The following is a 57671-nucleotide window of genomic DNA, read 5'->3' on the forward strand; positions in this document are numbered from 1 at the left end:
AAGTCGCCCCGCCCGACCTCCTCGAAGACGGCGTAGTCGACTCCCTGTTGGTCGAGCGACTCCAGCACGCTCTCTCGTCTCCCCTGTGGTATCAACACCTGAACGAGTCGCATACGGGCTACAACGTCACGAGGGCACAAAAAATATGAGTGCTTTGATAGGATAGCTTACTCGATTGTCTCGCCCGACGTATCGGCAACGGCGAGGGTCTCCCCGATAGCGTCGATGAACGCCCGCTCGGCCGGACTGACTCGTCGGCCGCCCAGTCGGAGTATCCCGCCTTCGACGCCGGCGTCCGCGACGCGTTCGGCGCACCAGCGAACGAACCGCCCGTACTCGTCTCGCTCCGCCGCGGTCGCCCGAGCTCGGACGATTGTCGTTGCCTCCCGACAGTAGTCGTGGGCGCGAGCGATCGTCACCGCGCGGTTGGAATCGTGCGTCTCCGCGTCGCGTCGCACCCGGTCGGCGTTCACCCGGACGAACCCGGCGAGGTGTGTGACGAGTTCCGTCTCCGGGCCGAACTCGTCCGCGTGTCGGAGGGTCCGACGAATCGTCTTGAGTTCCCGCCGCAGGCCGCCGTTCGAGGCGACGACGACGCCGAACATCACCTCGACCGGCGTCTGCGCGAGCGTTCGCCACTCCTCGGGCGTGAACGACTCTCGACTGGTCATGACGAACCGTTGGCGGGCGACGAATATAGCGTCGCAGGTCGTCGCGGGCCGAATCGGCGGATTACGGAATATGAGACAATCAGCACGTCGGTAAATGCAGTTTATTATGGGTTCTCACTTACCTGTAGTCGGGTTGACGAGATGAGTTCACTAGTAGTACTCGCGTTCGACACGATGGACGGGGCGGAGAACATGCGGGAGAAACTGTATCACCTCCAACGCCGAGAACTGATTACGATAGAGGACGCCGCCATCGCCGTTCGAAAAGAGAACGGTCAGGTGAAAGTCAAACAGGCCCAGAGCCTCGTCGGCGTGGGCGCGCTCGGCGGGTCATTCTGGGGACTTCTCATCGGCGTCATCTTCTGGATGCCGTGGCTCGGGATGGCGGTCGGGGCGGTGACGGGTGCACTCAGCGGGAAGTTCACCGATATCGGCGTCGACGACTCGTTCATCAAAGAGGTCGCGAACACGGTCGAACCCGGAAACTCCGCGCTGTTCCTCCTGTCTCGCGGCGCGCAGATGGACCGAATCAAGGCGGAACTGTCGGACGACGAGTTCGAGATTATCGAGACGAACCTCTCGCCAGAGGACGAAGACCGGCTTCGTGAAGCGTTCGCTGCCGAGGAAATCGCGGGATAGGTTCCGAACGCCGACAGGCGACCGTCTGCACGGTGCGGAGAGCATCGCCCACGCGCGACGAGGTGTGCGCCGGTCGCCCCGGCACGGTCCAGGTCCAACTTGCTCGTTTTTGTCTCACCTGCTTCGCTCGCGTTATCTCTCGGAGACGTGCGAAGAATATCTGCGAACCGCCTCAGACGGACGTTTCGGCGCTCGCAAGTATCTTACTCCCCAGAACGAGATTCACTATACTTTACAAAGGTAGTTGTGTAACAAAAACGTCGGTGAGCCATCATTATCGGGGGTTGACGGGTGCTTGATGGCGACGTAGTCTGCCAGCGATTCGGTGGGGAGGGCCGTCCTCTGGCCTGAAATGGGCGTTCTTAGTCGAACAGTCGGTGCGTTCCGAACGCTGGTTGGCTTTTCAGTACAGAAACGCGTCTCGCCACGGCTAGTTGCATATCGCGATATACAATTTATGGCGGCCACCACTCCACCTCGTGCCTTACGCAGAGATCCGTGACAGGCCCAACAGCTACTGCAGCACGTGCTCTTCGACGGTCACGGACTCGTCGGTAGATTCGAACACGTCGGCCAGCGTCTCGCGCATCGCCTGCCGGCGGAACGACCGGCGACGCTCCTCGGAGAGGTAGTTCGACATGACGATGTCGGCGCTCTTCGACCCCTGGTCGGCGGCAACGCCCTCCAACTGCGCGAGCATCTCGTCGACCGCCGCCTGATAGGCGGTGTACCAGAAGCGCCGACAGAGTTTCGCGGTCGGGACCTCACCGTCGACGGTCACGCCCGCCTCGTCGGCGAGGCGCTTGAACCGCCGGTTGACCGTCTCGCGAGCGATGTGACCCGAGGCGGCCCGCGAGGAGGGGAACAGCGCGCCGTTCCAGTCGTCGTCCTCGGCGAGCGCGTCGATTCGGGCGGCAACTGCGTCGACGCCGTAGAGGAGCGCGACGGTCCCCGGCCCGTTCTTCCGTGCTTCGAACGCGATGTGGGGGTCGTCGCCGGAGAGGACGAGTTGCGACGCGCGGAGCGACGCGAGTTCGTTCGGTCGGAGCCCCCACCCGGCGAGTCCGAGGACGAGCAGGCGGTCTTCGAGGTCGTCGGCGACGGCGTACACGTCGCTCACCTGGTCGGCCGACATCGTTCGGTTGTCGGGTTGCCCCTGCTCCCAGCGGAACTGTTTCGCGGCGTTCTCGACGGGGTTGTACCGCGCGCGCCGGAAGTCCACAAGATACTCGTAGAACGACCGGACCGTCTGGAGGTATTTGAGCTTCGTCCCGTCGGTGGCGAGGTCGGCGTCGAACTCGTCGAGGACCGCGAGACAGCGGTCTATCTCGTCGGGTTCGGCGTCGCGGTCGTCGAGTCGTGAGAGCAGGTCGGCCGACCCGTGGCGGTCCCGGTAGACCCGGGCGAACCGCGCGAGGTGGGTCCGGCGGGTCGGCAACGTCGAGTCCGCGAGTCCGCGCCGCGATTCGAGCATGTCGAGGTAGGACTCGAACGCCTCGACGGTTCGGTCGTCGTCGATGCCCCAGTCGTAGCCCTCGTCGGCGTCCTCGTCGCCGAGGCCGACGACCCCGACGAAGAACTCCCGCGGCGTGAGGTCGTGTTTCTCGCGGAGCGCGTAGGCGATGCCCGACCAGCCGCGTTCGGTCAGCCATGTGTAGGTCGGCACGTCCCGCGTCGGGTCCATCCCGTCGCGGTCCATCGCGGGCGCTATCGTCTCCCAGTAGAACGCCTCGAGTTCGTCGAGCGACTTCCGCGACCAGTTCACTGCGGCTCACCCCGCCCGAACCGGCCGCCGCGTCGCGTTCCGTGCGCCATCGTTCTGCATGCAGGGCGTGCCGCGGACGGATTAACACTTTCTCTCGTCGCGGGCGACGACGCGTCGGCTGTGGTGTTGCACCCACCGGCCGACTCGACTACCCTAAATATGACGGGTATTAGATATATTGGGGAGCCGTGATAACAGGAATCCACAATGTCGGATGAAAACCACGGCGGTTCGGTGCTCGGGGCGGACCCGCCCAACGACGGGCCAGGGGTCGGTGACGCGGACCCGGCGGTCGACGTCGGGGCCGCGGCCGACGAGGTGACGGTCCTCGAAAGCGGGACCGAGTTGGAGCGGACGATCGGCCTCCGCGGCGGGTTGGCAATCGGTATCGGGACGATGGTCGGCGCGGGTATCTTCGTCTTTCCCGGCCTCGCCGCCGGGCAAGCGGGCCCCGCGGCCGCGCTCTCGTTCGCGCTCGGGGCGGTCATCGCGCTGTTGGTCGCGCTTCCGACCTCCGAGTTGGCCACGGCGATGCCCAAAGCGGCGGCGCGTACTACTTCATCTCCCGCGGCATGGGTTCGGCGTTCGGCGCGGTCGTCGGTATCGGTCTCTGGTTGGGGCTCGTCTTCGCCTCGGCGTTCTACCTCGTCGGGTTCGCGCAGTACGCCATCGCCGTGCTTGCGGAGTTGGGGATGATGTCGATGATTTCCGACTCCCAACTGCTCGTGGCAGTGCTCGGCGTCAGCTTCGGGCTCGTCTTGACGGCGCTCAGCATGTTCGGGACCGAGAACGCGACGAAGCTCCAGAACGGTATCGTGAGCCTGCTTCTCGGCATCCTCCTCGTGTTCCTCGTCTACGGCTCGCTCGACACGCTCGGGCTGTTCGGCCGTCAGACCGTCCCCGAGGAGTTCATTCCCTACGGGACGCTCAGCATCTTCACCACGGCGGCGCTCGTGTTCACCTCCTATCTCGGGTTCGCGCAGGTGGCGACGGTCGCGGGCGAGATAACGAAGCCCGGCCGGAACCTCCCGCTTGCGATGGTCGGCTCCGTAATCGTCGTCGGGGTGCTGTACGTCGTGACCATCCTCGTCTCGACGGGCGCGTTCGGGAGCGCCAGACTCGCCGACTTCGGCGAGACGGCCATCGTCGAGGTCGCCCGCTCGTACCTCGGATTCCCCGGTGCGGTCGCCATCCTCCTCGCCGGGCTCTTGGCGACGGTGTCGAGCGCGAACGCCTCGATTCTCAGTTCGTCGCGCGCCCTCTACGCGCTCAGCCGCGACGCGCTGGTCCCGCCGCAACTCGCGCGAATCAACCTCCGGTACGGGACGCCCCACGTCGCGCTCGCGCTGGTCGGCGGGCCGACGGTCGTCCTCGTTGCCGTCGGCCGGACGGAGGTGCTCGCCGAGGTCGCGTCGTTCCTGCATCTCGTCACCTACGGGCTCATCTGCGTGGCGCTCGTCGTCCTCCGCCGGTCGAACCCCGCGTGGTACGACCCGTCGTTCCGGGTGCCCGGCTACCCGGTCGTCCCGGTGCTCGGGGGGCTTGCGAGTTTCAGCCTCGTCGCGTTCATGCAACCGCTCTCGCAGGCAACCGGCGCCGTCGTCGCGGTCGCCGCACTGGTGTGGTACTTCGCCTACGCCCGCGACGTGCGCCTGAAGGGGGTGAGCTCCGATGCGTGACCCCGACGACGTTCGCGTGCTCGTCCCCGTCGCGGTGCTGGCGGGACAGGTGATTCCGGACCAACTGATACGCGTCCTCTCGGGGACGACGGTCGTTCTCCTCGCGTACCACGAGATACCCGAGCAGACGGCCCCCGAGCAGGCCAGAGAGCAGTTCGAGCCGAAGGCCCGCGAGGAACTCGACGAACTCGTCTCGGTGTTCGAAGCCGCCGGCGCGACCGTCGAGACGCGGCTCGTGTTCACTCACGACCTGGACCAGACGACAGAGCGCATCGCCACGGAGGCGGAGTGTGACGCGGTGTTGCTCTCGAACCCCGCTCCGACCATCGACCGCGTCATCGTTCCGATAAAGGAGGCTATCAACCTCGACACGATTACCAAAGTCGCCGCGGCCGTCGGAAAGCGCGGAGACGTCGAACTCACGCTGTTCCAAGCCGTCCAGGACGACGACGCGGTTCCGGACGGAGAAGCCCTCCTCGACGAGGTCGCGAACGACCTGGCCGTTCTCGGCGTCAACCGCGAGCACGTCTCGCGCGTCGTCGTCGTCGCACAGAACCCACTTCAGGCGCTCATCGAGGGCGCAGAGGACCACGACGTGGTCGTGATGGGCGAGGAGAAACCCACGCTCCGCGGTCGACTGTTCGGCGAGACCTCCGACCGAGTCGCCGAGCAGACAGTCGGTCCGGTGCTGGTGGTCCGACGACCGCTTGACCCCGAACCTGACGCTGACGAGGCCGACGGTTCCACTACCGACGGCTTGGAGTGAGGCCGACCCATCTCGAACCGCGCTGTCTTTCTAACTCATTCTTGCATACCGGAGACATTTCTAACGGCGCTACTCGACTGCTCGAAGCGCGACCGTAGAATATGAAAATTATGCAATTTTTACAATGTCTACAAATTGTATAACCACACACTCACTCGAGGTGATTGAATTGGATATCATCGACTCTCTGTCGCTCTCTGATTACTCCGTAATTTTGGCCGCACTCGACGACCTGTTTGATGCTCCGTATTATTGCTCAACAAATACATTTCTCTATTGGTCCGAAGACCGTGTTCGGCCCGTCTCAGTCGTCCGTACACGACAGCCGACCCCGCGGTTTCCGTGGGTACCTACATTACACTCGTAATTGTGTCATGGCTGTTGGGCTCTCATTCGATGGGTGGTGATAGCCGCCCGCCTCTTCAGTAGGGCGTCTCGATTGCGACAGAAAATTTTGAAGACTAGCTGGAATGTGCCGTACCTTTGAATCTTCTCTCACCGATACTTGGTTCGTGTTCTTATATGGTCAATCCTACCGGATATTCGTTTTTGTGTGTCGCTTCTTCGATGTTCCGTTCTCGCTACTTTTCGGGGCACGTTGACGGTCCGACGTTCGAAACCGTCAATCTCGGTCGACGGACGACATCGACGGTCCGAGCGCGGCGTTGCCGGCGGTGACATCGAGATTCGGGGACGGGAACGCCGTTCGGACCGCCGCTCGTCTCGTCGGTGGCCGTCGAGCCGGCCGCGACTCGGTCGAGACCGCTGGTTCTCCGTTTGTGAACCGTGCCGTGGCGCGGTCGACGTGAGGTGGTATCGTAGATGTGTTGGGGGTGGGCCCGACTAACTGAACGTCGGGAAGTCGTCGTCGGACTCCTCCATGTTGACGTTGACCTCGATGACGTTGGCGGTGTTGACGACGCTCTCGATGAGCTGTTCGTGGTACTCCGGCTGTTTCATCCGGCGGACGGGACCGGAGACGCTGATTGAGCCGAGGACGCGCCCGTGGCGGTTCGTCACCGGCGCGCCGATGGCCTGCAGACCCTTTATCTCCTCTTCGTCGTTGAGGGAGTAACCCCGGTCGCGAATCGTCTCCAACTCCTCGAAGAGTTCCTCGCGGGTCGTGATGGTCGCCTCGGTCTTGCCCGGCAGGCCGTACTGGTCGATAATCCACTCGACGCGTTCCTTCGGGAGGTGCGCGAGAATGGCCTTGCCCGTCGCCGAGAAGTGGAGGTAGTCGGCGCGCTGGAGTTTGTTCACTTGGTAGTCGCTCCCGACGGCCTTCTCGCCGCTCACCTTGTAGAGGTTGACGCCCAGTCCGTGCTGCTCGGTCGCCAGATGCGCGTACTCGCCGGTCTTCTCAGCGAGTTCCTCTATTTCGGGCTTGCCGATGCGATAGAGGATGTTCTGGTACCGGACGTACTCGCCCACGAGGAGGAACTGCAGGGACAGCCGGTAGGTGTCTTCTTCCTTCACGACGAACTTCTCGGCCCGGAGCGTGCTCAGGTAGTTGTAGACGACACTCTTCGAGAGGTCCAGATGGTTTGCCAACTCGGTCACTCGCGCGCCGTCTAACTCCTCGAGCGCCCGAACGACATCGAACGCACGAGACACCGTCTTCAGCGTCCGCGGCGAACCGGTCGTGTGTTCGTCTGCCATAGTCCAGTTCGAAGCCCCCGCGACATAGGTGTTTGTATTTGACGAACGGTCACTTCCGTACGAGCACGAAATCCGCAGGTATTGCCGCAAAGTGGCGTGATTCGAAGGGTCCTAACTACGCATACCATCTATACAGGTGCTGAAACAGTCGAATCCGACTACTTCGGACTCATGTTCTCATTGTACAAACATCGCGGTATTTCGACCGAGTCGTCTCGCGTCGAATCGCGAGTAACGACGGGCGTCAATGGCTCTAACGAGCGATACCTACTTCGCCCTGGCGGTCGTTTCGACTACGCGGTCGGCGCGGAGTGACGGGTGGCAGTCGATTTGAACTCACCAATAGAGCGGGTCCACGAAGGGCGGAACCGAGAACAGCAGTCGTCGGCCGAGCGGTTTCGTCACTCGGTCGCGAGGTCGGCGAGCGCGCCGGCGAGCACGCGGGTCGCGTCGGCGCAGTCCTCCCAGTCGGTCCACTCGCGGGGGTTGTGCGAGATGCCGTCGCGAGAGGGGGCAAAGAGCAGAGCGGCGTCGGTGACGGCCGCGACGTGCATGGTGTCGTGGCCGGCACCGGAGTGGAGGTCGAGGGTTTCGAGGTCGGCATCGGTCCCTGCGTCGTGGAGCGCGGCGCGGCAGCGCTCGCTCATCTCGACGGGCTTGCGGTCCCACGGATGCGAGAGCGAGGCCTCGACCGGACGTTCGGCCTCGATGCGGTCGAGACTCGCCTCCGCCTCGTCGATGACGTACTCGATGGAGTCGTACGCCACGTCGCGGATGTCGACGGTCAGGTCGACTTTCCCAGCGATGACGTTGGGCGCGTTCGGCGAGACTTCGAGTTTGCCGACGGTTCCGACCGCGGTCTCCGAGACCTCGTTGCGTTCGTTCGTCGCGCGCTCGACGTCGAGGACGAACTCGCTGGCGGCGGCGAGCGCGTCCGAGCGGTCGTCCATGAGCGTCGACCCGGCGTGGTCGGCCTCGCCCGTGATTTCGACGGCACAGCGCGAGAGGCCGACGATGCTCGTGACGACGCCGGCGGGGACCGCGGCGTCTTCGAGGCGCTCGGACTGTTCGATGTGAAGCTCTATCCACGCGTCCCAGTCGGCGGCGTCGACGCGCCCGTCGCCCCGGTAGCCGATGTCCGCGAGAGCGTCGCCGAGCGGAATCCCGTCGGCGTCCTCGATGTCGAGCGCCTCCGCGACGCCCAGTTCGCCGACGGCGACCGCCGACCCGATGAGGCCGCCGCCGAACCGCTGGCCCTCCTCCTCGGTGAAGTTGACGACCTCGACGGGCCGGACGGGTTCGATTCCGGCGTCCTGCATCGCGCGGACGCTCTCCAGCCCCGCGTAGACGCCGAGCGGGCCGTCGAAGATGCCGCCCTCGGGGACCGAATCGAGGTGGCTTCCCGTGGCGACCGGGGCCGCGTCGGGGTCCGCGCTCTCTGGCTCCCACCGACCGACGATGTTGCCGACCTCGTCGATGGTGATGGAGAGACCGGCGTCTCGGAGGCGCTCGCAGAAGAACTCTCTCGCCCGCCGGTCCGCCTCGCTGCCGGTCAGGACCGTCCGTCCCCGACCCTCGTCCGTCGGGACGGCCCCGAACTCCGCGTTCGACTCGATGTCGCTGCGGAGTCGCTGCTGATTGACTCGCATGGTTCCCGGATTCGTGACTAACCCTATTTTACTGTTTGGAATTCGGTCACATGCGTGACAGTATCGAACGGCCGCGAACTCCCCGAAACCAGCAGGTACGGGCGCTGGATGTGGGTTCTGGGACTCTGCCCACCTCTTTGTCGCTCGAAGACGTCCGTCGGCGATGGCTCGGTCGTCCGCGATGACGGCTCGGTCACCCGCGAGTGACCTGCGGGCCGTCGATGTGGACCGTCGCCTGCGACGGGGTTGGTTGACGTTCGGGGAGTAATATCGGATGTGATGGGATATAATTGGACATTCCACAGTTCCGCTGCGCTCGGTGCTCGAACTCATATTTGGTATTACATCTCTCTCGTCTCGATATGGTGATTGTACTCACACAACCACAATTTTTATCACACAGTAGCGGATTTGAGCGACTGTATGCAAGAGAATGGCAAGGGGAGCGACTCCTCCGACAGCACCGGCGACGGCACGCGTCGCAGTCGTTTCGACCGCCGCACTTTCCTCGGGGCGGCGGCGACGACCGGCGCGGTGGCACTCGCCGGATGTACGGGCGGCGGTTCGGACGACAGCACGACCGAAGACTCGGGTTCCACGGACGAGGGCGGCGACACCGAAAGCACCGACACGACCGCCGCGAGCGGCGGGAAGCAGGGCGGCACGCTTCAGTGGGGCGGCGCGGTGCCGGTGCAGGGCCTCGACCCGCACATCGACACTTCGGCGGCCTCGAAGCGCGTTCTGGAGAACATCTACGAGGAAGTCGTCGCGCTGCAGGACGACTACTCCATCGAACCGCACCTCGCGGAGTCGATGGAGCAGTCCGACGACAACACGCTCCTGACGTTCAACCTCCGGCAGGGCGTCACCTTCCACAACGGCAAGGAGATGACCTCCGAGGACGTGCTGGCGAGCTACGAGCGCGTCCAGAACGGCGACTACCTCGCCACCGGCTTCTTCGACTACGTCGAGGAGCTTCGCGCCCCCGACGACTACACCTTCGAAGTCCAGCTCACCGAGCCCTTCGCGCCGTTCCTCGCGAAGATGGCGACGGCGGAACTGTCGGTCATGCCCGCCGAGAACGCCGAGAAGGACATGGTCGAAGAACCCATCGGGACTGGCCCGTACGTGTTCGAGAGCCGCGAAATCGAGACCTCGTTCACGATGTCGCGCAACGAGGACTACTGGGGCGCGTCCGACGAGGACGGCCCGTTCATCGACACCATCGTCAAGAGCGAGGTGCCGGACCCGAGCGTCCGCCTTCAGTCGTTCCTCGCCGGCGAGTACGACTTCATCAACGGCATCGCGCCGAAGGACGTCTCCCGCGTCGAGCAGGCCCCCGACGTTCGGTTCGAAAAGCAGTTCCCGAAATCGCTCGTCTACCTCGGCCTGAACTGCGACGTGGCTCCGTTCGACAACAAGGACGCCCGCCTCGCGCTCGACTACACCATCGACAAGGAGAAGGTCGCCGAGGCGGCCCTCTACGGTACCGGCCAGACCACCGCGTCCCCGGCGACGCCCGGCAGTCCGTGGGTCAACCCGGACATCGAACCGCGCCCACGTGACCTCGACAAGGCCCAAGAGCACCTCGACGCCGCCGGCATGTCCGACGGCTTCACGGCGACGTTCAAGATTCCGCAGTCCTACCCGACGCAGGTGCAGGCCGCGGAGGTCATCGCCGCCGACGCCGCCGAGGTCGGCATCAACCTCGAAATCCAGCAGATCACGTGGAGTACGTGGCTCTCGGACGTCTACTCCAACCGCGACTTCCAGGCGACGACGAGTTCCTACCTCGCGCTCTGGTACCCCGACGTGTCGTTCTACAAGTTCCTGCACCCCAACGGCGCGTTCTTCTTCACCAACTGGGAGAACGAGGACTACAACGCGCTCGTCGAGGAGGCGCGTACCATCTACGACGAACAGGAGCGCGCCGACCTCTACCACCAGGCGACGGAGATTCTCCACGAGGAGCGCGCCGGTCACCTCTTCCTGTGGTGGCAGCCGAGCCTCTACGGAGCCGCCTCGCAGTACAAAGGCGACATCGGCGCGCCTGACGGGTCGACGCTACAGTTCGGCGACAACTGGCTCGACCGCTAACAGAGATTCCACACAATGTCGATGTACAACTACGTCTTTCGGCGCGTCGGGTTCATGGCGGTGACGCTGTTCTTCGTCACGCTCATCGCCTTCGCCGTCACCAACATCCTGCCCGGTGACGTGGCCCTGCTCATCTTGGGCCCCAACGCGACCGAACAATCGCTCGAAGCGCTCCAAACCCAACTGGGACTCAACCGCCCGCTGTACGTGCAGTACATCGACTGGGTCGTCGGGCTCCTCCAGGGGAACATGGGCGAATCACTCCGGTTCGGCGAGCCCGTGGCACAGCTCATCGCCGAGCGCCTGCCGCGGTCGATGATGCTCGCGGTCGCCGCGACGCTCGTCGCCGTCGTGCTGTCGGTTCCGCTCGGCGTCTACGCCGCCGTCAACCAGAACGAAGCGCCCGACGTGAGCGCTTCGATGTTCGCCTTCGTCGGCATCTCGATGCCCATCTTCCTGTGGGGGTTGGTGTTCATCCTGGTGTTCGCCGTCTGGCTGAACCTCTTTCCGACCGGGGGGTACGTCTCCCCGAGCGAGGACCTCGTCGGGTCGCTCACGCGACTCGTCCTCCCCGCGGGGGCGATGGGCTTCGCGCTCACCGCCTACATCATGCGGATGACCCGGTCGTCGATGCTGGAGGTGCTCAGCGAGGAGTACATCAATCTCGCGCGTGCGAAGGGGATGAGCCAACGGGTCATCGTCCTCAGACACGCACTCAAGAACGCAATCATCCCCGTCATCACGGTCATCGCGTTCCAGTTCAGCTACGCGTTCGGCGGGGTCGTCGTGCTCGAAGAGGTGTTCTTCTGGCCCGGCATCGGTCGGCTGACGCTGACCGCGATTCAGAGCCGCGACATCCCCCTGATTCAGGGGTGCATCCTCGTGGTCGCACTCATCTACATGTTCTCGAACTTCGCCGCAGACCTACTGTACGCGTACTTCGACCCGCGCATCCGCTACGGAGGTGACGACTGATGGCGACCGAACAGGAGACCGACCGCGGTCGCTTCACCATCACGCAGTCACAGCGCGACCGCATCGCCCGGTTCGTCCGGAAGTTCCGAAGCAACACGAAGGCGATGCTCGGCTTCTCCATCGTGGTGCTGCTCGTGCTTGTCGCCATCTTCGCGCCGATTATCGCGCCGTACCCCATCGACGCGACGAACATCGAAGACCGCTCGCAGGCCCCGTCGGTCGAACACCCGTTCGGCACCGACGACCTCGGCCGCGACATCTTCAGCCGCGTCATCATGGGAAGCCGAATCTCGCTGTACGTCGGCTTCGGTGCCATCTCCGGCGCACTCGCCGTCGGGGCGGTCGTCGGCGTCGTCGCCGGCTACGCCGGCGGCTTGACCGACGAGATACTGATGCGCCTTATGGACGCCGCAATGGCGTTCCCACCAGTGTTGCTCGCGCTCACGCTCTTGGTCGTCCTCGGCCCGGAGTTGAGTAACGTCATCATCGCCTTGGCGTTCGTCTACACGCCGTACATCGCCCGCGTCTCGCGGAGCGCGGCGCTGGCCGAACGCAACGAGGCGTACGTCGAGGCCGCCATCGCCCGCGGCGAGAGCGACTCGCGCATCGTCTTCAGCGAGGTGTTCCCGAACTGCATGGCTCCCATGCTGGTGCAGGGGTCGCTGAACGTCTCGTTCGCCATCCTCGCGGAGGCGAGCCTGTCGTTCCTCGGCCTCGGCGCGCAACCCCCGCGGCCGTCGTGGGGGCTGATGATCAACACCGGTCGCGGCTTCATGGAGACCGCGCCGTGGATGTTGCTGTTCCCCGCGTTGGCTATCGGTATCGCCGTCGTCGGGTTCAACATGCTCGGCGACGGACTGCGTGACGTGCTCGACCCCAAAGTGGAGGCGATAGAATGAGTGCTCCCACTACTGCGACGGACGGCGAGGCCGACGACGGCCCGCTGCTCGACGTGCGCGGACTCAGAACCGAGTTCCGCACCGACAGCGGCCCCATCGTCGCCTCCAACGAGGTGTCGTTTTCGCTCGACCGCGGCGAGACCATGGGTCTCGTCGGCGAGTCGGGCGCGGGCAAGTCCGTGACGGCGCGGTCGCTCATGCGCCTCATCGACTCGCCCGGCGAAATCACGGGCGGGCAGGTCGTCTTCGACGGCGAAGACCTCCTACAGAAGACGGAAGCCGAGATGCGCGACATCCGCGGCAACCGCATCGCCATGATTCCGCAGGACCCGATGTCGTCGCTCAACCCGGTGATGACCGTCGGCGAGCAAATCACGGAGACGATTCGCCGCCATCAGGACGTCTCCAAGTCAGAGGCACGCCAGCTCGCCGTCGAGTCGATGGACGACGTCGGCATCCCGGACGCCGAAGAGCGCATCGACGACTACCCCCACGAGTTCTCCGGGGGGATGCGCCAGCGCGTCCTCGTCGCCATCGGCTTCTCCTGCGAACCGGACCTCATCATCGCCGACGAGCCGACCACCGCACTCGACGTGACGACGCAGGCGAAGATTCTCGACCTACTCAACGAGATGCAGGAGCGCGAGGGGACGGCCGTGCTGATGATTACCCACAATCTCGGCGTCGTCGCCCAGACGTGTGACCACGTCGGCGTCATGTACGCCGGGAACCTCGTGGAGACGGCCGAACTCGGCGACCTGTTCGACCGCCCGCGACACCCCTACACCCGCGCGCTCATCGACTCCATCCCGGAGGTCGACACCGACTACGACGAACTGCCGACGCTCGACGGCGCGATGCCCGACCTCGGGAACCTCCCGAGCGGCTGTAACTTCGCGCCGCGGTGTCCCCACGCCACCGAGGCGTGTCGGACCGGCGGCGACCCGGCGCTCGAGGCCGTCGGCGACGACTCGTCGCGCGCGGCGTGTCTCCACGCCGCCGACCTCGACCTCTCGGAGAGCACGGTCCCCGAAGCCGGGACCGGCCGCCGCGACATCGACCGCAGCGGCCAGCCGCTGTTCGAGGTGCGGAACCTGAAGAAGTACTTCAACGCCGGTGAGGGCGTCTTCGGCAACGTCCACCTCTCGTGGGAGGGCGGTGGCCTACCGACCGTCGAACGGCGGCACGTCAAGGCCGTCGACGACGTGAGCTTCGACGTCTACCCCGGCGAGACCGTCGGGCTCGTCGGCGAGTCCGGCTGCGGGAAGTCCACGGTCGCTCGCACCGCGCTCCGGCTCCTCGAACCGACCGACGGCGAGGTGTACTTCGAGGGGCAGCCGCTCCACGAGCTCGGCTCCTCGGAGATTCGGAGTCTGCGCCGCGAGATGCAGATGATATTCCAGGACCCCCAGAGTTCGCTCAACCCGCGAAAGACCGTCGGCCAAATCGTCGGCCGCGCGATGGAGAAACACGGCATCGCCACCGGCGAGGAAAAGCGCGAACGCGTGGGCGACCTGCTCGAACGCGTCGGCCTCTCGCGGGCCGCCGCGAGCAAGTACCCCCACGAATTCTCCGGGGGCCAACAACAGCGCGTCGCCATCGCGCACGCGCTCGCGGTCGAACCGAAGCTCATCGTCTGCGACGAGCCCGTCTCGGCGCTCGACGTGAGCGTGCAGGCGCAGATTCTCAACCTCCTGAACGAGATTCAGGAAGACGAGAACATCTCGTTCCTGTTCATCTCGCACAACATCGGCGTCATCCGGCACATCTGCGACCGCGTGGCCGTGATGTACCTCGGGAAGATAGCGGAGTTCGGGAGCATCGAGCAGGTGTTCTCGCCGCCGTTCCACCCCTACACGGAGAGTCTCCTGTCCGCGGTCCCCCACGCGAATCCGGACCGCGAGACGGACCGCATCCTGCTGGAGGGGAGCGTCCCGAGTCCCATCAACCCGCCGTCGGGCTGTCCGTTCCAGACGCGCTGTCCGAAGAAAATCGGCGACGTCTGCGAGCAGGACCTCCCGGAACTCGAGGCGGTCGGCGACGGCGACCACTACATCTCCTGTCACCTCTCCGAAGAGGAGATGAGCCAGCGTGACTCCTTTATCACGCCGTCGAAGCGCGCGGAGACCAGTCCGGCCGACTCGGACTGACGCCGCCCGCGCGGTCTCTTCTCAGTATTTGACGCCGAAGTCGACTCAGTACTTGACGCCGAAGTCGAGAATCTCGTCTGGGTAGTCGCCGAACTGCGCGTCCGTCTCCCGTCGAATCTGGGCTTTCGCGCGCCGCGCCTCCGCGAGCAGGTCGCGCAGGTCGGACACCGGTTCGTCGGAGAGGTCGACCCGGAGGTTGTGGTAGAACTCCGGCGTCGGCGCGTGGACGAGCAGCGCGGCGCTCATCTCGCCGCGGTCGTCGCCGCCCGCGGCCTCGCCGGCTTCGAGCGCCGAGACGAGTCGCTCGGCCATGTCGCCGTCGGCGGACTCGTAGGCCTCGGCGGTCGCCTCGACGACCGCTTCCCCAGCGAGCATGTTGCCAGCGACGGTGTAGTCGTCGCTGACGCGGTGGCCGGCCCACGAGACGCACTCGTCGCCGGTGAAGGCGAACTCGCCGCCCGCGCCGACGCCGTGGACCTGCCGGTAGGCGGCGTGGTCGTCGCCGTCGAGGAGAGTTTCGAAGGCGTCGTCGATGCGCTCGCCGGCTTCCGCGCGGGCGACCGCGTCGCGGCCGTGTTCGGTCTTCGTGTACGACTGCGTGACCGCCGCGCCGCCGGCGCTCACGTAGGGGCAGGTCGCGCCGACGGCGACGGTGCCGGTCGTCACCGCCGCGCCGAAGACGTTCGCCTCGGGGTCGCGCGCCGCTATCGAGAAGGTTCCTGGGACGTGTCGCATGGGTTCGTTACTGCGCTTTGGTCACGCTCGGGCGATAAATAGTCTCCTCTCGCGGGAGCGACGCGAGAGCGGTGCGACATCCGAACGCGGCACGGTATCCCGATTACGTCGGCCTCTGCGTCTATCTCTCGCCCTCAGATGTTGGCGATAGAATTGTAAAAAGAAAACATTATTGTAAGCCATAATTTCTTATTTATCTGACCTTCTTGTTCGGATGTTTTTGAATTAGACGTGAATGATTGCATTGTCACTCTCGCTTCGATTTGAGACGAAAAGCTAAGACGGGCGAGTTCGACGGAAGAGTAGTATTCGTGGTGACGAGCAATACCGCCGTCTCTCACGGGCGGCAGTCGCCTCCAATGCTTATGTTGTCGCGGTGGCAAGACCGACGTATGAGACTGGGTATCGGTCGAACCGGCGTGGTGATTCTCCTCGGACTGTTCGTCATCCTCGGTGCGGAGGACGTGTACGTCTGGGCCGTCGCCGGAACCGTTCCCGGCGTCGAGTTCTTCCTGGCGCTCGTGTTCGCTCTCGCCGTCGCGTTCGTGGCGATTCGGGAGGCGCGGGCGCACCCGCCGAGTCGGTAGTCGTCGGGCGGTCGGACGTGGTTTTCGCCCGCTAGTCTTGCCGCTCCCGGCAGTCGAGCGGTGCTTCGCAACACGCGGAGCGGTAGGCCGACGACTCCCGGACGAGTTTGCACTCGCGGTAGCGGTAGGCCACGTCCGCGCCGCAGGCCTCGCAGGTGAGGGTGTACTTCGGTTCCGCGAACCGGCGGACGCGAACCGGCGCGTCGACCGCCTCGGCACGGCGCTTGAACGCCGGTCCGTGGTCGGTCGCGCCGAACGCCTGAAACTGCTCGACGTGGACCAGTTCGTGCCGGAGCGTCGCGGTCCACTCTCCGCGGTCGAACGACTCGAACGCCCGCCACGACAGCGACATGGTACACGTGGGTGCGATGTCGAGTTCGACCGACTGCGAGGACGTGCCGGTCCACCGCCTCGGCTCCCCGACCTCCGCGTCGTCGATGTTCGGTGTCTTCACCGCCGCCGCCCGCCGCTTCGCGCGAGTAGACACTTCCCACCGGACCCGGTGTAAGTCCACGTCGAACTCGTATTGACTCGCCGCGTGGCGACAGTACGTCCGCGACCAGCTCACCAACTCGTCGCCGGTTTCGATAGCGTCGTACCCGCCGGGGCTCCCGTCTTCGTGTCCCACGGTTTCGGGCCGTGATTCGGAGCGAGCCGATATGTGTGTTGTGCCCACCCGCGACGGTCGCCGACGAGCGGTGTTGGTGCGGGTGTGGATGCGGTATGGATGTTAGTGCGGGTGTGAATGTTAGTGCGGCTATGGATGTTGGTTCGGGTGTGGGTGCAGGTGTGGACGTGGTCAGGCTGTGAGCGTCGTTTTCTCGTCGGACACGAGCTCCCGAACTGTGTCGAACAGCCGCTTCGCGCTGTCTCGGGACGTTCCTTCGACGGTCGCGCGAAGCACGCGCTCGGTTCGGCTCGCCCTGACGACAAACCACGCGTCGTCGCGCTCGACGAAGATTCCGTCGTCGGTCCGAACGTCGTCGAAGCGCTCTTGGCACTCGGTCGCCAGTCGCGTCATCTCGCGGGCGCAGTTGTCGACCGCGAACGAGTCGAAAAACAGCGGGTACGCCGCCACGTCGCCCGCCTGCTCGGAGAGCGCGTCTCCCTCGTCGACGAGTCGCGCGAGGCGAATCGCCGAGAGCGTCGCGTCCGGGCAGGGCGACTCGGCCGGCCACTGGTAGACGCCGGTCGGCTCGCCGCCGAAGACGACGTCCGCGTCCGCCGCCGGTCCGGACCCCGGAATCCCGTCCATCTCGACCCGGACGATGCTTCCCCCCGCGTCGGAGACGACCTCTCCGATGCGACGGCTCGCCTCCAGCGGCACCGCGACGTGGGCGTCCCCGTCCGCATCGCGGACTGCCTCGCGTGCGAACAGTCCCAACAGCGCGTCTCCGCCGACGACCTCGCCGGTCTCGTCGACGGCCACGAGTCGGTCCGCGTCGGCGTCGTGAGCCAGACCGATATCGGCGTCCGAGGCCGCGACCGCTCGGCGGAGCGTCCCGCACGCGCCGTCGCCCGCGGCGACCCGACGGCGCGGAAACGAGTCGTCCGCGGTTCCGTCGAGGCGTTCGACGTCGCAGCCGAGCCGTTCGAGCGCCTCGGCCATGATGTCGTCGTCCCGCTCGCCGACGTCAACTACGACGCGCGTGTCGGAAACCGAAGTTCGTCCCTCGCAGAGGTGGTCGAGGTGATGTGCCGTGGCGTCGTCCCAGCGACGTTCCTCGCCGATTTCGTCCCACGGGGCGACTTCGGCCGACGAGCCGTTGACCCGGCGGACGACCCTGCTCTGTTGCTCCCACGAGAGGCGCGAGCCGTCGTCGTCGAACAGTTTCAGCCCGGTGTCTTCGGCGGGGTCGCTGACGGTCGTCACCGCCACGCCGGCGTCGCCGCCGAGTCGCCTCACGCCGTGAGAGACGGTCGGGCTCGCAACCGGACCGAGTCGGTGGACGGTGCCGCCGCACTCGCAGACGCCGGTTGCGACCGCATCCGCGAGGAGGCGAGCGCTGTCGCTCGGGTCGTGACCCACGACGATTTCGTCGCCCGTTCCGGCGAGGGCGCGACCGGCTTTGAGGGCGAGTTTCGCGGTCACCTGCGTCCCGTACGAACCGCGGATGCGTGATGGTGCGAACATACCCCACTGTCCGCCCGAGGGATGTTTACTATCGGTCGGATAATGTCGGCCAGCGTCGCTTAGCGTCCGACAAATCGGCGGCTTCGGTCGTCGGTGACGTCGGTATTGGTCTCGGTGCCAGTGTCGACGTTGGCATCGATGCTAGCGTCGGTGTCGGTGTCGTCCGACACGACCTCGTACACCACGACCCCGTCGTTTCCGTAGACTCGTCGGTACCGGGGACTGTCCGCGAGCGAGGCGCGAAGCCGTTCGGTTCCGTCTTCTTCGAGCCCCCGGACGGTGTACGTCCCGCGGGGGACGTACAGGTAGTCGGGCGAGGCGTCGACGGACGCCATCGACGCGGTCACGCAGGTCGCGTTCTCGCAGGTGCTCGCCGTTTTGAACGCCGAAATCTGGTCGTAGTACCTATCGGGGTTCTTCCATTCGACGCCCCACGGCCCCACGAGCATCGTCCGCTTCGCGTAGTGCGGGAACAACTCGGCTGCGTCCGAGAGCACGACGAACGACGCGTTCGCGTCGGTGTCGTTTCTCGCCCACTCCATGGCCTCGCGGTCGTCGTCGTCCACGAAAGACGGGAGGCTCGGACTGCCGTGGTGCGCCGCGCCGAGACCGCTCGCCGCGTAGAACCCGCCGAGGCTCGTCCCGACGACGAGGACCACGACCAGCGACGACGCCAGCAGTTGCCGGTTATCGAGCGACCCCCGAACCCTGTCGGTCAGCCGCGGCACGACGACGCCGAACAGCACCGTCGAAATCATCATCGCGCCGGCGACGAACTGGAAGCGCTCCTTTCCGATGACGTACGCGCAGACGAAGAGCCAAAGCGGCAGCGTGAACTTCTTCCGAGAGCCGAGCACGGCTGTGGCGGCGAAGCTCGCGAGGAAGAACACCGTGACGACGGTCGGGTCCAGCGGGTAGACGAACTGGTCGAGGAGCCGACCGACGCCGCCGGCGATACCGCTGTGACTGCCCGCCGCACCTGTGAAGGCCCCGACGCCGTGAGTGGTGACGACGTTGGCCCACCACGGCGCGGCGAGGACGAGTCCCCCGAGCGCCACCGCGGCACCGCTGACGAGGCCGGGGAGCGTCCGGTCGAGCATCGCGTAGAGGACGAGCCAACTGACGCCGAAGAAGACGGTGTACGTCGGGTGCGAGAGGACGGTCAGCCCGAAGCAGATGATACCGGAGCCGACCCACAGCGGTCGCCGCGTGCCGCGGCGGAACAGCCTCGCCCCGACGTAAACCCCGCAGAGAGACAGGAAGAACGCGGACGCGCGGACGATGCCGCCGGCAGAGAGGTGCCACTGGAGAACCGGCGGCGTGACCGCGAGAATCGCCGTCGCGACCCCCGCCTGCCGCGGCGTCGGGAGGAGTTCGAGCGCGATGCCGTAGTACGGAACGAGGTAGAGGACCGTGACGACGGCCGGGAGGACGAGGCTGAGTGTCGTCCCCGAGACGCCGAGGTCGGTCAGGAACGCGACCACGTAGAACTGGAGCGGCGGGTACGCGAACGGGATCCCACCGTCGTAGTACGGTATCGTCGTCGGGAGCGCGTAGCCGCCGGCCCGAATCTGCTCCGCGATTTCGAGGTACAGTCCGGACCCGTAGGCCGGGTAGTCGTGAGTCGCCACGTACGTCACCGAGACGACGAGTCCGGCGACGAGGGCGAGTGCGAACCACGCGTGGCTCTCGCGGCCGAGGCCGGGAACGCCGTTGGTGAACGCGTTCGCGCGGCCCGGTGCCGCGGGGTCGAGACCGTTCGCCGTGTCGTCGGTCGTTGAGTTCATGGAGTAGCTCTCACTTCCGCTTTCGAAGCGAGACGGGGTTCGTGAGCGAGACGCGATACGGGAGCCACCGCAGTTCGGCGACGGCCCACCCGAGTCCGACAGCGAGGGCGAGACAGGACACCAGAAGCTCTGTGACGCCCATCCACTGCGGCAGGATGTAGTAGACGGCGTTCACGACTGGTCCGGGGAGTACCGACGACTGAGATGCGCCGCCGTCGCCAACCGTCGAGCCGCCGGCCGTTCGGTTCTGGAGGTCGAGTTCGTGTGCCGGTGGACCGCCGGCGCTCTCGTCACCGGTCCCGAGCCGTTCGGCCTCGTAGGGGAACGCGACGGGGACGCTCCAGACGACCTCGCCGGTCTCGTCCAGTTCGAACACGCGGTTCCCGTTCGAGTCGGTCACGAGCGTGTGCCCGTTCGGGAGTCTGTCCGCGTCGCGCGCCCACTGGAGTCGCTTGTCCTGCCAGACCCACGAGCGAACCCACCCGCCGTCGTCGTCGCGGTATTCGACGAGGCGGTTGTTCTCAGAGTCGGCGACGAGGACGGCGTCGTCGCCGTCCGGGTTCTCGATGTAATCGGGATTGTGCTGTTCGTAGAGGACGTCGTGAGAGCCGTTTCCGAGCGTCCGGTTCTCGACGAGACCGGTCTCGCGGTCGAGGTACACCACTCTGTCGTGGTTGCGGAGGCTGACCTGAATGAGCCCGCTTTCGAGCACCTCCACGTCGTTGAGGTGGGTCCAATCGGACGGATACGGCCCGCCGGTCGTCGTGGGGTCGAACGCTGCCTGCGCGTCCCACGACCACTCGACGATGCCCGTCGTCGTGTTCACGACGAACACGCGGTCCGCGGCGATGTCGGCGACGACGTACGTCGAATCGCTCAGCCGGTCGCCGTCGTGCCACCGCGTCGAGTGCTTCCCGGCGGTCACGCGGCTGTAAATCCCCTCGACGTTCCCGGTGGTGAGGTTCACGCGCTCGATACCGTTTCGCGTACACGCGCTCTCGCCGCCGCACTCCTCGGCGATCAGGTGGTCCGCGTAGAGGTATTCGACCGTCGCGTTCGTCCCCTCGACGGGGTCGACGTCCCAGTAGCGGGTGTGGGAATCGTCGTAGTATCGCCGCTCACCGTCGGCTCCGAAGGCGACGAGTTCGGCGTTCGCTCGCGGGCCGTCGCTCTCTCGCCCGAGCCACGTGTTCGAATCGGTCGCGATGACCGTCGTTCCGTTCGCGGGCGCGACCCGTGCGCTCTCGCCGGTCGCGTCCGTCACCGCCGAGGTCGGTCGGCTCAGGTATGCGGCCCCGACGATACCCGCGCAGACGAGGAGGGCGACTGCCGCGGCGACTCGTAGATGCGTCCGCTCGACCATTGCGTAGTCGTCGGTGGGTGGACGGTCTTACTATCGGGATGCTAAACCGCGAATACGCCCGTGCCCACCGACGTGGAATCCGTCCACTCGGACCTTACGCACGGAATAATTAGGGTCCTGAGGCCGGGTAGACGACGCAATGGCGTCTCGTCTCGGGGCTGCCGAGAGCCTCGTCGTCCTCGGTCTCGTCTTCCTCTTGGCGGCGACAGCGGTGCCGACCACGAGCGTCGTCGACTTCGGCGCGAACGGGGGTGTTTCGACGGCCGCGACGACCGAACCGGCACCGAACGGTCCGAAATCGGCCGCCGACGTTCGGTTGGTCTCGGTCGGCGACCGGGGCGACAGGCTCTGGCCGTTCACCAGCCGTGACCGGGCGTTCGAGACGCTGACGCTCCCAGTGAACGTCGTCGTCGAGGGGAACCCCGCGCGGGTCCGCTCGCTGCTCATGTACTCGCGCGACGCGACGTGGGACGAGACGAACGAGTCGTGGCAACAGGCGTCCACCGAACAGGCCCCGACGGACGAAGCGGCCTCCCCGTGGGGGTCGGCCACGGGCGCGGACCGGTTTACTTTCGTCGACACCGCGGAGTCGGGCGGGCTGTGGATTGCGGAGTCGATGCAGCTCCACGACGGGACGTACTTCGGGAGTCGAATCCACCTCCGCCTGTACGGCGGCGGGACGCCGGACGACTCGTGGACGGCGATTCAGGCCCACCGTGACTACTGGGACTGGTTCCGGCTTCGGCACACGGTGACGAGCCTGTCCGGCCCGCAACACGTCGTCGAGCGGGACCTGATGCGGCAATCGACCGTCGTGGACGTCCGCCGCGAGCGGTTCGCCAACGGCGGCATCATCGACGCCGACGGCTGGGTGTCGGTTGTCGAACTCGGTCCGCCACAACTCTCGACGCTTCCGAGAGACGACGCGCGTCGCTCCGTGCCCGTCGAGTCGGTGACCGATAGAGGCGAGAGAAGGCCCGCAGAGCGTGCCGATTCCGACCGCGGCGATACCCCCTCGGTACTCGATGCGCCGACAACGGATTCGGCGGGTGTCGGAACAGCCCTGTCGATACTCGCCGTCGTCTTCGTCGGCGTCGGCGGCCTCGCCGCAGTCGTCACTCGCCGAGACGAATTCGGCGCGCTCGTCGAGCGCCTCCGCTGGTCGCGTCTGGCGGACGACCGATTCCAGCGGGTCGTCGCGCTCGCGGTCGCCCTCGTCGCGCTCCCGGTTTTGGTCCGCTCGGCGGCACTCGGTCTGGAGAGCGTCATCCCGAACCACCCGAAGGTCGTCGCCGGACTGCTCTCTCCCGTGTTCGCGTTCGCGCCGGTCGCCCTCGCCGCTCGCCTGCCGCGGGGGTACTCCCCGGAACTGTGGTTCGGCACCGCGTTCGTCGGCTACGGGGTGGGGCTCGTCGCCGACTTCGCGATGATAGGAGTCGCCGTCGTCCCGGTCGACGTCGTCCTCCACCGGTTCGCCGTGCTCGTCGCGCTCGGCGTGATTGCCGTCGCCGGCCACCGTCGATTCGAGGCGTCGGAGCCCCGCCGAGCGCCGCTTTGGGCGGCCGTCTGCCTGTGGATTCTCCTGTTCGCGTGGCCGCTTTTCTTGGGCATCTAGGCGCTTAGCCCCCGGATAATAACGACACCACGCCCGAAGACAGTTACCTGCCCTCCCGTACATGTCATCAACACGGCTCTCTAGACGGTCGGTTTTGGCGCTCGCAGGCGCGAGCCTGACCAGCGGGTGCGTCCGGCAGCTCGAATCGACGGTCTCGCGCGACGAGCGGACGCCGCTTTCGCTCTCCATCAAGACCGTCCCCGCGGACGCCGACGCGACGGCGACGAAGCTCGCCCGCTACCTCGCCACTCGCCTCCAGGCGGTCGGCGTCGCGGCGACCGTGGTTCCGATGAGCCGGGAGGAACTCCTCCGCGACGTGCTCTCGAACCACGACTTCGATATCTACGTCTCCCGGCTGCTGCTGCGGCGCGACCCGGACTTCCTCCGTCCCCTGCTCCACTCTCGCTACGGCCCGGGACGCGGCTGGCAAAACCCGTTCGGATACGGCGACCTGTCGTTGGACTCGCTTCTGGAGCGACAGCGGACCGAGACCGGTTCCGTCCGCGCCGCGACGCTCGCTGAGATTCAACGGCGCATCGTGGAGGCCCAACCGTTCACGCCCGTCGCGGCCCCGCGCCCGGCTCAGGCGACGCGGCCGGTGCGGGTCGACTGGCCGGACGGCGTCGGCATCCACAGCCTCACGGGATATCTCGGTGCCAGAGCTGTCACCACCACGTCGACCGCCTCGCGAACCGAGTCGACAGTCACGTCGTCGGCGACGCCCGCACCGACCGAGCAGTCGACGCCTGCAACGACCTCGGCGTCTACAACGACCCCGACGCCCGAAACGACGACCGACGAATCGGCACCCGAAAACGAACTCCGCATGACGATCGGCGACTCGCGTCCGACGGAGAACCTCAACCCGCTTTCGACGCCGTTTCGGTCGGACGGGACGCTCCTCGACCTCGTCTACGACTCGTTGGGTCGTCCGGTCTACGACCGGATGCGGCCGTGGATGGCCGCGTCGTGGGAGTGGGCCGACGGGGACGAGACGGCGCTTTCGGTCCGGCTCCGCGACGACCTCGCGTGGCACGACGGCGAGTCGATAACGGCGGCGGACGTGGCGTTTACCTTCCGGTTCATCTCCGACACGTCGCTCGGTTCGCTCGACCAGCCGGTTCCGTCGCCGCGGTACCGCGGCCGCGCCTCGCTCGTCGAGTCGGTCGACGCCACGTCCGACCGCGAGGTGACGATTCAGTTCGGCGACGTGAGCGAACCGGTCGCGGCGCGCGCGCTGACGATTCCGGTGCTCCCCGCACACGTCTGGGAGCCGTTCGCCCGCCCGACGAGCGTCTCGTGGCTCGACGGTGGCAACGTCACCGAGGCGCTCGTCCGGAACAACCTCGAACCGGTCGGAAGCGGACCGCTCCGCGTGACGGGAACGGCTGCCAGAGAGTCGATTTCGATGGAACCGTTCGAGGACCATTTCCTCGCCGACGACGCCCTCGACGGCCGACTGTCCCGGTTTGACGGCGGCTTCTCGTTCGACTCGCTGCGGTTCAACGTCGTTCCCTCCGACGGTGCCGCCGTCGAACTGCTCGCGACCGACGCCGTCGACGCGACGGCGAACTCGCTGTCGGCCGATTCGAGGGCGGCCGCGGCGGACGAACCCGGAATCTCCGTTCGCACCAGCCGGCCCGAGTGGTGTTATCACATCGGCTACAACCACCGACGTCCGCCCTTCATGAACCCCAGATTCCGGCGGGCAGTCGCCCGACTCGTCGACCGCGAGTTCCTCGTGGACTCGGTGTTCGGCGGCGAGACCGAACCGGCGTCGTCACCGCTGGTCGCGACGACGTACGTCCCATCGGGTGATGCGTGGGACGAGGCCACGTCCGAACTCGAGTTCGTCGGCGACTCGGGGACCGGCACGCTCGACGCGGAGCGAGCGCGGTCGGTGTTCGAAGACGCGGGCTACGCCTACTCGGGCGACGGTGACCTCCTCATTCAAGAATGATTCCCGCTCAGTCCTCGATAGGCTTCTCACCGCTCGTCGCGGTTCTCGCCCGCGTGCTCGGCGGTGCGGCTGTCGCGTTGGCGCTCGCAACGCTCACTATCGTCGGGCCGTCGCGTCTCGCGGCGGCGTACGGGTCGGGGAGCGACCGCTTGCGCGAGGCCGCGCCGTACCTCGGCCTGCTGGCGGTCGTTCTCCTCGTGAATAAGGTCGCCCGCGGCGTCGGCCCGGAAGTGTCGTGGGCGCTGGGCTGGAACGCTACCGGCGCCATCTACGCTATCGAGGGGAACTTCGTCCAGCACGTTCAGTCGCTCGCGACGCCGATGCTCACCGCCGTGCTCTCGCGGGTGTATCTCTCGGGATACGTCTTCCTGCTCACGTTTCCGTTCGTCGCGTACTTCGCGGCGGCCGACGAGCGGCCGCTGAAACTCACCGCGGTCACGTACGCGGCGAACTACGCCATCGGCCTGACCTGCTACGTCCTGTTTATCTCCTACGGTCCCCGTAACCTCCTGCCGGGACAGGTCGAGTCGCTTCTGTACAGCACCTACCCGCAGACGCAGATACTCACCGGCGAGGTGAACGTGAACACGAACGTGTTCCCGTCGCTCCACACGTCGCTTTCTGTCTCGGCGGCGGCGATTGCGATTCGGACGCGGGAGACGTACCCCGCGTGGGCCGTCGTCGCGTCGGTGCTCGCCGCCGCGGTCGCGTTTTCGACGATGTATCTCGGGATTCACTGGGGGACCGACGTAGTCGCCGGCGTCGTCCTCGGGGTCGGCAGCGTCGCGTTCGGAGATTGGCTCGTCGACCGCCGGTCCGCGGACACGTAACCCTTACCGCCCGGATAATAAGGTCCGACCGATTCCTGTGGTCGGTCGTGAGCGCCATCATTACACTTCGAATCCCGGCGTCCGCGTTCGTTCTCGATGATGTCCTCTCACGCAGTTCCATCACCGAGGCGCGTCTGGTTCGCTCCGTGCAACTCGATGGGCCCACGCTCTCGCCGCTGCTGTGGGTCCGGAGTGACGACCCAGCGCAGATTGCGTCGTCGCTTCGAGACGACCCGAGCGTCGGGTCGGTCGCACCGTTCGCCCCGTCGTCCCACGGCGGCGTCTACCGTCTGAGCCTCAGACCGCTCGCAGACGAGTTCATGCAACTGTTCGTCGACGGCGGCCTCAGCGTTCTCGACGCCCACGGCCGAGACGGTGAGTGGGTGGTCCGCGTCTTCGCCCACGACCGCGATTCGATCGGGTCGCTTGGCGACGGATGGCGACGCACCGGAACGGAGTTCGACGTCGAACGAGTTCGGTCGCCCGAGAACCTCGGGGACCCGACGCGGTTCGGGCTGACCGACCGCCAGTACCACACCCTCGTCACCGCGTTCCGACAGGGGTACTACAGTGTCCCCCGCGATTCGGATATAAGGGAGCTCTCGAACACGTTCGGTGTCACCCATCAGGCGACCTCGCAGCGGCTCCGACGCGGTCACGAACGGCTGATTCGGCGGGCACTCGTCGAGCGGCCGTCACCGAGTCTCCCTTATTAGGCGCTTGCACTTGCAACCGATAAGACGAGAGGTCTAGTCGATATACCAACTGTTGGAATGAGTACTCGGTGCGAACGACAGAGCCGTACGCTGTGACCCCTCACTGAGCAGTCGGTCCCTCGACCGACTGCGCGCTCTGTTCTGTCGGTTCCGGGGCCCTACGCGTCCCATCGGTCGCGTACCCTGCCCCGACGGTTCTACCGTCGTCGAACGCTCGGCTCGGCGGGTACTCGTTCCCGCCCCGATACCGAATTGACGAGCCGTCGGCTATCCAGCGACCGAACAGCCGAGTACCGTTACCGAAATCTATGACACAGAACGCATCCCTAACCACGTTGGTAACACGTACAAAAAGATGAGGAACAGATAGTGAGCTATGGCGGACCGAAGTAACGACGACACCCACTTGGCCGGGACCGCGGCAGGCACCGCCGGAGCCGTGGGTAGTGCGCTCGGGTATCGACGAGCCATTGCCTCGCGTTTCGCGGCCTGCTGGCACGCGTTCGTCCGTCTCGTTGCGTCCCTCTCGAACCGGTCCGGCCGCAGAGACGGTGGGCCACCGACCACCGATTCGGCGGGCACGTCCACGTGTTCCGAGGGACACGTATCGTCCGACCCCGACGCGAACCGCGGGCTTCTCGGCATCGACCCCGAACTGCTCAACTCCGAGCGCCGAATCCTTCAACTGCTCATCGTCGAGGGCGGGCGACTGCCGCAGTCGCAGCTGGTCGAGCGGACGCGGTGGTCCGATTCGACTATCAGTCGAACGCTGTGTCGGATGGAGACGCAGGGGCGAATCGAGCGCTTCCAACTCGGGTCGGGGAAGTGCGTCGTTCTCCCCCAGGACGAGGAGTAGTCGACTCGACCGCTCGGTCGCCTCACCGTGACTCCACTTTCACAGCGCGAGCGTGACCGTCCCGAACAGCATGAACAGGAACACGAGCTGGCGCGCTCGGACGTACGACGGTCCGACGCGGTTCACGTGCCCCAGCCCTGACGTGACGACCGCGAGGCCGACGAACAGTGCGCTCACCACGGCGAATTGTCCCGTGAGCATCGGCTACTGGACCTCCGCAGGGGCAGCGATTGGTGTCTCCGTTCCGCTTGTTACGTGTCCACGAGGCATGGTCGTGAGTTGTGGGCATCGGCATATCTTTATTCAGGGTGTAACTGAAACGGAAAAGACGGCGCATTCATAATATTTTGTTGTCATTTCTTTGGCTTTTCTGCGGTCGACTCGGCGTCGGCCGGCGTTACACCCCCGGTAAATCGAGCGAAATAGTGCTACGAGACCAACTGTTCGACTCCTCAAGGGTTCGTTGGCGTCACTCCTCGGTGAGAGAGCGGTAGCCGAAAAAGAGGACGACGAGCGCGGCGGGGACGAGGGCGAAAGACGTGTCTAGTGGACTCACGCTCGATGCGGTGACGGCGACGCCGGCGACGCCGACCAAGATGACGGCGAAGTTCACTAATCGCTTTCGCGAGACCGTCACTCGGTCGCCGGTCGACTCGGTCGCGACCGAGTCTTGGTCCGTGCCTCCCGCGTTATCGACGGTCGAACCCGGGTCTATCCCGGTCGACGTGCGAGTCGCGTGGGCCCCCTCGTGGGTCGGCGAAAAGACGCGCCCGGTCTCGCGGTGGAAGACGAGACGACCGTCGTCGTCGAGTCGCGGCAGGTCGAAGTCAAAGAGTACGCTGTGTATCTCCTCGTCCGTCGGGACCATCCCGTCAGTCTCGTCTTGGAACCACTCCGAGAGCGCGACGGTCAGTTCGCCGACGGTGTACGGCGTCTCGGGACGCTCGTTCACGAGCGAAACGACGGTGTCCCGTCGGCGAGCTTCGGTGACACCGCCGAGCCCGGGCCTGTCGTCGAGTGTGGGTCCAGATTCCTCTCCAGGGTCGTCGGGGCCGCTCGGTGCCCACGATGGTGCCATTGACATGTTCGACTATGTAATCTATAAAAATAAAACCACGGTGTTCCGTCCCGCTGAATCGGTGGAATCGACGCTTCAGTGGCGCTGTGTGCTTATCTAAACCATAATAATGGGTTCCTGGTGTCTGGCACTCGACAGCGGTCGCAGGACCGCAGGACATGCTATGACACGCACACACCCAAGCGACTATCGACGCGACTGTTCGGCGCTTCACGGCGCGGTGGCTCCGACGCACGGAGGACGACGCCGATGACTGGAGACATCAGTATCGCCTCCCCGGTTCTCGGAGACGAAGAACTCGACCGCATCGAGTCCGTCGTCGAGTCGGGGATGATCGCGGACGGCCCCGAGGTACGAACGTTCGAGTCCGAGTTCGCGGACTACTGCGACGCCGACCACGGCGTCGCCACGTCGAACGGGACCACCGCGCTGCACACGGCGCTCGAAGCGGTCGGCGTCGGCCCCGGTGACCGCGTTCTGACGACGCCCTTCTCGTTCGTCGCGACGGCGAACGCGATTCGATTCGCCGGTGCCGAGCCGGTGTTCGCTGACATCGACCCCGAGACGTTCAACCTCGACCCCGAGCGGGTCGAAGCGACCCTCGAATCGCTCGCGTCGGACGTGCAGGCGATGGTCGTCGTCCACCTCTACGGCCTCCCCGCGCCGATGGACGAACTCCGTGACATCGCCGACGACTACGACGTGGCTCTCGTCGAAGACGCGGCGCAAGCCCACGGTGCTGAGTACTTCGGCACGCCAGTCGGGTCGCTCGGCGACGCCGCGAGCTTCTCGTTTTATCCGACGAAGAACATGACCACCGGCGAAGGCGGGATGGTCGTCACCGACGACGAAGCCACCGCGCAGAACGCCGAGAGCTTCGTCAATCACGGCCGGGAGACCGACGGATACCGGCACGTCTCGCTCGGTCACAACTTCCGGATGACGAGCGTCGCGGCCGCGATGGGTCGCGCCCAACTCGAACGCCTCCCCGGCTTCATCGAGGACCGGCGCTCGAACGCGGCGCGACTCGACGAGCTGTTGGCCGACACGGACGCGGCGACGCCGACGGTCCCCGACGGCTTCGACCACTCGTACCACCAGTACACGATTCGGGTCGGCAACCGCGACTCGGTCGTCGAACAGCTGGACGAACGCGGCATCGGGTGCGGAATTTACTACCCGCGGTGCATCCACGACCAGCCCGCCTACGACTTCCTCGACGTGCGTGCGCCCGTCGCCGAGCGGGTCGCAGAACAGGCCCTCTCCATCCCGGTCCATCCGAGTCTCACCGAAGCAGAAGTCGAGCGAGTTGGGACCGTCCTCCGAGACGAGGTCTCTATCGAGCCTCCGTCCGGCACTCGCGCGTCTACCGTGGGGGCGTCCGATGACTGACGACACCGTCGCGGCCGGCGTCATCGGCGTCGGAAGCATGGGACAGAACCACGCCCGGGTGTACGACGAACTGGGCGACACGGAACTCGTCGGCGTCTTCGACGTCGACGACGACCGAGCCGAGTCCGTCGCGGACGACTACGGGACGACCGCGCGGTCGATGGACGACCTCCTCGACGCGGCGGACATCGTCTCTGTCGTCGTGCCGACGCAGTTCCACTACGAGAACGCGAAGCGCGCCCTCGAATCGGGCGTCAACGTCCTCGTCGAGAAACCGTTCGTGGAAGACCCCGAGAACGGACAGGAACTCATCGACATCGCCGACGAGCGGGACCTCGTGTTGCAGGTCGGTCACATCGAGCGGTTCAACCCGGCGGTTCGCGCCCTCCGCGACCTCGTCGACGACCTCGATATCCACGCGGTCTCGACCGAGCGACTCGGGCCGCCCGTCGACCGCGCCATCGACGACACGGTCGTGATGGACCTGATGATTCACGACCTCGACATCGTCCTCGACATCGTCGACGGCGCGGTCGACTCGTACGACGCCGTTGGAACGCCGGACTGCAGCCACGCGAACGCGAACCTCGCGTTCGACTCCGGGGTGACGGCGTCGCTCACGACGAGTCGCGTCACCCAAGAGAAGGTTCGGGGTCTCACTATCTCGGCGGCCGACTGCCGCGTGAAGGTCGACTACATCGACCAGAACATCGAGATTCACCGCTCGTCGGTCCCCTCGTACATCGACGACGAGTCGCTCGTCCGCCACCGTCACGAGAACTTCGTGGAGACGCTCGCAGTCGAACAGGTCGAACCCCTCCAGAGCGAGCTGCGGTCGTTCGCGAACGCCGCTTCGACCGGAACGGAGCCCGTCGTGGACGGCGAGCAGGGGCTTCGAGTGTTGAAGCTGACGAAGAAACTCGACGAGACCGCGCGGGAAACACTCGACGACGGGGCCCCATTGACCCCCACGGTCGACTGAAACACGAGCTTTACCGGGTTTATCACGTGCCTTTGGTGGAACAACAATCCGGCTTTCGCTGAATTGCTATTGGGCGCTTCTCGGCTGTTGTCAAACGACCAACAAAGCCGCTGTCTTGCGATTATGCACCGCTGAAACAGTCCGAAACAGTCACTAAACTGCTGCAATACGTCTTGATTCCGGTCGGGTTTTCACAACAGTCCGGAAAATCCGGGACGGTGTTGACGCTTTATTGGGGGCCACAGTAACGGTTGGAGCGAGCATGACCACTCAAGTGAACGGTACCGAAAACGCGCTCATCGACCAGCATACGAACGCGGCCGAACAGAACACGGAACTTGGGAAAGACGAGATATACCACCTGCTCCAGAACGAACGCCGCCGGAAGGTCCTCGAATACCTGCGCGACCGCGAGGGCCCGGTCCAGATGCGGGATATCGCGGAGCAGGTCGCCGCGTGGGAGCACGATACGACCGTTCAGGCGTTGATGTCCGACCAGCGCCAGCGCGTCTACATCGCCCTCTACCAAGCGCACCTCCCGAAACTCGACGAAGAGGGCGTCATCGACTACAATCAGAGCAGGGGTATCGTCGAGAAGACACCCCTCGCAAACGAACTCGCCGCTCACCTCGAACTCCCTGATGATGACGACGATGAGGTGGACGCCGAGTCCGAGCGACCGTGGGGTGCGTACTACCTGTCCGTCTCGGGGCTGAGTACGCTCTTCGTCGGTGCATCTGGACTCGGTCTCCCCGGCTTCACCTCGATTCCCCATCTCATCGTCGCGCTCACAGTCATGAGTATCTACACGGCACTCACCTTCTGGCAAGTCCTCGACAACTTCGAGACGACTGACGAAGAATAACGCTCTTCGAGTTCTATCGCGTCATCCGAGTCGCTCGTCTGCTTCCAATATAAAAGCCCGCTATATTACGGTATTTTATACGCAATCGAGTGAGAATCGTTCAGATATCTAGCCATTATTCAGTTGTCACAATAGGCCGTGAGATTCATATTGCTGAACTAGAATCATCGATACAGCGCAAAATTGGCCCCAATGATTTCAGACGCGCGCCCCCCTCGTTCGCGAGCACCCGGTAGAGTCTCTCAATGGCCTACCACGAGCCGAGCGAACGTCGCGTTACCGCCGAGCCGACACGCTCAGACCGGGGTGACTCTTCGATAACCATGTCGTACGCCCGAGCGGCGTTCGTTCTGGTTCTGCTCGTTCTCTCCGGCGCAGTCGTCCCCGCGCCGGTGCTGGCGATAGACGACGAGACAACCAACGAAACGTCCATCCAAGGGACGTTCACGAACACGGTCCCGGTCGACCAGTCGAGGGAGTCGACGTTCCTCTGGGCGTCCGAACGCAACACGCTCTCGGTCGAGTTCGACGCCCCGAACGAGTCGAACATCTACGAGGTGTGCGTGAGAAACGGGGCCGGCGAGCGTCTCGACTGCACCGACAAGGGCGTCTCGTCCGGCACGCAGACCGTCGAGTTCACGTACGAATCCCTTTCCAAATTCGAGGGGTCGAGCAACATCTCCGTCGTCCTCTGGAACAGCTTCCCGGGACAGTCGGAGCAGATTGCCAGCGACACGGTCAATGTCACGATACTCCAGAAGGACGGCGACATCGACGGCGACAAACTCAGCAACGCGAATGAACTGTCCAACAACACCTCGATGTTCCTCATGGACACCGACAAGGACAGCCTCGAAGACGGGGCCGAGGTGAAGAATTACGGGACGTCCCCCACGACGCCCGACACGGACGGCGATGGGCTGAACGACGCGGCAGAACTGTCGAACTCGCTGGAGCCGACAGACCCCGACACGGACGGCGACGGCATCCCCGACGGCGTCGAGATGCGACTCGGAACGCCGCCGAACGACAGCACCGCCGACACGGACGGCGACGGACTGGACGACGCGTACGAGTACGAACACGGGACCGACCCCGTCGACCCCGACACGGACGGCGACGGGCTGAACGACGGGCTCGAGCGGAAGCTCGGAACGGACGCCACCGACGGCAGCACGACCCCGATGCTCGTGTTCACCGGCGGGACGCTGCTCGGGGTCGTCGCCGTCGGCGGTCGCTGGTTCCTCGCCTCGTCGGAGTACCAGATCGAATCGCCGCTGTCGGCGTCTCAGCTGTCCGACCCGGACGGAGCCGAAGCGGACGCGGAAGACGACACATCGGGGTCGCCACCGGAGCCGCCGGAGTTCGACCAAGACGAACTCCAGCAGTCGTCACAACCCGTCTTGACCGACGAGGACAAAGTCATCCAACTGCTCCGCGACAACGGCGGCTGGGTCTACCAAAGCAAAATCGTCGAGCAGACGGGCTGGTCGAAATCGAAGGTCAGCCGACTGCTGTCGAGCATGGACGAGTTCGGGAAGGTCGAGAAGATATCGGTCGGCCGGCAGAACATCGTCGCCGAGGAGGGGTCGATGCCCGAGGGTGCGGGGTCGCCGTTCGACGAGTGACCCGCGCGGTCGCGGCCGCGTCCCTTTCCCTGGGTTACGCGTCCACTCTGTTCTGAACGCCTCTGACGACGCTGTAGACGAGACCGGGGAGCTGCGCCGGCCCGGGTGTCGAGCCTGCGCGCAGGTACGCCAGTCCCGTGTCGAACCGTCCCTCGCGGAGGTACTGCGCGGCGAGCGCGTACTGGTGAGTGCCCGTGACGTCGTAGCCGCGGGTCTCTAACTCCACTACGTCCTCGGCGAACGTCTTGAGGAAGTGCGCGTTGGCCCGCCGGACGGCGTCCGCGCTCGGTCCGCCGGAGGGGTACCGCCGCAACAGGGGTTCGTCGACGTAGGCGAGCTTTCCTTCCTTCAGGACGCGGATGAGGAACTCGGTGTCCTGGTAGCGGTCGAACGACTCGTCGAACCCGTCGATTCGCTCGACTACCTCGGACTCGACGACGAGCGTCGAGCCCGCGCTGGTGTGGAGGTTCTCCATGAGAATCTCCTTGATGAGTTCCTCGCCGCCTTCCGCGCCCTCCCGGGAGTCGTGTGTTCCGAGAACGGATTTGACGCGCTCCACGAGCGGGTTGGCGTCCGCGTCGTCGAGGATAGTCGTCCCGCAGTAGGCGGCGACCCAGTCGTCGTCACGTCGTTCGAGCGTCTCGACCTGTCGTTCGAGCTTCGTCGGTGCCCACTCATCGTCGGAGTCGAGGAGCGCGACGTAGTCGCCGGTGGCGACCTCGATTCCGGTGTTCCGGGCGGCGCTTCCCCCCTGATTCGTCTCGTGGACGAGGTAGTTCACTCTCGGGTCGTCGTAGGCGGTGACGACCGACGCTGTGTCGTCCGTGGAGGCGTCGTCGACGACGATGACTTCGACGTCCGACAGCGTCTGGTCGAGCGCGCTGTCGATGGCGCGCGGGAGGTCAGCCGCGCGGTTGTACGTGGGGATGATGACGCTCACTGTGGGCATCTGGTATCGACTGTTACTCTCCTTCGGGGGCGCATTATTATCGAGCAGGTAACGCGCGAGTCGGTGGTTCGCTTACCCGTCGCATAATAATGCCCGGCTGGACTGACTCCGGGGTATGGACATCAGCCAACTCCACGACCACAGCACGCGCGTTCTCGACGAAATCGGTCGGTCGGTCGTCGTGGACCGAGCCGTCCTTCGGCGCATCCTCACGGGCGTGCTCTCGCAGGGACACGTTCTCCTCGAAGACGTGCCCGGCACGGGAAAGACGCTGACCGCGCAGAGCTTCGCCACCGCGCTCGGCCTCTCGTTTAGTCGAATCCAGTTCACACCGGACCTCCTCCCCGCCGACGTGACCGGGACGTACGTGTTCGACGAGCGAGACCGGTCGTTCGAGTTCAGCGAGGGCCCGCTGTTCGCAAACGTCGTCCTCGCCGACGAAATCAACCGCGCCTCGCCGAAGACGCAGGCCGCGCTCCTCGAAGCGATGGCCGAGGGGCAGGTGACCGTCGACGGCGAGACGCACCCGCTCCCGGACCCGTTTTTCGTCATCGCAACCCAGAACCCGGTCGAACAGGGCGAAGGGACCTTTCCCCTGCCCGAAGCGCAGAAGGACCGGTTTCTCGTCAAAGACAGCCTCGGATATCCCGACGAGGCGGGCGAACTGGAACTGCTCGACCGCCGCGACGCGCGCGACGAGCCCACGCCGACGGTCTCCCGGGTCCTCTCGACGGACCTCGTCCGCGAGATGCAGCGCGTCCCGGAGACGGTCCGCGTCGACGACGAGATAAAACAGTACATCGTCGATATCGTCCGCGCGACGCGGGAGAACCCCCGAATCGCGGTCGGCGTCTCGCCCCGCGGCTGTCAGCGACTGTTCGAGGTCGTCCGCGCGACGGCCGCCGTCCACGGCCGGAGCTTCGTCATTCCGGACGACGTGAAAGCCGTCGTCCACGCGACGGTCGCCCACCGAATCGTCCCGACCGCCGAGGCGACGGTCGACAACGTCGAGCGGAGCCAACTCGTCGACGACGTGCTCGCCGACGTCTCCGTCCCGACGGTCAGTCGTGCAGAGCGAGCGTGAGGAAGACCAAGGCGACGAGCATGAACGCGACCGCGTGAAGCGGCAGGCCGGGCGTCCCGAGGTCGCGGACGACGAGTCCGGCACCGACTGCGACGCCCCCGACGAGCGCGGTTCCGCCGAAATGGGCCGCCTCGACGGTCCACGTCTTCGCCTCACGGCCGAGTTGTTCGCCCACCGCTATCGAGTTCTCCGCGGCGTCCCACGAGACGATGAGCGCCGCACACGCGAGGAGTAACGCCACGGCCCCGGCCGTCTGGAACAGTCCGCCGCCGACGATAGCCAAGAGGACCGACGCACAACCGAGTTTGCTCAGTCCGCGCGACCCGGACCCACGGAGGGGGAGCACGCCGAGGCCGAGACAGACCACGCCGAAGAGCCCGAGTCCGACCTCGATGAGCTGTGACTGGCCGGTGGCGCTCGAGACGGCGAGGCCCGCACCGCCCACCCCGACGAGGCCGCCGACGAGCAGTCCGGCAGTCCCGAGCAGTCGCTGTTCAGTTCGGAACCGATGTGCGCCCTCGATAGCGACGACGAGGCCGGCCACGGCGACGAACGTCCCGGTCGCCGCGTCGGTGTTCACGAGCGAGACGGCCAGCGCGGCGGCGAGCAACGACAGCGCCGCGCTGAGTCGGGTCGGTCGTCTGGTGATTTCTCCGTTCACGTTCGAACCCTCCGCTGTGCGTCGATTGCGAGCGCGAGCGGGTCGTCGAGCGACCACTCGATGACGGGGATATCGACCTGCCGGAGCGCCCGCAGTCGGTTCCGGCGCTCTGCGACCGCCAAGCGCTCGCCGGGCGTCTCGTTCCCCGTCGCGTCCGGCGAGACGACCGTGACCGCGTGCCCGTGCCCGTCGAACCGGCGCGCCACCTCGACGGCGGCGTCGTCACAGACGGGCGAAACGAAGAGAATCTGCGTCTGTTCGCCGAGCCGTCCGAGGTACGATTCGACCTGTTCGTCGACCGAGTTGTCCGTGTCCGTCGGCGTCGCGGCGAACGCCGAGTGCCCCGAAAGCAGTTTCCGTAACCGAAGTCGGTGTTCCCGTCCCGCGCCCGGCGCTCGGAAGCAGTCTTCGGCCGAGAGCGCCGCGAGGCCGACGTGATTCCGGCCTTTCAGTAGGGAGGTCGTCAACTGCGCCGCGGCGGACACCCCGGCGTCGACGGCGTGCGTCTCTCCGGGCGACCCCCTGTACGCGACCGCCCGCGCGTCGACGAGGACGAGGATTGACGCCGCTTGCTCTTCCCTGAAGTCGACGGTCGTCAACTCACCCGACGAGGCGTACCGCTTCCAGTCAATTTGGCTGACCGGGTCGCCGCGGCGGTACGACCGCGTCTGTTGGAACTCGATGCCCGAGCCCGTCCCGCTCGCGGCGACGCTGCCGACGGTGTCGAGCGTCTGTGACCGACGCGGCGGCTTCGTAATCTCGGTCGTGCAGTCGAGTTCCGTCTCGTCCGCGGCGCGAACGTCGAGTTCGACCTCCCTGTCACCGCTGGGGTCGCGGACGATGGCGGTCGCGTCGTCGAACGCGTGCCGCCCGCGTTCGGCTTCGACGGCGTACGAGAACGTCCGCGTCTCGCCGGGGCGAAGCACCATTCCGCGCCTCGCCGGGCCGTCCGTGACGGAGAGCGCCGGCGGGACCCCGTCGACGACTCGGCAGTCGTACAGCGTCTCGTCGCCCTCGTTCGTCACCGCGACTTCGATTTCGACCTCGTCGCCGCTCGCCGGTGAGGCGGTGTCGACCCGGCGGTCGAGGGACAGATTCGGCGTCGGCATCGGGACGGCTCGGTGGTACGCCGCGAAGACGACGCCGACCGTCGAGAGCAAGAGGAGTTCCTGCCGCTTCGCCAGTAACCCGGCGGCCGCGACGACGAGCGAGACGGCGACGACGCCCCGCCAGCGGTTCGTCTGTCGTGGCGTCGTCACCGTCCCGTCCCCCCACTGACCGCGTAGATGGCCTCGGCGGTGCGCCGGGCGCGGAACTCCGCGGGTGTCCGTCGCCGCGGAAGCGCGCTGACTGCGGTGGCGAGCGTCGACCGGCTCGGGCTTCCGAGGAACGACGCCGCCTCCGCGTCGTCGGTCCACTCGCCGCGTCGAACGAGCCGACGCGCGCGGCTCCGACCGCAGTTCCGCTCGCGCATCACCGCCTCGACGGCCGCCTTCCGAAGCCGCGTTTTCACTCGCTGTCGGGTGCTGTCGCCGAGGACTGGCGTCCGATAGTCCCATCCCCGAACCGTCTCGTCGAACTCGCGGCCCGCTGGCGGGACCCGGACGGGGACCTCCGGATCCGGTGTTTCGACCTGTTGCAGTTCGCTCTCTCGACCGGAGACGACGACCGGGAGCGCCGCGAGCAGCGCGACTCCCGAGAGCGCGGCCACGAGGACGTAGTCACCGCCCGCCTCGGAGACGAGCGCCGTCGCTCGGGAACCAACACCCTGCACGACCGTTCCGGCGGCGAGACAGCCGAGTCCGAGCAGTCCGAACAGTAGCTTTCGGCGGTTCACGACTGGTCTCGCCCCCCGGATGACCCGAGTCGTTCGAGACACTCCCGCGCGCGCCGGCGTCGATCTTCAGTCACCGGCGCGCCGCCGTATTTGACCTCCTCGAACAACTCGGTGAGCGACCACACCGAGTTCGCGTCGGCTCCGTTCTCGCGGGCGATGGCCGCCCGCTCTCGCGGCGTGAGCAACTGTCGGTCGTCGAGTCGGAGGCGCTCGACCATCTCGTACCACGCTTCGGTGACCTCGTTCTGCGGTTCGGGCGGCGCATCGAACCCGCCTTCGGTGCGTTCTTCCACCGGAGACTCGTCCCCGCGGAAGTGGGGGATCATCGGCGACAGTCGCGCCGCGATGCGGTCTCGATACCGAGCGACGAGCACGAGGGCGACCACCGCGATGACTCCGACGAGCAGTTCGACGAGGCGCGAGAGGAGCGCGAGCAGGGTTTCGATGAGGCTCTCCAGCGGGTCCTGTTCGCCCGGCGTCTCTTTCGAGCCTCCCGCTTGATTCTGCTCGGAGTCCGAACTGTCGGACGTGTCGTCGCTGTCCCCGTCGTCAGGACCGCTCGCGCTCGACCGGTCCGACTGCTTCGTCTGTTGACCGCTGTGTTCCTGCTGACTCGGGTCGTCTGTCAGCGTCTGGTACTCGCGTTTGATGTCGTTGGCGTCGCCCTTGTCGAGCGGAAGCGAGGAGTAGTCAAGATCTATCGCCTCGCTCGGCGAGGAATCGACGGCCGATTCGAGCGAACCGGCCGCCGAACCGACGACGAACAGACACACGAGAGCCAGTCCGAGCGTGACGAGCACGTCACTGTTCATTCGACCGACCTCCGCGGGTGTCGAGGCGTATCACGATGGGTGTAGACCCGCCCCCGCTCATACTAATTATCCGCCCGATAAGCCGCCGCTACGTAGTCGATAATAACGGTGGGTGGCCGTGATGTCTCGTTCGAGTTCGAGATGGAAATCCCATCCAATACACTGAAACGTGCGAGTATCGCCCTCCTCGTCGCGCTCTTGATGACGACAGCCGGTTGTTCGTCATTCGCTGGCGGCGACGCAGGAGACACTGCCGCGGCGAACGAAACCGCCGAAACGACGGAGATGACGACTTCTGACGTTGAGACGACCGCCAACGACACGGCGGCTTCGGACGACGCGACGAACGAGTCGTCGGACTCTGACTCTGACTCCGACACCGACCACGACCACGACTCACACAGCCACGACTCGACGACGAACACCAGTAACGAGTCGTCCGTCGACGCGGCGTACACCGGTCAGATGGCCGTTATGGTCGCCGGCGAGCGCGTGAGCCTCACGGAGGACCTCGACGAGGACGCGCCGATTCACATGAGCGATGTCGACTCCTGGCACACAAACGAGAGCACGACGCTCGCGGCGGCGCTCGACGCGGCCGACGTCAACGCCACCGAGTCGTCGCTGACCTACGACGGCGAGACGTACGAGGAGTCCGAAAACGGCACGAAACTCATCTACCGCGTGGACAGCCACGAGGTCGACCCCGAATCGTACACGCTCGAATCGGACGACAAAGTGTGGGTGCTCGTCGTGACCGACGACTCGAACGTCACCACCCCCGGCGAGTACATCCCGCCGGAACAGCTCCACGTCCACGGAACTATCGACTTCACCGTCGACGGTGAACAGCTCGACTTCAGCCGCGACAAGTACCAGCAGGCGGGTCACAACGACCACTTCCACTTCGAAGGCGGTCACGCGAATCCGTGGCACGCGCACTCAGCGCACGTCACGCTCGCCTACGGCATGTCGACACTCGATGGCATCAACATGACCGACGAGAGCGTCACCTACGACGGAACGACCTACGCGTACGACGGTGACAACGCGACTGCGAACGTCACCGTGAACGGCGAGGCCGTCGACCCGACCGACTACTACCTCAAAAACGGCGACTCGGTCTCTATCGAGATATCGTCTTCTGACTAATCTTCCGCGTTCGCTTATTTATGTACACGAATCACCGAACAGCAGGCGGTCTGCGACCGATACGCCGTTCGTCCCCGCGCGTCGCGCCGGCGCGGAGCCCCGACGAGAGCGGCGCGGACGGGTGGTGTGAATGAAGCGGAACATGGTCACCGCGTTCCTCTCCATCTTCGGGGGACGAATCTTCATCGTGCTGTCCTCGGTGGTGCTCACGCCGCTTCTCATCACGACGCTCGGGTTCGAGCTGTACGGTCGCTACGGTACGCTCACCGCGGTCTTCGGCATCTCGACTATCTTGATGAGTTCCGGCATCAACAGCGGTGCCCGGAAGTTCCTCGCCGAAGACCGCTCGATTTCGGACTGGCAGACCCACGTGTTCGGCTACTACTTCCGCCTCGGGACGGTCCTCGCGGTGCTGACCGCGCTCGCGTTCGCCGCCGCCGCGCGGTTCGGCGTCGTCACCCGGTTCCTCGGCCCCGAGTACGTCGTCGGCTTCTACGGCCTCGCCGGACTCACCATCGCGACGCAGTTCCGCGAGTACGCCCGCCGGTCCCTGATGGGGCTCAAACAGGAACACCTCTCGGAGCCGCTTCGAGTGTTCAACAAGGTCGGGACCAGACTCGCCCTCATCGGCATCGCTTACCTCGGATACGAAATCGGGGGGCTGATGATCGGCCTCATCGTCGTCAACAGCCTCGTCGCGCTCCTCGCGCTGTGGTGGGTCCGCAAGAACATCTCGCTTCGCGGCGTCTTCAGCACGACGCCGCGCGGCTTTCCGACGAAAGAACTGTTCAGTTTCAACCACCTCTCGGTGGTCTACATGCTGTTTCTCACGTCGATGTACCACGTCGACGTGCTGATGCTGGCGTCCCACGTCACGGAGACGCGCGTCGGCTACTACAAGTCCGCGCTGGTCATCAGCCAGTTCCTCTGGGTCATCCCCCGGTCGATTCAGTCGATGCTCGTGCAGTCCGTCTCGGACCTGTGGGCGGACGAACGAATCGACCAGATAAACGAAATCGCCTCCCGAGTCACCCGCTACGGGATGCTCGTCATCGTCCTCCTGTCGCTCGGGCTGGCGGCGCTCGCGAAGGACTTCGTCCCGCTGTACCTCGGTTCCGGGTCGATGCCCGTCGTCACGCCGCTTCTCATCCTGCTCCCGGGGACCATCGGCTTCGCGGTCGTTCGCCCTATCCTCGCCATCAGCCACGCGAAGGCTGACATGAAACCCCTCATCGCGGCGACCGGAGCCGCGGCGGTTCTGAACATCATCTTGAACGTGATTCTCATCCCGCGTCACGGCATTCTCGGGGCCGCCGTGGCGACGACTATCGGCTACTCCTCGCTCCCGGTGTTCAACCTCGCTAGCGCGCGCTACCTCGGGTTCAAGCCCTTTTCCGACGCTCGACTCGTGCGAGTGCTCGCGACGGGGTTCATCTCCGGAGTCCCCATCTTCCTGCTCTCGATGACCATCGAGAGCAGTCTCCTCGCGTTGGTCGTCGTCCCGACTATCGGCCTCCTCGTCTTCGTGACGGTGGCGTTCGTGGTCGGGGCCGTGGACGCCGACGAGGCGCTGGACCTGCTGAGTTCGCTTCCCGACCCAGTCGGTTCCCGCGCCACAGCGATTCGCGCCCGCCGCGGCGGCGGTAGCGGCACCGCCGGGACCCCCGCGTGGGGCAACGAACCCTGGGCCGACCGGCACAAAAACACGCTGCAACGCGTCCTGCTCGTCGCCGGTGTCCTGCTTTCGCTCTCCGGCGTCGCGCTCGCCGTCGGCGTCCCCAGCGTCGGCATCGCTCCCTCGGTCGACGGCGACTCGCCGGTGCCGCAGGTGAACAACACCACCCCGGTCACCGACACGCCGATGCCGACGACCGATACGCCGGTGACGACGACGCCGGCAACCGAGACGACCACGGGGACGACCGACACGGCGACGGCGACAGCGACGAACACGACCAGTCCGCCGTCGAACACGACGACGACCGAGTCGGACGACGGTGGCGGGTGGTTCTGGGGTGGTGACGACGACGATGACGACGATGACGACAGCGGTGATGGCGACGACCAGACGACCACCTCCTCGCCGACAGCGACGGAGACGCCGACGAACGACACGACGACGGCGACAGAGACACCGTCGAACAACACGACGACCACCTCGACGGCAACCACCACTTCGACGACCACCTCATCGCCGACGACTACCTCGACCTCGACAGCGACGGAGACGCCGTCGGACAACACGACGACGGCGACGACCACCTCGTCACCGACGACGACGGACACGGCGACCACGACAACGTCTGAGACGACGACCACGACCGATACGGCCACGACAACGACCACCGACACGACGACCACAGATACAACGACGACAGCGACGAATACAACCACGACCGAGACAACGAGCACGGATACGACGACCACAGACACGACGACGACAACGACGGACACAACCACGACCGAGACGACGACCACGGATACGACGACCGACACGACGACTTCCACCGACACCGACACCGCAACGACGGACACGTCCACGACCGATACCGCGACGACAACGACCGAGACCACGACGACGTCGAACACGACCGACAGCGGGTCGACGCTCCTGATGGCACAACCCCTTTCGGCGGTCGAGTGGTTCGATTTGCAGTCGTCTCCGCTCGGCGGGTCACCGTGGTTCCACTCGGTTCTGTTCGTGGGAATCGTGGCGCTTGCCGGTCGAAACGCGGTCTAACGACGCTGTCCCGTCTCTCTCGCGTCGCTTGCTTCTGTTGGCGGCCTCAGTCACCGGCCACTTTTCGAGAACTCTGTCGAACTCGGCGCGTCCCCCGTCCGGCGCGATTTGGGAACCAGAATGATAATATACTAACAGATTGGTTCCCTTAGCGTGAACCGACGGGAACTCCTCGCGGCGCTGGGTCTCGGTTCCGTATCCGCGCTAAGTGGCTGTCTCAATCTCGCCGGCGTCGATGGCGGGGTCCTCACCGTGATGTCCGTGTCGTCGTCCGAACCCTCAAATGTCGTTCCGTCCTCCGACGAGCGTCTCTCCGACGAACCGTTGCTCCAGCGAGCGCTCGACCGTGTGACGCAAGACGAGGCTCGCGGAGTGATGGACTTCCGATTGGATAGAAGCGAGTACCGGTCAGTCGCGGACGCGCTGGAGACGCTCCCGTACTACGACCGCACGGAGCACGAGCTATCGATTCCGTCCGGTTTCTACGTTCGTCACGACGGGTTCGTCTACCGCCTCGCGTACAGACCGATGTGTTCGGAAACGCCGCTCGTCTCGTCCGAAAATCCCCGAAACCGGTGCTGGACGTCGGTCCCCGAAGGGACGACCACGCTGCAGCGAACTTGACCCGCGGTTCGACAGCGCGCGTCGCCGAATCGAAACAGCCGACTGCGTTCGTCACCGCGTGTCGCTGGCGGTCGAGATGGAAGGAAGAGAGGACAGGCCGTTGTCCGCTGTTCTCCGGCAGTTACCGCGCGGCCGCGACGGTCTGTGTTCCGTTTTCGCCGAGGACCTCGACGTAGAGGTCGGCGATGTCCTCGCAGACGTTCTCCCACGTGCACTCGTTCGCGTACGCCTGAATCGCGTCCGCGTCCCACCGCTTGTGGAGGGCATCGACGACGGCGTCGGCGAGTTCGTCGTGCGACTCCGGCCCCTCGACGAGGAAGCCGTAGTCGTCGCTCGTGACGACCTCTTCGCTTCCGCCGTTCTTCGTCGCGACGACGGGCGTCCCGCAGGCCATCGCCTCCAGTTGGACGACGCCGAAGCTCTCGCTGTAGCTCGGGAGGACGAACACGTCGGCCGCGTTCATCCAGTCGTTGAGCGTCTCCGACTCGACGTAGCCGAGCAGGTCGGTCCGGTCGTCGATACCGAGTTCCGCGGCGAGCGATTCGAGTTCGTCGCGCATGCCGCCCTGCCCGCCGATGACGAGTCGCGCCTCGGGTTCGGAGTCGCGGACTCGCGTCATCGCTCGCATCAGGTGTTGGAAGCCCTTCCGCGGTTTCAGCGTCCCGAGCGCAAACACGACGGGCGTGTCGTCGTTGATGCCGAGTCGCTCACGGGCCGCGGTGGTGGAGACGCGCTCGAACACGTCGGTGTCGTAGCCGTTGGGGATGTGGACCACGTCGTCGTTGTAGGTCTCCAGTTTCGAGCGGTCGCGCCGGTTGACGCGAACGAGTCGGTCGGCGTCGGTCCACGCTCGCTTCAGCCGGGCGTTGTCGGAGTCGAGCTGTGTTTGGAACCAGTTGCGATTGGCGTGGACGGTGAGGACGTACGGGATGCCGAGTTCCTCTTTCAGACGCGCGCCGACGTACCCGGAGGTCCACGTCATGTGGCAGTGAATCAGGTCGAACGAGACGGGATGGTCCGCCAGTTTCTTGCGGACTTTCCGGGCGTGTTGCTGTCCGAGGAGGTGCTCGCGCTGCGCGTCGACCGGGAGGTACATAAGCGGGGTCTCGATGACGTGTACGTTGTCGGGCACGTCCGTCGTGGCGATTTTGGCGTCTTTTCCGAACCCCTCGCCGCCGCCCACGGGGAGGCGAGACGCCACGTCGGCGAACCAGTTGTACCTGACGCAGACGGTGACGGAATCGAAGTACTCCGCGAGCACGTCGACCTGTGACTTGACGAAGTGCTTGTAGCCGTGTGAGACGACGAGGAGGTCCTTATCGGCCAATCGGTCGTGGTCCATGCGTTACCCGCAGTTGCGTACCGACCCCCATGATTATCGGGTCGGTAAGGTCCGTTCGTTTCAGACGGGTGGCAGTTCGGTGTTGTCGACGACGAACCCCTCCGCGCCGCCGTCGATGTAGCCGCCGTAGAGCACCGAGTCCATGACGACCACGTCGGTCCCCTGCGAGTACAGCTTCATGGCTTGTCGCCCGCTGAGGGACCGCGCGGTGATGCCGTCGAAGCGCGTCCGGTTGCCCTTGTTGATGAAGGGGTGGTGCGTCGCCTCGTAGGTCCCGCCGACGAACAGGGCGTCGTCCGCGAGAATCTCGGCACAGCGCCGGTAGCTCTCGCCGGGTTGGTGGACGGTCAGGTTCTCGAACCGGGCGTTCGCGCGCTCGACGCGAATCGCCTCTCGCTGGCCGTCGCCGGGTGCCGAACCGGTGATGGTGACGTTCTTGACGAGCACCATCGGGTCCTCCGGAAGGTTTTGTCCCTGAAGGTAGATGGCGAAGTTCGACCCGTGGATGTCGATGGTCGTGTCGAGGACTTCGAGGCGACCCGCTCCGGGAGTCACCTGAATGCCGCGCGCACAGCCCTCGTCGTCGTTGAGGACGATGCTGCAGTTCTTGATGACCGAGGTCTGCGCGTCGTCGAGGATGCGAATGGCGTTCTCCGCGGAGCCGGTGACCTCGATGGTGGTGTCTTCGATGCGGAGGTCAGCCCCGTCGTCGAGGCGGATACCCCGCTGGCTGATGCCGGGGACGAGTTCGTCGATGACGACCGTCGTGCCGCGGACGCTGCTGCCGTACCCCTTGAGCCGAATCGAGGAGACGGTGCTGTTCTTGTACGTCCCGCCCTCGACGTGGACGACGCCCTTCGAACCCGAGACGTACAGCCCGTTGTCCGGGAACCGACCGAGTTCGCAGTCGACGAAGCGGAGCGTCCCCGCGCTGTTCGGGTCGATGAGTATCCCGGTGGGGCCGAGGTTGATGTCGCCGATGGTGTCTTTCGTGAACGCCGCGCCGTCGGGTGCGCTGAACCGTTCGACGGTGCCGGTCCCGCCGGCGGTGGTCACGCTGAACAGCGCCGGACCGAGGGTCCCGGTGTCGTGTTCGCCCGCGATGGTGATGTCGCGGACTTCGAGGCCGTCCGTGACGTAGGCCTCGATGGCCCGAATCCCGGTCTGCGGGGCGGTGAAGTCGAATGTGAACCCCTCGAACAGGAGGTCCTTGCCGGGGGCGTAGATGACGCCGAGCCGGAAGAACCGGGCCGCGCCGGTGAACTCGCCCTCGGTGACGACGTTGCTGTCGATGGCATCGATTCGGCCGTGCGTGAGCGTCGCGTTCGGCCCGTAGAACCCGAGGTTCTCGAATCCGGTCTTTCGGAGTTGCCTGTGCATCAGGTATCGACCCTCCGGGAAGACGAGGAGCGTGTCGTCCGCGACGTGCCGCGAGAGCACGTCGTCGATGGGTTCGACGCCCTTCGGGTCGGCCCCCGCGTCGACGACGTTGACGACGTTCGAGAACCGGTCGAGGTACGCCTGCGGAACGTCGACGCTCATCGTGTTCGCCTCGACGCTGTCGATGGGGTGCGACAGGTAGCTTCCGACCGCGAGGGTGCCGACGGCTCCGAGGAGATACGAGCGCCGCGTGAGCTTCGGGCCCCGGGGGTCATTTGCGTCGGTATCGTCAGAGTGCGTGAATCTCATACAACCGAGAACGTCGTATACTCACGAACGTTCCCGGCTTCACATGTTCAGCCTTTAAGTATGTCTGCGAATTTCGGCGGCGTACGGCCCCCGATTCGACTCGGGTTACTCGCTCGGAACCTCCGTCTCGTAGGTGTCGTCGTCGACCCGGATTTCGAGCGCTTCGTTGTCGTTGTGGTCGAGGACCGTGCCGAAAAGCAGGAACGTGATACCGAAGAGGAGACCGATTGCCCAGCTGCCGAGGCTGGGTGAGTCGCCGTCGCTGTCACCGCCACCCGTCAGCCCCGAGCCGATGAGACCGATGGCCGCGACGCCCGCGATGACGGTTCCGAGGTAGTAGAACGCCGCGAGCGGGTGGAAGTCGCGGAGCATGTACTTGTTTTTCAGCCGCCAGAAGTAGTTCCGGAGCAGCATACCCGAGACGCGGGGGACGTACTCGCTGTAGTTGATGTGGCTCTTCCAGTCGTCGTCGTACAGGTACTCCGCGGAGCAGGCGATGTCTGCGACGCGGAGGTTCTCGGCGTTGAGTTTGACGAGCAGGTCGTTGCAGTAGCCGTAGTACTCGTACATGTTCTCGATGTCGGCCTGCTTCAACGCCTCGTGGGAAATCGCGGTGTAGCCGTTTTGCGGGTCCATCGTCTTCCAGTAGCCGCTGGCGAACTTCGTCAGGTACGAGAGGATGGAGTTGCCGACGAGTCGATAGCCCGGCATGGCGTCGAGGTCCGACTGCTCCATGAATCGGTTGCCCTTCGCGTAGTCGGCGTCGCCCTCCGCGATGGGGTCGAGGTACTTCGCCAGCTCGTTGGGGTTCATCTGCCCGTCGCCGCCGAGGACGGCCGTGATATCGACTTCGTCTTCGAGCGCGTGGAGGTAGCCCGTCTTGAGCGCGCCGCCGACGCCGCGGTTCTCCTCGTGTTGAATCGGGACGACCACGTCGTCGTACGCCGTCGCTTCGGGGGTGTGGTCCGCGTTGAACGCGTCGGCGTGCGTCACGATTTCGTCCCACGTCCCGTCTGTCGACCCGTCGTCGACGACGTAGGCCAGGTCGACGAACGAGGGGAGGGTGTCGATGACGTCCCCGACGTAGCCCGCTTCGTTGTAGGCCGGCACGACGACGGCGATTGAGTTGTCTTTGTACATTGTAGTCGGAGTCCTACCGAACTGTGGACGTCTCGGTGTCGTTATTATGGGCATCGTAGTTGCTCACAGCCCGCCGACAGGTACGGGAGTGAACCCGCGGAGACGCGGCCACAGACGCTTATCACCCGCATAATAACCCGTACCGATTCTCGAACAACAGGCGATGCACGAGGACCGAAGGGGGGACGACGCTCGACCGATATACTTGGAGATAACGCTCGAGGACCCGAGGCTGATTCTCTCGTCGTTCGTCGCGGGACACCGGGGGCCGGTCGAACTCGAATTTCAACCGACCGAGGGATTCGGCTGGGACTGCGCGTTCGTCGTCGTCGAACAGGGTTCCGTCGATTCAGTCGGGGCGTCCCTCGTCGTCGACCCAACCGTGATAGAGGCGGATTTCCTCGGTTCCGTCGGCTCCGACCACCGGTTTCGCGTCCTCTTCGGGAGCGGCGTCCGCCTGATTCCCCCGTCCTCGACGGAGATGGGCGTTCGGGTCATCTCCGTTCGACACGAAGACGGCAGGTGGTCCATCCAGATGCACCTCCCCGCTCACTCGACGCTGCACCGCGTCCAAGAACACTACCACGACAACGATATCTCGTTCCGGGTAAAGCGCCTCCACGTCGCCCGCGAAACCGACGTTGGCTCCGAGACGGCGCTGCTCCCGGGACAGCGCGAAGCGCTTCTCGTCGCCCACGAACACGGTTATTTCGAGGTCCCGCGGCGGTCCTCGCAGGGTGAACTCGCGACCATCCTCGGCATCTCCAAGTCGGGCGTCTCACAGCGGATTCGTCGGGCCATCTCGCGACTCATCGAGGCGACGCTGTCGCCGTGACTCCGACCGAGTGAGCGGTGAGACGGTGGCCGCGCCCGCCGTGACGCGCCGCGGTGACGACTCGGGGCCGACCCGTCGTGGCTCAGAACCAGTTTCCGTCGTACGCGACGTCGACGTCGCCGTACTCCCAGACGCCGTTGTGAATCACCGACTCGGTGACTTCGACGCCGCTCGACCCGTCGATGACTTTCATTCCTTCGTAGCCGTCGTGCGATTCGGCGGTGATGCCGCGGAACGTCGTCCCGTCGGCGTCGTTGACCAGCGGGATGTGGCCCGTGTCGTAGTCGCCCCAGACGAACGTGCTGCCGTCGCCGAGTACCTTAACTGCGCGTCGATAGTCGCCGCCGGTCTGCTCGACGTCGAAGCGGTCGAGCGTGCAGTTCCCTCGTTCGAGGCGGACCGCGTGCCGGCCGCTCGACCCGTCGCCGGTCCCGCCGACGCTCGACTTGAGAATGTAGACCGGGTCCGCGTCGGCGCTGCTCGGTCCGCCCACGACGAGCGCGTGGCCGCTGGTGTTGAACTCGATGTCCGTGTTGAGAATGTCGACTTTCCCGGCGCCCGACGATACGGTGACGGCTTTCGTCGGCACGTCTCCGTTGACGATGACGCTCGAGTTCTGAATCCGCGCCCATTCGACGTCGTTCTGGACGCTGATGGCGCGCCCGTTCGGCTCGTCGATTCGGACGACGGTGTCGTCTATCCAGTTGTACGCACCGCCGTCGAGTCGGATGCCCCGCTGGTTCGTGTCGTCGGTGCGGCGTTCGTCCACGATGACGGTCGCGCCGTGAATCGAGCTGTAATCGCCCGAGAGCCGGATGTTGGCGATGTTACTGTTCTTGAACACGCCGCCGTCGACGACGACGCGGCCGCCCTCGGTCGAACAGTAGAGGCCGTTGTCGGGCCACGCGCCGACCCTGCAGTCGCGGACCCAAAGCTTGCCGTCGTGGTACGGCGACACGATGATTCCCGTGGGACCCACGTCGATGTCGCCCGGCGTGTTGTCCGAGAACTCGCCGCCGTCGGGAATCCTGATGTTCTGGAGCGTTCCGATGCCCGACGAACTGGTGACGTCGAACGCGAACGGGCCGTACTTCCCGCTGTCGTGCTGACCGACGACGGAGAGGTCCCGCGCGAGGAGGTCGTCTCTGACCTGCGCTTGGACGACGCGAAGCCCCGTGTCGTCGGCGGTGAAGTCGAACTCGAAGCCTTCGACGACGAGGTCTTCCCCCGGTTGGTCGAACGTCCCTAACTTGAACAGCCACCTGCCGTCGTAGTCGGCGGCCGGGACGATAGTCGCGTTATCTCCCCGCAGTTCGAACCCGCGGAAATCGACGTGACGGAACGAGTCGTCCATGAGATACTCACCCTCCGGGAAATACAGAACCGTCCCGTCGTCGCACTGGATATCGTCTAAAACCGGATTGATAGATTCCTCGCCGGTCGGGTCGGCCCCCTCGTCGACGACGTTGTACCAGTCGTCGTCGGCTGATGCCGTCCCAGCGAACGAAACGGCAGCGGCCGCCCCGCCGATGCCCTTCAGTACCTGTCTCCGAGAGACTGTCCTCCTGCGCTCTTCTGCGCCTTGATTCCGCATCGAGAGAACGTCTCTGCCTCTGTCTAATGAGTATTTTTAGCGTTTATCGTATTATTCAAACAGAATATCCGCCCATGTCGACGATTAGGGATGCAACTGTTAAGCAGGGTTGCTTTTGTCAAATTATATTTCCGTTATCCGTTACAAGATGGGCCGCGAATCAGCGGCGCAGGCCGGCGGCACGGCGAGCCCACCGAAGCCCCGGCGTTCCGTCGAGCACCCACAGCAGAACGACCATCCCGAAGACGGCCGCGTAACCGACGACGAGCCCCGTGTTCTCGGGGCGCAGCATCTGATAGAGGAACGTCTGGAAGTACTCCGTGAACCGCTGGACGAAGCCGAGGTCGTTCGAGTACGGCTCCTGCGGCGCGAGCGGCCAGAGCAGCCGGCCGACGTTCGGCCCGTTCGCCCGGAGCGCGAGCAGGTCGCCGACGAGGTGCGATCCGTACCCGGCGACCGCGGCGACCGCGAGTTTCGCCCTGTTCCGCGTCCACAGCGCCGCCGCGAGGACCCCGACGAGCGGTGCGCCGACGAGGAGCGAGTGCGCCGGGCCGTACCCCGTCGTGACGACGCCGAACGTCCACGAGAGCGTCTTGTCCACGAGGTCGGGAACCTGCGTCATCACCGCGAGGGTGACGCCGGCCGCGTCACCGATAGGCGTCTCCCATGCGGCGCGGTTCGCGAGGGAGTACAGCACGTAGCCGAAGACGAGATGCTCCCACGGCCACATCAGGCCGAGGTCCCCCCGATCGAACCCGGCCGACCGAGTTTTGCGGTGGTGTCGCCGCCGCCGCCGTCGACCGACACGACGAGTTGAACGGTCCGATACGAGTTCTCGCGGTCCGCGTCCTCGGGAGCGTCACCTTTGTAGACGTGATAGACGAGCCGGAGCGACTCACCGGACATCGTCGGTCGAACGTCCTGTTGGACGTAGACGGTCTCGTTGTCCTCGACCGACGCTTGCGTTCGGTCGAGTTCGCGCTCTTCGACCACCTGTGTCCCGTTCGGCGTTCTGTCGAGTCGCTGAAGCTCTGTGACGACCGTGTACGTCGTCGACTCGCGTTCGTGGTTCTCCAGCGCCAGCGTCACCGGGACCGGCTCACCCCGACTGAGTTCTTGGGGATAGCCGCTGGCCTCGTAGCCCGACCCGTTTTGGGTCACGAGGTACGCTTCGGTGAACTCCGACTCGGGGTTCTGCGTCTCGACCATCGCGAACCCGACGCTGCTGAGAAACGCGACGACGCTGACGACCACGAGGAGGTTGACGGCGAGCGAGACGGGCGAACTCCGCGACTCGGAGGACAGCGGGGACGTGACCGCACCGGCGGTCGACGCGACGCTCCCGAGGACGGTACTGAGCGGCGGGGCACCGGCTCGCGCGTCCGGGGGGAGCAGCATGCGCCGAACGACGGCGACGGCGGTGAACAGCATCGTCGCGCCGAACACGCCGAGCGCGACGACGTTCGCGTCGAACCCCTGCCCGACGAGATTGGTGACGAGCGCGACCGCGGCGACGATCGCGAGACTCCACGCCGCCGAGAGGACCAGACGAACGGAGTAGAGCAGTCCGGCGGTGTGACGCGTCGGTCGCGTCAGCGCCGACTCGTCGCTCATGGTGTCGGACTCGACGTCCGACCGCCGTTCCGGGAACACCGCGGCGAGGAGCGCGTACCCCGGGTAGAGGACGATGAGCGGCACGACGAACAGACTCCGGATGACGGACCCGGAGAAGTCGAGCATGACCACCGCGAGCGCGGCGATTCCCCCCGCGACGACGAGGAGTAAGTCGAGTGTCCAGCGACGGGTAGACGACTTCATTACCCGCGCCTTGACAGCCCGTGTTGAAAAATGGCCGCGACCGTTTACGCTCGAAATCGGTCGAAAGAGGGGCTTAGCGGTCTGATAAGGGCGGATGGTTGACTGCGACGACGGCGGCGATCAGGGGGTGACGCTCCGAAAAATCGAGGAATTCCGACGCTGATTGGTGAGCGTTCGCACGGCCGGGACGACTCGTTTCCCGCCGTTTTCGGGCGTCTGCGGGCTTACCGTCCCGATAATAATGGCCGCTTCGCGTGACTTCCGTTTCGAATCGCGGGCCACGACTGTCCGCGACGTGACCAACACATGCGCACCAAAACCAAACTCCTCGCGGCGCTCGCCGCACTGTTCGTGCTCGTAACTACCCTCCGGTCGGACGGCGACGGGGTGCTCTCCGACGAGGACGAGACGACCGTCGATTCGGCTCAGACATGAACCTGTACGTCACGGGCTCTAGCTGCGAGATCGACGACGACGTCACCCTCGGCTATCCCGCGGGCGACGACTCACAGCAGACGATAGTCGGCGACGACGCCCGAATCCGTTCGGGGACTATCGTCTACAGTGACGTGACCATCGGCGACGGCTTCGTCACCGGCCACGACGCGCTCGTCCGCGAAGACACCCGAATCGGCGACAACGTCGTCGTCGGAACCAACACCGTCATCGACGGCACCACGACCATCGGGTCGAACGTGAGCCTCCAGACTCGGGTCTACGTTCCAACCCACACGCACATCGGCGACGACGTGTTCGTCGGGCCGGGCGCGGTGCTCACGAACGACCCGTATCCGGTCCGGCAGGACGTCGAGATGACCGGTCCGACGCTCGAAGACGGCGTCTCTGTCGGCGGGAACGCGACCATCCTCCCCGACGTGACCGTCGGCGAGAACGCGTTCGTCGCCGCCGGCGCGACCGTCACCGAGGACGTTCCGCCGGAGACGCTCGCGGTCGGAACGCCCGCCGAACACCGCCCACTCCCGGCGAAGCTTCAGGGAGCGAACTCCATATGAGCACACAATCTTCAGTCACGACTATCTACGGCTCTGAGCGCCCCGAAGACGAACAGATAGCTGCGCTCACGTCCGGCGACGTGCCGGTCGGCGTCTACGGCCTCGGCAAGATGGGACTTCCCCTCGCCTCCGTCTACGCCGAGACCACCGGTAACGTCACCGGCGCGGACATCGACACCGACGTCGTCCGCGAGATTAACGCCGGCCGCAACCACATCGTCGGCGAACCCGGACTCGACGAACTCGTCGAAGAACTCGTCGAGGACGGCGCGCTCGTCGCGAACACGGAACCGCGCGAGGTCGCCGACGAGGCGAGCATTCACGTGGTCATCGTCCCGACGCTCGTCGACGAGGCGGGCCGGCCGGACCTCTCGGTCATCGAGGCGGTCGCACGAGACATCGGGAAGGGCCTCGACGAGGGCGACCTCGTCGTCTTCGAATCGACGCTCCCGCCGCGCTCCTGTCGCGACGCACTCCTGCCGCTTCTCGAATCCGAAAGCGGCCTCTCGCTCGGCGAGTTCGGCCTCGCGTTCTGCCCCGAGCGGACCTCGTCCGGGCGCGCGCTGAAGGACATCCGCGGGGCGTACCCGAAGGTCGTCGGCGGCGCCGACGACGAGAGTACCCGTGCCGCGTCGCTCGTCTACGACCTGATTTCGTCGAACGAGGTCATCACCGTCTCGGACACGACGACCGCGGAGGCGGTCAAGGTGTTCGAGGGCGTCTACCGCGACGTGAACATCGCGCTCGCCAACGAGCTTGCGACCCACGCCGACGAGTTCGAAATCGACGTGACCGAGGCCATCGACGTGGCCAACACCCAACCGTTCTGCGAGATTCACACGCCCGGCGCGGGCGTCGGCGGCCACTGTATCCCGTACTACCCGCAGTTCCTCATCAACGAGTTCGAGACGGGGTCGCCGCTCATGGAGACGGCTCGCGCCGTCAACGACGAGATGCCGCACGTCACCGCGCAGACGGCGCTCGACCGACTGGCGGCGCGAGGCATCGACCCCGAGGACGCGACCGTTCTCGTCCTCGGTCTCACCTATCGCGCCGGCGTCGAAGAGATTCGCAAGACACCGGCGCTCCCCGTGGTCGAACATCTCGACGAAGCGGGCGCGGACGTGGTCGCGACCGACCCCATCCTCGACGACACCGCCGTCTTCGAGGAGGCGGGCGCGACGGTCATGCGCGGCGTGACGAGTGACGACCTGTCACCGGACGCCGTCGTCCTCGTGACGGCCCACGAGTCGTTCGACCACCTCGACGTTCCCGCCTTCGCCGACGACGACCGCCCGGTCGTCTTCGTCGACGGGCGGCAGGCAGCCACGGAGTACCGCGACCACGACCGCGTCGACTACGAGGGAATCGGACTCCATGACTGACACCGTCTGCGTCGTCGGCCTCGGCTACGTCGGCCTGCCGCTGGCCATCGAGTTCGACCGCGCCGGGAAGTCGGTCATCGGCTACGACGTCGACCCCGACAAGGTCTCGACGCTCTCGGCGGGGACCGACCCCACCGGGGACGTGACGGACGAGGGCGTCGCCGCCTCCGACGTGCTGTTCACGACGGACGCGACGCACATCTCGGACGCGGACTTCGTCATCGTGACGGTCCCCACGCCGGTCGATAGCATGGAGAACCCCGACCTCCAGTTCGTCGAATCGGCCGCCGAGACCATCGGCCAGCACGTCTCCCTGGGGACGACCGTCGTCCTCGAATCGACCGTCTACCCCGGCGCGACCGAGTCCGTTCTCGTCCCCGCGCTCGAATCCGAGTCCGGGTTCGCCGTGGGTGAGGACATTTTCGTCGGCTACTCGCCCGAGCGCGCGTCGCCCGGCGACACCGGGCGGAGCGTGAAGGACGTGGTCAAGGTGGTCGGTGCCAACTCGGAAGCGGTCCGCGAGCGTCTCGCCGACCTCTACGGGAGCATCGTCGACGCCGGTATCCACCGCGCGCCCGACATCGAGACGGCGGAGGCGTCGAAAGTCATCGAGAACGTCCAGCGCGACATGAACATCGCGCTCGTCAACGAACTGGCCATCGCGTGCGACCACATGGGCCTGACGACCAAGGACGTGCTCGAAGCCGCGGGAACGAAGTGGAACTTCCACGACGGCTACTCCCCAGGCTTCGTCGGCGGCCACTGCATCCCCGTCGACCCGTTCTACCTCACCTACCGCTCCAAGCGCGAGGGCTTCTCGCCGAAACTCGTGTTGCAGGCGCGCGAAATCAACGAGTACGTCCCGGTTCACGCCGCCCGCAAGGCGGTCAAGACTATCAACGAGTCGGGGCGCGTCCTCCAGGACACGCGACTGCTCGTCCTCGGACTCGCCTACAAGCCGGGCGTCGGTGACATCCGAAGCTCGGACGTGAGCACGATGATAGAGAAACTCGACGAGTTCCACGTCGACTGCGTCGGCTACGACCCCCACGCCGACCCCGACGAATCGCGGGAAGTCTTCGACATCGAGGTGGTCGAGTCGGTCAACTTCGAGGCGTATGACGGCGTCGTCGTGGCGACCGGCCACGAGGAGTTCACCGACTACGACCTCGACGAGATGGCCGCCGCGCTCGGGTCCGACCCGGTCATGATAGACGTGGCCGACGCGTTCGACGCCGACGAGGCCGGCGAGCGCGGCTTCCACTACGCGCAACTCTGAGATACCGCCGATGGACATCCTCATCACGATTCAGCACCCCGCGCACGTTCACTTCTTCAAGCACGCCATCGACGAGTTCGAGGCTCGCGGCCACGAGGTCCACGTTCGCGCCCTCGACAAGGACGTCGCCGTGGACCTCCTCGACGAGTACGACATCGACTACGAGGTCGTCGGCTCCCGCGGCGATTCGCTTCCCGGCGTCGCGCTGTCGACGCTCGGTATCGAGTATCGCCTGTTTCGCGCCGCGCGGGACATCGACCCGGACGTCGTCGCCTCCATCGGGGGGTTCGAGGCCGCACACGTCGCGAAACTCGTCGGGGCCGAGTGCGTCGTCTTCACCGACACGGAGCACGCGACGCTCTCGAACGCGCTGACGTTTCCCTTCGCCGACGAGGTCGCCACCCCGAAATGCTACCGCGACGACGCCGGTTCGAACCACCACCGGTACCCGAGTTACCACGAACTCGCGTACCTACACCCCGACCGATTCGACCCCGACCCGTCGGCGCTCGACGGCCTGCCGGTCGACGCCGACGACACGTACGCCGTCGTCCGGTTGGTCAGTTGGGGCGCGGCGCACGACATCGGTGACGAGGGTCTCGACGGTCTCACCGAGTTAGTCGGTCGCCTCGAAGACGCGGGCGCATCGGTACTCATCTCCGCGGAGGGCGATTCACTTCCGCCTGAGTTAGCAGACTACGCCATCACCATCGACCCGCACCTCATTCACCACGTGCTCGCGTACGCCGACCTCTTTATCGGCGAGAGCGGGACGATGGCCTCCGAGAGCGCCGTGCTCGGGACGCCGACCGTCTACGTCCACAGCGCGAACCCCGGGCTCATGCGCGACCTCGCCTCGTTCGACCTGCTGTTCGGGTACCACGGCGAACACCGGAACGAACGCGCCGCGAACCGAGCGGTCGATATCCTCCAGTCGGACGACATCGACTGGGAGGCGCGTCGGCGGGCGCTTCTCGAAGAGAACGTCGACGCGACGGACATCATCGTCGAACGGGTTCTCGCGGCCGTCGAGTAGCGGCCGTCGACTAGCCGCACGTCCCCGCGTTTCGCCGCTCGTTCTCGGACCGTGACTGACGCCCCGAAACAGCCGGTTTTCGACGGTTCACGCCGTTTATCTGCTATATAATAAGGGGACCTTGGTGTCTGTCTCGTCTCGATGACACTGCTGGATACAGTCCGACCGTCGAGCCGGGACGGCGATGTGACCGTGCTGGTGACCGGTGCCGGTACCTTCGGCGCTTCGGGTATCATCAAGGCGATTCGCCGGGCCGACGCGTTCGACGCCCACATCGTCGGCGTCGATACGGACCCGGACGCCTACGGCTTCAGCCTCGTCGACACGGCGGAGACGGTCCCCGCCGGCGACGCCGACGCGTTCGTCTCCGAGCTGCGTTCGGTCGCGCGCCGCGAGAACGCCGACGTGATTTTCCCTCTCAACGCGGCGGACGTCGAGGCCCTCTCCGAGGCGAAGCCCGCCTTCGAGCGCGAAGGTATCGAAGTGATGGCCGTTTCGCCCCAGTCGCTCTCGATTACCCGGAATAAAGGGCGGCTGTACGACGAACTCGTCAAGCAGGCCCACCCGATGGCACCCGAGTTCTACCGCGCCTCCTCGTTCGACGAGTTTCTCGACGCGGTCCACGCGCTCGGCTATCCCGACCGCCGCGTCTGCTTCAAGCCACCCGTCAGCAACGACAGGCGCTGCTTTCGCGTCGTCGACCCGGATATGGACCGGTTCAACGCGCTGTTGAACCAGAAACCGGACAGCACCGTCACCACGCTCGACGACGTGCTCCCCGTCCTCCGTGAGACGGCCCAGTTCCCCGAACTCATCGTGATGGAGTACCTCCCCGGCGAGGAGTACACCGTAGACGCCCTCGTTCGCGACGACGAGACGCCGGTTCTCGTCTCACGGTCGCACGCCGCGACCTGCGACGACTCCTCGTTCGTTGGCACCGTCGAGAAGAACCCGGAACTCCTCGGGGACGCCCACGAGCTCTGTTCGCTCTTCGGGTTGGAGTACAACGCCACGTTCCGGTTCAAATACACCGCCGACGGCAGGCCGAAACTCGTCGACGTCCATCCGCGAATCTCCCGGTCGGTCACCGCGTCGGTCGGTGCGGGCGCCAACATCCCCGCGCTCAGCGTGCAGTACGCGATGGACCGTGAGCTTCCCGAACTCGACATCGAGTGGGGAACCCACGTGACCCGCGACTGGCAGG

At 65.5% G+C, this 57671-nt stretch carries 51 protein-coding genes and 1 pseudogene (2 of these 52 cut by a window edge); 29 read left to right on the forward strand and 23 right to left on the reverse strand.

Annotated features, from left to right (window positions below):
- Window positions 1-113, reverse strand: partial view of a TIGR00341 family protein gene (locus C5B90_RS17410; RefSeq protein ID WP_115883221.1) — the 5' end (the start) only. Its footprint begins 1330 nt before the window's first position; the window shows 113 of its 1443 coding nt (coding positions 1-113); its start codon is at window positions 111-113; its stop codon lies beyond the left edge, outside the window.
- Between the two features lie 54 nt (window positions 114-167).
- Window positions 168-671, reverse strand: coding sequence for a hypothetical protein (locus C5B90_RS17415; RefSeq protein ID WP_115883222.1), 504 nt, complete (start codon window positions 669-671; stop codon window positions 168-170).
- Between the two features lie 174 nt (window positions 672-845).
- On the opposite strand from C5B90_RS17415, the gene C5B90_RS17420 reads away from it, so the two are divergent.
- On the forward strand, window positions 846-1310 hold the full coding sequence (locus C5B90_RS17420) for a DUF1269 domain-containing protein (RefSeq protein ID WP_115883223.1): 465 nt from the start codon (window positions 846-848) through the stop codon (window positions 1308-1310).
- 514 nt (window positions 1311-1824) lie between these two features.
- Here C5B90_RS17420 and C5B90_RS17425 read toward each other — a convergent pair.
- Window positions 1825-3075, reverse strand: coding sequence for a tyrosine-type recombinase/integrase (locus C5B90_RS17425; protein WP_115883224.1), 1251 nt, complete (start codon window positions 3073-3075; stop codon window positions 1825-1827).
- Window positions 3076-3282: 207 nt separating this feature from the next.
- Here C5B90_RS17425 and C5B90_RS17430 point away from each other — a divergent pair.
- Both C5B90_RS17430 and C5B90_RS17435 read left to right on the forward strand, forming a co-directional pair.
- Window positions 3283-4754: pseudogene (locus C5B90_RS17430) on the forward strand (APC family permease).
- Window positions 4747-5520 (forward strand): universal stress protein, encoded by a 774-nt coding sequence (locus C5B90_RS17435; protein ID WP_115883225.1) that lies wholly within the window; start codon window positions 4747-4749, stop codon window positions 5518-5520. Before C5B90_RS17430 ends, C5B90_RS17435 begins: the two are co-directional and overlap by 8 nt.
- Window positions 5521-6363: 843 nt before the next feature.
- Here C5B90_RS17435 and C5B90_RS17445 read toward each other — a convergent pair.
- A complete protein-coding gene (locus C5B90_RS17445) occupies window positions 6364-7179 on the reverse strand; it encodes an IclR family transcriptional regulator (protein WP_004043255.1) in 816 nt (271 codons plus the stop codon).
- Window positions 7180-7580: 401 nt separating this feature from the next.
- A complete protein-coding gene (locus tag C5B90_RS17450) occupies window positions 7581-8828 on the reverse strand; it encodes a Zn-dependent hydrolase (protein WP_115883227.1) in 1248 nt (415 codons plus the stop codon).
- A gap of 54 nt (window positions 8829-8882) precedes the next feature.
- Between C5B90_RS17450 and C5B90_RS20610 the strand changes: the two genes are divergently transcribed.
- The 5 genes from C5B90_RS20610 (at window position 8883) to C5B90_RS17470 (ending at window position 14949) form a co-directional block, all read left to right on the forward strand.
- Window positions 8883-9035 (forward strand): hypothetical protein, encoded by a 153-nt coding sequence (locus C5B90_RS20610; RefSeq protein ID WP_158547236.1) that lies wholly within the window; start codon window positions 8883-8885, stop codon window positions 9033-9035.
- A 216-nt stretch (window positions 9036-9251) separates the two neighbouring features.
- Window positions 9252-10925 (forward strand): ABC transporter substrate-binding protein, encoded by a 1674-nt coding sequence (locus C5B90_RS17455; RefSeq protein ID WP_115883228.1) that lies wholly within the window; start codon window positions 9252-9254, stop codon window positions 10923-10925.
- Window positions 10926-10940: 15 nt separating this feature from the next.
- On the forward strand, window positions 10941-11900 hold the full coding sequence (locus C5B90_RS17460; protein ID WP_004977946.1) for an ABC transporter permease: 960 nt from the start codon (window positions 10941-10943) through the stop codon (window positions 11898-11900).
- A complete protein-coding gene (locus tag C5B90_RS17465) occupies window positions 11900-12799 on the forward strand; it encodes an ABC transporter permease (RefSeq protein WP_115883229.1) in 900 nt (299 codons plus the stop codon). Before C5B90_RS17460 ends, C5B90_RS17465 begins: the two co-directional genes overlap by 1 nt.
- The gene (locus C5B90_RS17470; protein ID WP_115883230.1) at window positions 12796-14949 is read left to right on the forward strand and encodes an ABC transporter ATP-binding protein; all 2154 of its coding nucleotides are present in this window, start codon (window positions 12796-12798) and stop codon (window positions 14947-14949) included. The genes C5B90_RS17465 and C5B90_RS17470 overlap by 4 nt, the downstream gene beginning before the upstream one ends.
- A gap of 45 nt (window positions 14950-14994) precedes the next feature.
- Here C5B90_RS17470 and C5B90_RS17475 read toward each other — a convergent pair whose 3' ends face one another.
- Window positions 14995-15684, reverse strand: coding sequence for a DUF1028 domain-containing protein (locus tag C5B90_RS17475; RefSeq protein WP_115883231.1), 690 nt, complete (start codon window positions 15682-15684; stop codon window positions 14995-14997).
- Between the two features lie 392 nt (window positions 15685-16076).
- Between C5B90_RS17475 and C5B90_RS17480 the strand changes: the two genes are divergently transcribed.
- Complete coding sequence (locus C5B90_RS17480; RefSeq protein ID WP_115883232.1) at window positions 16077-16271, forward strand: hypothetical protein; 195 nt, start codon at window positions 16077-16079, stop codon at window positions 16269-16271.
- A 31-nt stretch (window positions 16272-16302) separates the two neighbouring features.
- On the opposite strand, the gene C5B90_RS17485 is transcribed toward C5B90_RS17480, so the two are convergent.
- The 4 genes from C5B90_RS17485 to C5B90_RS17500 all read right to left on the reverse strand — a co-directional run bounded on the left by C5B90_RS17485 (window position 16303) and on the right by C5B90_RS17500 (window position 21555).
- Window positions 16303-16899, reverse strand: coding sequence for a SprT-like domain-containing protein (locus C5B90_RS17485; RefSeq protein ID WP_115883233.1), 597 nt, complete (start codon window positions 16897-16899; stop codon window positions 16303-16305).
- A gap of 171 nt (window positions 16900-17070) precedes the next feature.
- Window positions 17071-18405, reverse strand: coding sequence for a phosphoglucosamine mutase (locus tag C5B90_RS17490; RefSeq protein WP_115883234.1), 1335 nt, complete (start codon window positions 18403-18405; stop codon window positions 17071-17073).
- A gap of 59 nt (window positions 18406-18464) precedes the next feature.
- On the reverse strand, window positions 18465-20192 hold the full coding sequence (locus tag C5B90_RS17495) for a glycosyltransferase family 39 protein (protein WP_233512099.1): 1728 nt from the start codon (window positions 20190-20192) through the stop codon (window positions 18465-18467).
- Between the two features lie 10 nt (window positions 20193-20202).
- Window positions 20203-21555 (reverse strand): aryl-sulfate sulfotransferase, encoded by a 1353-nt coding sequence (locus tag C5B90_RS17500; RefSeq protein WP_115883235.1) that lies wholly within the window; start codon window positions 21553-21555, stop codon window positions 20203-20205.
- A gap of 139 nt (window positions 21556-21694) precedes the next feature.
- Here C5B90_RS17500 and C5B90_RS17505 point away from each other — a divergent pair, with 139 nt between their 5' ends.
- The 5 genes from C5B90_RS17505 to C5B90_RS21070 all read left to right on the forward strand — a co-directional run bounded on the left by C5B90_RS17505 (window position 21695) and on the right by C5B90_RS21070 (window position 27532).
- Window positions 21695-23170, forward strand: coding sequence for a hypothetical protein (locus tag C5B90_RS17505; RefSeq protein ID WP_115883236.1), 1476 nt, complete (start codon window positions 21695-21697; stop codon window positions 23168-23170).
- A gap of 61 nt (window positions 23171-23231) precedes the next feature.
- On the forward strand, window positions 23232-25130 hold the full coding sequence (locus C5B90_RS17510; RefSeq protein WP_233512100.1) for an ABC transporter substrate-binding protein: 1899 nt from the start codon (window positions 23232-23234) through the stop codon (window positions 25128-25130).
- Window positions 25127-25960 carry a phosphatase PAP2 family protein gene (locus C5B90_RS17515; protein ID WP_115883238.1) on the forward strand — a complete coding sequence of 278 codons (834 nt, stop codon included), beginning with the start codon at window positions 25127-25129 and terminating at the stop codon, window positions 25958-25960. Before C5B90_RS17510 ends, C5B90_RS17515 begins: the two co-directional genes overlap by 4 nt.
- A gap of 47 nt (window positions 25961-26007) precedes the next feature.
- Window positions 26008-26676, forward strand: coding sequence for a helix-turn-helix domain-containing protein (locus C5B90_RS17520; RefSeq protein WP_233512102.1), 669 nt, complete (start codon window positions 26008-26010; stop codon window positions 26674-26676).
- A 376-nt stretch (window positions 26677-27052) separates the two neighbouring features.
- Entirely contained in the window at window positions 27053-27532 is a 480-nt protein-coding gene (locus tag C5B90_RS21070) for a hypothetical protein (protein ID WP_233512104.1), read from the forward strand.
- Between the two features lie 39 nt (window positions 27533-27571).
- Here the strand turns inward: C5B90_RS21070 and C5B90_RS20615 are convergent, their stop codons facing one another.
- Together C5B90_RS20615 and C5B90_RS17530 are read right to left on the reverse strand one after the other, a co-directional pair.
- On the reverse strand, window positions 27572-27733 hold the full coding sequence (locus C5B90_RS20615) for a hypothetical protein (protein ID WP_158547237.1): 162 nt from the start codon (window positions 27731-27733) through the stop codon (window positions 27572-27574).
- A 268-nt stretch (window positions 27734-28001) separates the two neighbouring features.
- Entirely contained in the window at window positions 28002-28616 is a 615-nt protein-coding gene (locus tag C5B90_RS17530) for a hypothetical protein (RefSeq protein ID WP_233512106.1), read from the reverse strand.
- Between the two features lie 243 nt (window positions 28617-28859).
- On the opposite strand from C5B90_RS17530, the gene C5B90_RS17535 reads away from it, so the two are divergent.
- From C5B90_RS17535 to C5B90_RS17550, 4 genes are all read left to right on the forward strand, one after another.
- Window positions 28860-30002 carry a DegT/DnrJ/EryC1/StrS aminotransferase family protein gene (locus C5B90_RS17535; RefSeq protein WP_115883239.1) on the forward strand — a complete coding sequence of 381 codons (1143 nt, stop codon included), beginning with the start codon at window positions 28860-28862 and terminating at the stop codon, window positions 30000-30002.
- Window positions 29995-30984: a Gfo/Idh/MocA family protein gene (locus C5B90_RS17540; protein WP_115883240.1), complete on the forward strand. Its 990-nt coding sequence runs from the start codon at window positions 29995-29997 to the stop codon at window positions 30982-30984. Before C5B90_RS17535 ends, C5B90_RS17540 begins: the two co-directional genes overlap by 8 nt.
- A gap of 262 nt (window positions 30985-31246) precedes the next feature.
- Window positions 31247-31849 carry a hypothetical protein gene (locus tag C5B90_RS17545; protein ID WP_115883241.1) on the forward strand — a complete coding sequence of 201 codons (603 nt, stop codon included), beginning with the start codon at window positions 31247-31249 and terminating at the stop codon, window positions 31847-31849.
- A 323-nt stretch (window positions 31850-32172) separates the two neighbouring features.
- Window positions 32173-33477: a MarR family transcriptional regulator gene (locus tag C5B90_RS17550; protein ID WP_115883242.1), complete on the forward strand. Its 1305-nt coding sequence runs from the start codon at window positions 32173-32175 to the stop codon at window positions 33475-33477.
- A gap of 34 nt (window positions 33478-33511) precedes the next feature.
- Here the strand turns inward: C5B90_RS17550 and C5B90_RS17555 are convergent, their stop codons facing one another.
- Window positions 33512-34426, reverse strand: a complete 915-nt coding sequence (locus tag C5B90_RS17555) for a glycosyltransferase (protein WP_115883243.1) — start codon at window positions 34424-34426, stop codon at window positions 33512-33514.
- Window positions 34427-34541: 115 nt separating this feature from the next.
- On the opposite strand from C5B90_RS17555, the gene C5B90_RS17560 reads away from it, so the two are divergent.
- Window positions 34542-35510 carry a MoxR family ATPase gene (locus C5B90_RS17560; RefSeq protein ID WP_115883244.1) on the forward strand — a complete coding sequence of 323 codons (969 nt, stop codon included), beginning with the start codon at window positions 34542-34544 and terminating at the stop codon, window positions 35508-35510.
- On the opposite strand, the gene C5B90_RS17565 is transcribed toward C5B90_RS17560, so the two are convergent.
- The 4 genes from C5B90_RS17565 to C5B90_RS17580 are packed head-to-tail and all read right to left on the reverse strand — an operon-like array spanning window position 35488 to window position 38820.
- Window positions 35488-36171, reverse strand: coding sequence for a hypothetical protein (locus tag C5B90_RS17565; protein WP_115883245.1), 684 nt, complete (start codon window positions 36169-36171; stop codon window positions 35488-35490). The genes C5B90_RS17560 and C5B90_RS17565 overlap by 23 nt on opposite strands.
- Window positions 36168-37430, reverse strand: a complete 1263-nt coding sequence (locus C5B90_RS17570) for a DUF58 domain-containing protein (protein ID WP_115883246.1) — start codon at window positions 37428-37430, stop codon at window positions 36168-36170. The genes C5B90_RS17565 and C5B90_RS17570 overlap by 4 nt, the downstream gene beginning before the upstream one ends.
- Window positions 37427-38008 (reverse strand): hypothetical protein, encoded by a 582-nt coding sequence (locus C5B90_RS17575; protein ID WP_115883247.1) that lies wholly within the window; start codon window positions 38006-38008, stop codon window positions 37427-37429. Before C5B90_RS17575 ends, C5B90_RS17570 begins: the two co-directional genes overlap by 4 nt.
- Window positions 38005-38820, reverse strand: coding sequence for a DUF4129 domain-containing protein (locus C5B90_RS17580; protein ID WP_115883248.1), 816 nt, complete (start codon window positions 38818-38820; stop codon window positions 38005-38007). Before C5B90_RS17580 ends, C5B90_RS17575 begins: the two co-directional genes overlap by 4 nt.
- Before the next feature lie 141 nt (window positions 38821-38961).
- Between C5B90_RS17580 and C5B90_RS17585 the strand changes: the two genes are divergently transcribed.
- From C5B90_RS17585 to C5B90_RS17595, 3 genes are all read left to right on the forward strand, one after another.
- Complete coding sequence (locus C5B90_RS17585) at window positions 38962-39972, forward strand: hypothetical protein (protein WP_115883295.1); 1011 nt, start codon at window positions 38962-38964, stop codon at window positions 39970-39972.
- Between the two features lie 130 nt (window positions 39973-40102).
- Window positions 40103-42712 (forward strand): oligosaccharide flippase family protein, encoded by a 2610-nt coding sequence (locus C5B90_RS17590; RefSeq protein ID WP_199517541.1) that lies wholly within the window; start codon window positions 40103-40105, stop codon window positions 42710-42712.
- Window positions 42713-42865: 153 nt separating this feature from the next.
- The gene (locus C5B90_RS17595; protein ID WP_233512107.1) at window positions 42866-43336 is read left to right on the forward strand and encodes a hypothetical protein; all 471 of its coding nucleotides are present in this window, start codon (window positions 42866-42868) and stop codon (window positions 43334-43336) included.
- Window positions 43337-43457: 121 nt separating this feature from the next.
- Here C5B90_RS17595 and C5B90_RS17600 read toward each other — a convergent pair whose 3' ends face one another.
- The 3 genes from C5B90_RS17600 to C5B90_RS17610 all read right to left on the reverse strand — a co-directional run bounded on the left by C5B90_RS17600 (window position 43458) and on the right by C5B90_RS17610 (window position 47507).
- Complete coding sequence (locus C5B90_RS17600) at window positions 43458-44678, reverse strand: glycosyltransferase (protein WP_115883249.1); 1221 nt, start codon at window positions 44676-44678, stop codon at window positions 43458-43460.
- A gap of 60 nt (window positions 44679-44738) precedes the next feature.
- Entirely contained in the window at window positions 44739-46367 is a 1629-nt protein-coding gene (locus tag C5B90_RS17605) for a right-handed parallel beta-helix repeat-containing protein (RefSeq protein WP_115883250.1), read from the reverse strand.
- Window positions 46368-46472: 105 nt separating this feature from the next.
- The gene (locus C5B90_RS17610) at window positions 46473-47507 is read right to left on the reverse strand and encodes a glycosyltransferase family 2 protein (protein WP_115883251.1); all 1035 of its coding nucleotides are present in this window, start codon (window positions 47505-47507) and stop codon (window positions 46473-46475) included.
- A gap of 205 nt (window positions 47508-47712) precedes the next feature.
- Here C5B90_RS17610 and C5B90_RS17615 point away from each other — a divergent pair, with 205 nt between their 5' ends.
- Window positions 47713-48342, forward strand: a complete 630-nt coding sequence (locus C5B90_RS17615; protein ID WP_233512109.1) for a helix-turn-helix domain-containing protein — start codon at window positions 47713-47715, stop codon at window positions 48340-48342.
- Between the two features lie 82 nt (window positions 48343-48424).
- Here the strand turns inward: C5B90_RS17615 and C5B90_RS17620 are convergent, their stop codons facing one another.
- From C5B90_RS17620 to C5B90_RS17630, 3 genes are all read right to left on the reverse strand, one after another.
- Window positions 48425-49936: a twin-arginine translocation signal domain-containing protein gene (locus C5B90_RS17620; protein ID WP_115883253.1), complete on the reverse strand. Its 1512-nt coding sequence runs from the start codon at window positions 49934-49936 to the stop codon at window positions 48425-48427.
- Between the two features lie 160 nt (window positions 49937-50096).
- On the reverse strand, window positions 50097-50666 hold the full coding sequence (locus C5B90_RS17625; RefSeq protein ID WP_115883254.1) for a metal-dependent hydrolase: 570 nt from the start codon (window positions 50664-50666) through the stop codon (window positions 50097-50099).
- The gene (locus C5B90_RS17630; RefSeq protein ID WP_115883255.1) at window positions 50666-51754 is read right to left on the reverse strand and encodes a DUF1616 domain-containing protein; all 1089 of its coding nucleotides are present in this window, start codon (window positions 51752-51754) and stop codon (window positions 50666-50668) included. Before C5B90_RS17630 ends, C5B90_RS17625 begins: the two co-directional genes overlap by 1 nt.
- 306 nt (window positions 51755-52060) lie before the next feature.
- On the opposite strand from C5B90_RS17630, the gene C5B90_RS21240 reads away from it, so the two are divergent.
- The 6 genes from C5B90_RS21240 to C5B90_RS17655 all read left to right on the forward strand — a co-directional run.
- A complete protein-coding gene (locus C5B90_RS21240) occupies window positions 52061-52189 on the forward strand; it encodes a hypothetical protein (protein WP_255566837.1) in 129 nt (42 codons plus the stop codon).
- Window positions 52186-52767 (forward strand): acyltransferase, encoded by a 582-nt coding sequence (locus C5B90_RS17635; protein WP_115883256.1) that lies wholly within the window; start codon window positions 52186-52188, stop codon window positions 52765-52767. The genes C5B90_RS21240 and C5B90_RS17635 overlap by 4 nt, the downstream gene beginning before the upstream one ends.
- A complete protein-coding gene (locus C5B90_RS17640; protein WP_115883257.1) occupies window positions 52764-54152 on the forward strand; it encodes a nucleotide sugar dehydrogenase in 1389 nt (462 codons plus the stop codon). The genes C5B90_RS17635 and C5B90_RS17640 overlap by 4 nt, the downstream gene beginning before the upstream one ends.
- The gene (locus tag C5B90_RS17645) at window positions 54145-55431 is read left to right on the forward strand and encodes a nucleotide sugar dehydrogenase (protein WP_115883258.1); all 1287 of its coding nucleotides are present in this window, start codon (window positions 54145-54147) and stop codon (window positions 55429-55431) included. The genes C5B90_RS17640 and C5B90_RS17645 overlap by 8 nt, the downstream gene beginning before the upstream one ends.
- Window positions 55432-55441: 10 nt before the next feature.
- Window positions 55442-56467 carry a DUF354 domain-containing protein gene (locus tag C5B90_RS17650; protein ID WP_115883259.1) on the forward strand — a complete coding sequence of 342 codons (1026 nt, stop codon included), beginning with the start codon at window positions 55442-55444 and terminating at the stop codon, window positions 56465-56467.
- Between the two features lie 186 nt (window positions 56468-56653).
- A protein-coding gene (locus C5B90_RS17655) for an ATP-grasp domain-containing protein (protein ID WP_115883298.1) crosses the window boundary here: on the forward strand, window positions 56654-57671 show its 5' portion. 41 nt of this gene lie beyond the right edge of the window; 1018 of the gene's 1059 nt are visible here — the first part of the coding sequence; the start codon lies at window positions 56654-56656; the stop codon falls past the right edge of the window.

The sequence above is a fragment of the Haloferax sp. Atlit-12N genome, from assembly GCF_003383095.1.
Classification (GTDB): Archaea; Halobacteriota; Halobacteria; order Halobacteriales; family Haloferacaceae; genus Haloferax.

Coding starts and splice junctions, on each gene's coding strand:
- C5B90_RS17555 (WP_115883243.1), bottom strand. CDS start 34,426: ATGCCCACAGTGAGCGTCATCATCCCCACGTACAACCGCGCGGCTGAC.
- C5B90_RS17610 (WP_115883251.1), bottom strand. CDS start 47,507: ATGTACAAAGACAACTCAATCGCCGTCGTCGTGCCGGCCTACAACGAA.
- C5B90_RS17495 (WP_233512099.1), bottom strand. CDS start 20,192: ATGAACTCAACGACCGACGACACGGCGAACGGTCTCGACCCCGCGGCA.
- C5B90_RS17450 (WP_115883227.1), bottom strand. CDS start 8,828: ATGCGAGTCAATCAGCAGCGACTCCGCAGCGACATCGAGTCGAACGCG.
- C5B90_RS17470 (WP_115883230.1), top strand. CDS start 12,796: ATGAGTGCTCCCACTACTGCGACGGACGGCGAGGCCGACGACGGCCCG.
- C5B90_RS17415 (WP_115883222.1), bottom strand. CDS start 671: ATGACCAGTCGAGAGTCGTTCACGCCCGAGGAGTGGCGAACGCTCGCG.
- C5B90_RS17545 (WP_115883241.1), top strand. CDS start 31,247: ATGACCACTCAAGTGAACGGTACCGAAAACGCGCTCATCGACCAGCAT.
- C5B90_RS17550 (WP_115883242.1), top strand. CDS start 32,173: ATGTCGTACGCCCGAGCGGCGTTCGTTCTGGTTCTGCTCGTTCTCTCC.
- C5B90_RS17515 (WP_115883238.1), top strand. CDS start 25,127: ATGATTCCCGCTCAGTCCTCGATAGGCTTCTCACCGCTCGTCGCGGTT.
- C5B90_RS17645 (WP_115883258.1), top strand. CDS start 54,145: ATGACTGACACCGTCTGCGTCGTCGGCCTCGGCTACGTCGGCCTGCCG.
- C5B90_RS17590 (WP_199517541.1), top strand. CDS start 40,103: ATGAAGCGGAACATGGTCACCGCGTTCCTCTCCATCTTCGGGGGACGA.
- C5B90_RS17510 (WP_233512100.1), top strand. CDS start 23,232: ATGTCATCAACACGGCTCTCTAGACGGTCGGTTTTGGCGCTCGCAGGC.
- C5B90_RS17445 (WP_004043255.1), bottom strand. CDS start 7,179: ATGGCAGACGAACACACGACCGGTTCGCCGCGGACGCTGAAGACGGTG.
- C5B90_RS17560 (WP_115883244.1), top strand. CDS start 34,542: ATGGACATCAGCCAACTCCACGACCACAGCACGCGCGTTCTCGACGAA.
- C5B90_RS17640 (WP_115883257.1), top strand. CDS start 52,764: ATGAGCACACAATCTTCAGTCACGACTATCTACGGCTCTGAGCGCCCC.
- C5B90_RS17475 (WP_115883231.1), bottom strand. CDS start 15,684: ATGCGACACGTCCCAGGAACCTTCTCGATAGCGGCGCGCGACCCCGAG.
- C5B90_RS17490 (WP_115883234.1), bottom strand. CDS start 18,405: ATGTTCGCACCATCACGCATCCGCGGTTCGTACGGGACGCAGGTGACC.
- C5B90_RS21070 (WP_233512104.1), top strand. CDS start 27,053: ATGGCGGACCGAAGTAACGACGACACCCACTTGGCCGGGACCGCGGCA.
- C5B90_RS20615 (WP_158547237.1), bottom strand. CDS start 27,733: ATGCTCACGGGACAATTCGCCGTGGTGAGCGCACTGTTCGTCGGCCTC.
- C5B90_RS17540 (WP_115883240.1), top strand. CDS start 29,995: ATGACTGACGACACCGTCGCGGCCGGCGTCATCGGCGTCGGAAGCATG.
- C5B90_RS17500 (WP_115883235.1), bottom strand. CDS start 21,555: ATGGTCGAGCGGACGCATCTACGAGTCGCCGCGGCAGTCGCCCTCCTC.
- C5B90_RS17580 (WP_115883248.1), bottom strand. CDS start 38,820: ATGAACAGTGACGTGCTCGTCACGCTCGGACTGGCTCTCGTGTGTCTG.
- C5B90_RS17630 (WP_115883255.1), bottom strand. CDS start 51,754: ATGAAGTCGTCTACCCGTCGCTGGACACTCGACTTACTCCTCGTCGTC.
- C5B90_RS17420 (WP_115883223.1), top strand. CDS start 846: ATGGACGGGGCGGAGAACATGCGGGAGAAACTGTATCACCTCCAACGC.
- C5B90_RS17505 (WP_115883236.1), top strand. CDS start 21,695: ATGGCGTCTCGTCTCGGGGCTGCCGAGAGCCTCGTCGTCCTCGGTCTC.
- C5B90_RS17620 (WP_115883253.1), bottom strand. CDS start 49,936: ATGCGGAATCAAGGCGCAGAAGAGCGCAGGAGGACAGTCTCTCGGAGA.
- C5B90_RS17535 (WP_115883239.1), top strand. CDS start 28,860: ATGACTGGAGACATCAGTATCGCCTCCCCGGTTCTCGGAGACGAAGAA.
- C5B90_RS17460 (WP_004977946.1), top strand. CDS start 10,941: ATGTCGATGTACAACTACGTCTTTCGGCGCGTCGGGTTCATGGCGGTG.
- C5B90_RS17480 (WP_115883232.1), top strand. CDS start 16,077: ATGAGACTGGGTATCGGTCGAACCGGCGTGGTGATTCTCCTCGGACTG.
- C5B90_RS17635 (WP_115883256.1), top strand. CDS start 52,186: ATGAACCTGTACGTCACGGGCTCTAGCTGCGAGATCGACGACGACGTC.
- C5B90_RS17585 (WP_115883295.1), top strand. CDS start 38,962: ATGGAAATCCCATCCAATACACTGAAACGTGCGAGTATCGCCCTCCTC.
- C5B90_RS17625 (WP_115883254.1), bottom strand. CDS start 50,666: ATGTGGCCGTGGGAGCATCTCGTCTTCGGCTACGTGCTGTACTCCCTC.
- C5B90_RS17465 (WP_115883229.1), top strand. CDS start 11,900: ATGGCGACCGAACAGGAGACCGACCGCGGTCGCTTCACCATCACGCAG.
- C5B90_RS17605 (WP_115883250.1), bottom strand. CDS start 46,367: ATGAGATTCACGCACTCTGACGATACCGACGCAAATGACCCCCGGGGC.
- C5B90_RS17530 (WP_233512106.1), bottom strand. CDS start 28,616: ATGTCAATGGCACCATCGTGGGCACCGAGCGGCCCCGACGACCCTGGA.
- C5B90_RS17455 (WP_115883228.1), top strand. CDS start 9,252: ATGCAAGAGAATGGCAAGGGGAGCGACTCCTCCGACAGCACCGGCGAC.
- C5B90_RS17650 (WP_115883259.1), top strand. CDS start 55,442: ATGGACATCCTCATCACGATTCAGCACCCCGCGCACGTTCACTTCTTC.
- C5B90_RS21240 (WP_255566837.1), top strand. CDS start 52,061: ATGCGCACCAAAACCAAACTCCTCGCGGCGCTCGCCGCACTGTTCGTG.
- C5B90_RS17600 (WP_115883249.1), bottom strand. CDS start 44,678: ATGGACCACGACCGATTGGCCGATAAGGACCTCCTCGTCGTCTCACAC.
- C5B90_RS17435 (WP_115883225.1), top strand. CDS start 4,747: ATGCGTGACCCCGACGACGTTCGCGTGCTCGTCCCCGTCGCGGTGCTG.